Source organism: Gulosibacter sediminis, from assembly GCF_014904065.1.
Lineage (GTDB): Bacteria > Actinomycetota > Actinomycetes > Actinomycetales > Microbacteriaceae > Gulosibacter > Gulosibacter sediminis.
In genome coordinates, this window is record NZ_JACXJG010000005.1 from 69,785 (window position 1) to 115,783 (window position 45,999).

At 66.9% G+C, this 45,999-nt stretch carries 41 protein-coding genes and 3 pseudogenes (1 of these 44 running past the window's edge); 33 read left to right on the top strand and 11 right to left on the bottom strand.

The genetic code is table 11. The features are described from left to right. The first annotated feature begins 88 nt into the window (after positions 1–88). From ID132_RS13460 to ID132_RS02270, 11 genes are all read left to right on the top strand, one after another. Entirely contained in the window at positions 89–1,063 is a 975-nt protein-coding gene (locus ID132_RS13460) for an ABC transporter ATP-binding protein (protein WP_235988232.1), read from the top strand. A 10-nt stretch (positions 1,064–1,073) separates the two neighbouring features. Continuing rightward, complete coding sequence (locus ID132_RS02230) at positions 1,074–2,270, top strand: LLM class flavin-dependent oxidoreductase (protein ID WP_193127758.1); 1,197 nt, start codon at positions 1,074–1,076, stop codon at positions 2,268–2,270. Beyond that, positions 2,267–3,451, top strand: a complete 1,185-nt coding sequence (locus ID132_RS02235) for an LLM class flavin-dependent oxidoreductase (protein ID WP_235988234.1) — start codon at positions 2,267–2,269, stop codon at positions 3,449–3,451. Before ID132_RS02230 ends, ID132_RS02235 begins: the two co-directional genes overlap by 4 nt. Further along, positions 3,432–3,590, top strand: coding sequence for a hypothetical protein (locus ID132_RS13465; protein ID WP_235988235.1), 159 nt, complete (start codon positions 3,432–3,434; stop codon positions 3,588–3,590). The genes ID132_RS02235 and ID132_RS13465 overlap by 20 nt, the downstream gene beginning before the upstream one ends. After that, complete coding sequence (locus tag ID132_RS02240) at positions 3,587–5,626, top strand: FAD/NAD(P)-binding protein (RefSeq protein WP_193127759.1); 2,040 nt, start codon at positions 3,587–3,589, stop codon at positions 5,624–5,626. Before ID132_RS13465 ends, ID132_RS02240 begins: the two co-directional genes overlap by 4 nt. A 22-nt stretch (positions 5,627–5,648) precedes the next feature. Then, on the top strand, positions 5,649–7,079 hold the full coding sequence (locus ID132_RS02245) for a dipeptidase (protein WP_193127760.1): 1,431 nt from the start codon (positions 5,649–5,651) through the stop codon (positions 7,077–7,079). A gap of 71 nt (positions 7,080–7,150) precedes the next feature. Next, entirely contained in the window at positions 7,151–7,516 is a 366-nt protein-coding gene (gene erpA / locus ID132_RS02250; protein WP_125105776.1) for an iron-sulfur cluster insertion protein ErpA, read from the top strand. A 125-nt stretch (positions 7,517–7,641) separates the two neighbouring features. After that, positions 7,642–8,583, top strand: coding sequence for an aa3-type cytochrome oxidase subunit II (gene ctaC / locus ID132_RS02255; RefSeq protein WP_193127761.1), 942 nt, complete (start codon positions 7,642–7,644; stop codon positions 8,581–8,583). An 18-nt stretch (positions 8,584–8,601) separates the two neighbouring features. Next, positions 8,602–10,326: an aa3-type cytochrome oxidase subunit I gene (gene ctaD, locus ID132_RS02260; protein ID WP_193127762.1), complete on the top strand. Its 1,725-nt coding sequence runs from the start codon at positions 8,602–8,604 to the stop codon at positions 10,324–10,326. 6 nt (positions 10,327–10,332) lie between these two features. After that, the gene (gene ctaF / locus ID132_RS02265) at positions 10,333–10,752 is read left to right on the top strand and encodes an aa3-type cytochrome oxidase subunit IV (RefSeq protein WP_193127763.1); all 420 of its coding nucleotides are present in this window, start codon (positions 10,333–10,335) and stop codon (positions 10,750–10,752) included. A 60-nt stretch (positions 10,753–10,812) separates the two neighbouring features. Next, positions 10,813–11,949, top strand: a complete 1,137-nt coding sequence (locus ID132_RS02270; RefSeq protein WP_235988236.1) for a winged helix DNA-binding domain-containing protein — start codon at positions 10,813–10,815, stop codon at positions 11,947–11,949. 12 nt (positions 11,950–11,961) lie between these two features. Here ID132_RS02270 and ID132_RS02275 read toward each other — a convergent pair whose 3' ends face one another. The 3 genes from ID132_RS02275 to trpD are packed head-to-tail and all read right to left on the bottom strand — an operon-like array spanning position 11,962 to position 13,885. Further along, entirely contained in the window at positions 11,962–12,498 is a 537-nt protein-coding gene (locus ID132_RS02275) for a hypothetical protein (RefSeq protein WP_125105781.1), read from the bottom strand. A gap of 3 nt (positions 12,499–12,501) precedes the next feature. Next, a complete protein-coding gene (locus ID132_RS02280) occupies positions 12,502–12,762 on the bottom strand; it encodes an HPr family phosphocarrier protein (RefSeq protein WP_193127766.1) in 261 nt (86 codons plus the stop codon). A 52-nt stretch (positions 12,763–12,814) separates the two neighbouring features. Next, positions 12,815–13,885 carry an anthranilate phosphoribosyltransferase gene (gene trpD, locus ID132_RS02285; RefSeq protein WP_193127767.1) on the bottom strand — a complete coding sequence of 357 codons (1,071 nt, stop codon included), beginning with the start codon at positions 13,883–13,885 and terminating at the stop codon, positions 12,815–12,817. A 25-nt stretch (positions 13,886–13,910) separates the two neighbouring features. Here trpD and ctaE point away from each other — a divergent pair, with 25 nt between their 5' ends. The 8 genes from ctaE to paaZ all read left to right on the top strand — a co-directional run bounded on the left by ctaE (position 13,911) and on the right by paaZ (position 23,369). Continuing rightward, positions 13,911–14,594 (top strand): aa3-type cytochrome oxidase subunit III, encoded by a 684-nt coding sequence (gene ctaE, locus ID132_RS02290; protein WP_125105783.1) that lies wholly within the window; start codon positions 13,911–13,913, stop codon positions 14,592–14,594. A 24-nt stretch (positions 14,595–14,618) separates the two neighbouring features. Further along, positions 14,619–15,458, top strand: coding sequence for a cytochrome bc1 complex diheme cytochrome c subunit (gene qcrC / locus ID132_RS02295; RefSeq protein ID WP_125105784.1), 840 nt, complete (start codon positions 14,619–14,621; stop codon positions 15,456–15,458). 51 nt (positions 15,459–15,509) lie between these two features. Then, complete coding sequence (gene qcrA, locus ID132_RS02300) at positions 15,510–16,589, top strand: cytochrome bc1 complex Rieske iron-sulfur subunit (protein ID WP_193127768.1); 1,080 nt, start codon at positions 15,510–15,512, stop codon at positions 16,587–16,589. After that, on the top strand, positions 16,573–18,180 hold the full coding sequence (qcrB, locus tag ID132_RS02305; protein ID WP_125105786.1) for a cytochrome bc1 complex cytochrome b subunit: 1,608 nt from the start codon (positions 16,573–16,575) through the stop codon (positions 18,178–18,180). Before qcrA ends, qcrB begins: the two co-directional genes overlap by 17 nt. Positions 18,181–18,305: 125 nt before the next feature. Next, a complete protein-coding gene (locus tag ID132_RS02310; protein WP_125105787.1) occupies positions 18,306–19,520 on the top strand; it encodes a thiolase family protein in 1,215 nt (404 codons plus the stop codon). 31 nt (positions 19,521–19,551) lie between these two features. Then, positions 19,552–20,370, top strand: coding sequence for an enoyl-CoA hydratase/isomerase family protein (locus ID132_RS02315; protein WP_125105788.1), 819 nt, complete (start codon positions 19,552–19,554; stop codon positions 20,368–20,370). Further along, the gene (locus tag ID132_RS02320; RefSeq protein ID WP_193127769.1) at positions 20,367–21,221 is read left to right on the top strand and encodes a 3-hydroxyacyl-CoA dehydrogenase family protein; all 855 of its coding nucleotides are present in this window, start codon (positions 20,367–20,369) and stop codon (positions 21,219–21,221) included. Before ID132_RS02315 ends, ID132_RS02320 begins: the two co-directional genes overlap by 4 nt. 42 nt (positions 21,222–21,263) lie before the next feature. Continuing rightward, positions 21,264–23,369, top strand: a complete 2,106-nt coding sequence (paaZ, locus tag ID132_RS02325) for a phenylacetic acid degradation bifunctional protein PaaZ (protein WP_193127770.1) — start codon at positions 21,264–21,266, stop codon at positions 23,367–23,369. A 15-nt stretch (positions 23,370–23,384) separates the two neighbouring features. Here the strand turns inward: paaZ and ID132_RS02330 are convergent, their stop codons facing one another. From ID132_RS02330 to ID132_RS02340, 3 genes are all read right to left on the bottom strand, one after another. Next, positions 23,385–24,002 carry a TetR/AcrR family transcriptional regulator gene (locus ID132_RS02330; protein WP_125105791.1) on the bottom strand — a complete coding sequence of 206 codons (618 nt, stop codon included), beginning with the start codon at positions 24,000–24,002 and terminating at the stop codon, positions 23,385–23,387. 91 nt (positions 24,003–24,093) lie between these two features. Beyond that, on the bottom strand, positions 24,094–25,398 hold the full coding sequence (locus ID132_RS02335; protein WP_125107328.1) for an AMP-binding protein: 1,305 nt from the start codon (positions 25,396–25,398) through the stop codon (positions 24,094–24,096). Between the two features lie 95 nt (positions 25,399–25,493). Further along, positions 25,494–25,976, bottom strand: coding sequence for a PaaI family thioesterase (locus ID132_RS02340; RefSeq protein WP_125105792.1), 483 nt, complete (start codon positions 25,974–25,976; stop codon positions 25,494–25,496). Between the two features lie 173 nt (positions 25,977–26,149). Here ID132_RS02340 and paaA point away from each other — a divergent pair, with 173 nt between their 5' ends. Genes paaA through ID132_RS02370 form a run of 6 tightly spaced genes read left to right on the top strand, consistent with a single transcriptional unit; the run spans position 26,150 to position 30,864 of the window. Beyond that, complete coding sequence (gene paaA / locus ID132_RS02345; protein ID WP_413229340.1) at positions 26,150–27,133, top strand: 1,2-phenylacetyl-CoA epoxidase subunit PaaA; 984 nt, start codon at positions 26,150–26,152, stop codon at positions 27,131–27,133. Positions 27,134–27,191: 58 nt separating this feature from the next. After that, complete coding sequence (gene paaB, locus ID132_RS02350; protein ID WP_193127771.1) at positions 27,192–27,509, top strand: 1,2-phenylacetyl-CoA epoxidase subunit PaaB; 318 nt, start codon at positions 27,192–27,194, stop codon at positions 27,507–27,509. Further along, positions 27,506–28,333: a 1,2-phenylacetyl-CoA epoxidase subunit PaaC gene (gene paaC, locus ID132_RS02355; RefSeq protein WP_193127772.1), complete on the top strand. Its 828-nt coding sequence runs from the start codon at positions 27,506–27,508 to the stop codon at positions 28,331–28,333. Before paaB ends, paaC begins: the two co-directional genes overlap by 4 nt. Positions 28,334–28,341: 8 nt before the next feature. Continuing rightward, the gene (gene paaD, locus ID132_RS02360) at positions 28,342–28,878 is read left to right on the top strand and encodes a 1,2-phenylacetyl-CoA epoxidase subunit PaaD (protein WP_193127773.1); all 537 of its coding nucleotides are present in this window, start codon (positions 28,342–28,344) and stop codon (positions 28,876–28,878) included. 53 nt (positions 28,879–28,931) lie between these two features. Then, positions 28,932–30,071 (top strand): 1,2-phenylacetyl-CoA epoxidase subunit PaaE, encoded by a 1,140-nt coding sequence (paaE, locus tag ID132_RS02365; RefSeq protein ID WP_193127843.1) that lies wholly within the window; start codon positions 28,932–28,934, stop codon positions 30,069–30,071. Positions 30,072–30,081: 10 nt separating this feature from the next. Continuing rightward, positions 30,082–30,864 carry an enoyl-CoA hydratase/isomerase family protein gene (locus tag ID132_RS02370; protein ID WP_193127774.1) on the top strand — a complete coding sequence of 261 codons (783 nt, stop codon included), beginning with the start codon at positions 30,082–30,084 and terminating at the stop codon, positions 30,862–30,864. Between the two features lie 10 nt (positions 30,865–30,874). On the opposite strand, the pseudogene ID132_RS02375 reads toward ID132_RS02370, so the two are convergent. Next, positions 30,875–33,335, bottom strand: a pseudogene (locus ID132_RS02375) (DNA gyrase/topoisomerase IV subunit A). 151 nt (positions 33,336–33,486) lie between these two features. Between ID132_RS02375 and ID132_RS15090 the strand changes: the two are divergent. Together ID132_RS15090 and ID132_RS02385 are read left to right on the top strand one after the other, a co-directional pair. Next, positions 33,487–33,750: pseudogene (locus ID132_RS15090) on the top strand (alkaline phosphatase family protein); the annotation flags it as partial. A gap of 172 nt (positions 33,751–33,922) precedes the next feature. Further along, a complete protein-coding gene (locus ID132_RS02385; RefSeq protein ID WP_328743573.1) occupies positions 33,923–34,552 on the top strand; it encodes an alkaline phosphatase family protein in 630 nt (209 codons plus the stop codon). Between the two features lie 22 nt (positions 34,553–34,574). Here ID132_RS02385 and sepH read toward each other — a convergent pair whose 3' ends face one another. After that, positions 34,575–35,636, bottom strand: coding sequence for a septation protein SepH (gene sepH / locus ID132_RS02390; RefSeq protein WP_125105799.1), 1,062 nt, complete (start codon positions 35,634–35,636; stop codon positions 34,575–34,577). A gap of 192 nt (positions 35,637–35,828) precedes the next feature. Between sepH and ID132_RS02395 the strand changes: the two genes are divergently transcribed. Then, positions 35,829–36,125, top strand: coding sequence for a DUF4193 domain-containing protein (locus ID132_RS02395; RefSeq protein WP_125105800.1), 297 nt, complete (start codon positions 35,829–35,831; stop codon positions 36,123–36,125). A 24-nt stretch (positions 36,126–36,149) separates the two neighbouring features. Here ID132_RS02395 and ID132_RS02400 read toward each other — a convergent pair whose 3' ends face one another. Beyond that, positions 36,150–36,608 (bottom strand): DUF3093 domain-containing protein, encoded by a 459-nt coding sequence (locus ID132_RS02400; RefSeq protein ID WP_193127776.1) that lies wholly within the window; start codon positions 36,606–36,608, stop codon positions 36,150–36,152. A gap of 90 nt (positions 36,609–36,698) precedes the next feature. On the opposite strand from ID132_RS02400, the gene dut reads away from it, so the two are divergent. From dut to dxs, 5 genes are all read left to right on the top strand, one after another. After that, positions 36,699–37,181, top strand: a complete 483-nt coding sequence (dut, locus tag ID132_RS02405; protein ID WP_125105801.1) for a dUTP diphosphatase — start codon at positions 36,699–36,701, stop codon at positions 37,179–37,181. Beyond that, positions 37,168–37,914, top strand: coding sequence for a DUF3710 domain-containing protein (locus ID132_RS02410; RefSeq protein ID WP_235988237.1), 747 nt, complete (start codon positions 37,168–37,170; stop codon positions 37,912–37,914). Before dut ends, ID132_RS02410 begins: the two co-directional genes overlap by 14 nt. Before the next feature lie 15 nt (positions 37,915–37,929). Continuing rightward, positions 37,930–38,691: a DUF3159 domain-containing protein gene (locus ID132_RS02415; RefSeq protein ID WP_125105802.1), complete on the top strand. Its 762-nt coding sequence runs from the start codon at positions 37,930–37,932 to the stop codon at positions 38,689–38,691. Positions 38,692–38,764: 73 nt separating this feature from the next. Next, positions 38,765–41,461, top strand: a complete 2,697-nt coding sequence (gene acnA / locus ID132_RS02420) for an aconitate hydratase AcnA (RefSeq protein WP_413229345.1) — start codon at positions 38,765–38,767, stop codon at positions 41,459–41,461. A 104-nt stretch (positions 41,462–41,565) separates the two neighbouring features. Beyond that, a complete protein-coding gene (dxs, locus tag ID132_RS02425) occupies positions 41,566–43,536 on the top strand; it encodes a 1-deoxy-D-xylulose-5-phosphate synthase (RefSeq protein ID WP_193127777.1) in 1,971 nt (656 codons plus the stop codon). On the opposite strand, the gene ID132_RS02430 is transcribed toward dxs, so the two are convergent. Together ID132_RS02430 and ID132_RS02435 are read right to left on the bottom strand one after the other, a co-directional pair. Further along, entirely contained in the window at positions 43,490–44,383 is an 894-nt protein-coding gene (locus ID132_RS02430; RefSeq protein ID WP_193127778.1) for a hypothetical protein, read from the bottom strand. The genes dxs and ID132_RS02430 overlap by 47 nt on opposite strands. A 98-nt stretch (positions 44,384–44,481) precedes the next feature. Beyond that, positions 44,482–45,999, bottom strand: a pseudogene (locus ID132_RS02435) (3-hydroxyacyl-CoA dehydrogenase NAD-binding domain-containing protein); it runs 639 nt beyond the window's last position.

The window sequence follows — 45,999 nt, forward strand, 5'->3', positions numbered from 1 at the left end:
GGCTCGAGCAACTGCGCAGCGAGCGCGGCCTCGCGGTGCTCCTCATTACCCACGACCTCGGCGTCNNNCGGCCGACCGCGCCGACCGCATGGTCGTGATGCAGCACGGCAAGGTCGTCGAGACCGGCAGGGCCGCGGACGTGCTGCGGGCACCGAAGCACGAGTACACGAAGTCGCTGGTCGCGGCGGCTCCGGGCCTCGGCCGCACCGTCGTGCGCGAGCGGCACTTCGTCGACGAGAGCGACGCGCCACTGCTCGAGCTCGAGGACGTGCACAAGACGTACCGCATTCGCCGAGGCGAGACCCTCGACGCCGTGGGCGGCGTGAGCCTGCACATCCACAAGGGCGAAACGTATGCGCTCGTCGGCGAATCGGGCTCGGGCAAGACGACGACAGCGCGCGTGGCGCTGCAGCTTGAACCGGCCACGTCGGGTCGCGTCAGGTTCGGGGGAGTGGACGTGACGGGCGCCCGCGGCGAGGCCGCTCGCGAGCTGCACCGCCGGTTCCAGCTTGTGCACCAGAGCCCGTTCGCCTCGCTCAACCCATTGCGCACCATCGGCCAGACCATCGCCGAGCCGCTTCGCGAGTTCTCGGTCGTCGCACCGAAGCAGCGGGATGCGCGGGTCGCGGAGTTGCTCGACTCCGTCGCGCTGCCGCCGGAGTTTGCCTCGCGCCGACCCGAGCAGCTCTCGGGTGGCCAGCGCCAGCGCGTCGCGATCGCCCGAGCGCTTGCTTCCGAGCCCGAGTGCATCGTGCTTGACGAGGCCGTCTCGGCCCTCGATGTCTCGGTGCAGGCGCAGGTGCTCGACCTGCTCGCGCGCCTCCAGCGCGAGACCGGGGTCGCGTACCTGTTTATTACGCACGATTTAGGCGTCGTGCGCGAACTCGCCGACCGAGTGGGAGTATTGCGACAGGGCCAGATGGTCGAAACCGGGTACACGACCGAGGTGCTCGACCACCCAACCGAGGCATACACGCGGGCACTCGTGCAGGCGATTCCGGGCACCAATCTCAACGTTGCCGGGGCCTCGCAGCTCACCGGCGCGAACGAATCGAACGACTAGGAGCATGACAGTGACGAGCAAGTTCTCGATCGGACTCGCGGCCAAGGGAGCCGGCTGGCATGCCGGCGCGGATGCGGTGGGCGGCTTCGCGCCGCAGGACCCGGCCGCGTGGGCCAAGCTCGCGCAGCGCGCCGACGAGGCCGGCATCGACGTGCTCACCATCGAAGACTCGCTGGCGCCGCTCGGCACCTCGGCGAGTTTCGACTCGTTCATACTGACGAACTGGCTTGCGCCGCAGACGACGCGCATCGGCCTCGTGCCGGCCGCGACGACGTCGCTGCTCGAGCCGTTCCACACCGCGACCGCCGTGGCAACGCTCGACTACACGTCGGAGGGGCGCGCCGCCGTGCGGCTGCGCACCGGTGGCTTCGCGGACGAGAGCGCCGCGGTCGGTCGAGAGGACACACTCGGCAACATCCGCGAGGCCCGCGCGCTGCCCCCGCAGGAATTCGAGCGACTCATCGCCGATCGCTTCAACGAGGGCGTCGAGTTCGCCGAGGTCGTGCGTCTGCTCTGGGACTCGTGGGAGGACGACGCCGAGATCCGCGACCTCGCGACGAGCCGCTTCATCGACCGCGAGCGCATCCACAACCCCGAGTTCACGGGCGAGCACTTCTCGGTGTTCGGCGCGTCGATTACGCCGCGCCCGCCACAGGGGCAGCCGCCGGTGTTCTCGCTCGCGCACACGCACACGCCGTACCGCTTCGCCGCGGTGACCGCCGACGTCGTGCTCATCACGCCCGAGACCGAGGGCACGCTTGAGGAGATTCTCGCGTCGCTCGCCGAGGGCGCGAGCGCCGTCGACCGGCAGGGCAGCCCGCTCAAGGTCTGGGTCGACTACAACATCCTCATCGCCGATGACGCGGCGGCTCGCCTCGCCGAGCTTGAGGCCGCGGCCGGTGAGCTCGCCAGCGACGCCGCGCTGATTACCGGCACCGCCGATGAGGTGGCCGCACGCATCCTCGAACTGCGCGACGCCGGCATCGACGGCATCCGCGTGCGCCCCCTCGTGACCGACCGCGACACCGAGGCGTTCATCTCGGAGGTACTGCCGAAGCTGCGCGACGCCGGGGTCGAACCCGCCGAGGGCGCCAACCTGCGCGAGCGGCTCGGACTCGCGCCCGCCGCCAACCGTTTCGTGGCAACCCCGCCGTTCACCGCGAACGCGGCCGCAGTCACTGCCAGCACCCAGGAGGTCTCCGCATGAGCGAGCAGCACCGTCAGATTCACTTCGCCGCACACTTCCCGGGCGTCAACCAGCAGACCATCTGGAGCGACCCGAATGCGGGCAGCCAGATCGAGTTCGAGTCGTTCCGTCGCTTCGCGGAAATCGCCGAGCGCGGCGTCATGGACTACATCTTCCTCGCCGAGGGTTTGCGTCTGCGCGAGCGCAACGGCGAGATCCTCGACCTCGACGTGCTCGGCCGCCCGAACACGGTTTCGATCCTCGCGGCGCTCGCCGCTGTGACGAAGCACATCGGCCTCGTCGGCACGCTGACCACCACGTACAACGAACCCGTCGACCTCGCGCGCCAGCTGCGCAGCCTCGACGTGCTGTCGAACGGCCGCGCGGGCTGGAACGTCGTCACGACGACCAACGCCTTCACCGGAGCGAACTTCCGCAAGGGCGATCACCTGCCGTACCCCGAGCGCTATCTGCGCGCGCAGGAAATGATTAGCGCGCTCGAGCAGCTCTGGGAGACCGAGCTCGGCGAGACCACGACGCTCGACAGCCGGTACTTCCAGGCCACCGCGACGCAGACGCTCCCCGCGAGCCCGCAGGGCCGACCGCTGTTGGTGCAGGCGGGCGCTTCGGGCGAGGGGCGCGACATCGCGGCCCGCAACGTTGACGTCGTGTTCTCGATGTTCGGTGAATTCGCCGAGGGCCAGAAGTTCCGCACCGACCTCGACGAGCGACTCGAGCACTTCGGCCGGGGCGCCGAAGACCTCAAGATTCTGCCGGCGATCACGCTCGCGATCGGCGACACCGAGGCCGAGGCACAGGAGCGCGCGCAGGCGATTCGGCACGCGCAGGTGAGCGGCCCGAACGCGATCTACTTCATGGAACAGATCTGGGGGCGTGAGCTGAGCGGCGTCGACCCCGACGGCCCGCTGCCCGACTTCGACCCCGTGCCGCCGACGCACGCGACCGGCCGTGTGCCGCACTACGGCGACGTCGAGGAGCGCACCGCGCTCGTGAACCGCTGGCGCGCCGAGTCGGAGGCCGAGGGTCTCAGCCTGCGCGACCTCGCGGTGCGCGAATACGGTCGCCCGAGCCTCATCGGCACGCCCGAGCAGATCGCCGANCGAGATCATTCGCCGGGTCGACGAGCGCGCCTGCGACGGCTTCACCCTCGTCGGCGACATCGTGCCCGACGGCCTCGCTGAGTTCGTCGACCGAGTCGTGCCGATCCTGCAGGAGCGCGGCGCCTACCGTACCGAATACCCTGAGAACCCCACCCTGCGCGAGCTGCTCGGCAGCGCGGCCGCACCTTCTGTACCGTTGGAGACCCCGGAACGAGTATGAGCCGACACAATCGCGCGATCCGTCTCGTCGACCGCGACGCCCACCAGCCGACCCGCTGCATCACCTTCGTTGGTGCCGGGCCGGCTGCTGCGGGCGTCGTCGAACGAATCGCCGCGAACCAGGCCGAGATCGATGACCGGCCGCTGATCATCCACCTCGTCGACCCCTACCCACCCGGCGCGGGGCGGATCTGGCGCGACCAGCAGTCGGGGCTGCTCAAGCTCAACTCGATGGCCGGCGATGTGACGATGTTCACCGACGACTCAAGCACGATCGACGGAGCGATCGAGCCGGGTCCCGACCTGGCGGCCTGGGCCGAGCTCGTGCGCACCCGCCGCATCACCGACGTCGACATTGACGTTGACCGTGACCCGGAGCTCGCGGCAGAGCTCGACGGACTGCGGCCCGAGAGCTTCCCAACGCGTCGCCTGCACGAGCGCTACATGACCTGGTGCCTCGAGCGCAGCGCCGACCGACTGCAGCCCGGCTCGAAGGTGATGTGGCACCGAGCGGCCGTGGTGAGCGTGACCGACACCGAGACCGGCGCGCAGGTCGTCGAACTCGACTCGGGCGACGAACTCACGACCGATCTCGTCATCTACACCTTCGGCCACCTTGGCTCGCACGTGAGCGGTGAGGCGAAGTTTTTCACCGACTTCGCGCAGGCGAAGCAGGCGCGGTACTACGCGCCGGCGTTCACCGCCGACCTCGACTACGGCGACATTGCGCCCGGCGACGAGGTGCTCGTGCGCGGACTCGGCCTCGCTGCCATCGATCTCGTCGTCATGCTCACCCTTGGCCGTGGCGGCGAGTTCGTGCGCGACCGCGGCGAGCTGCAGTATGTTCCGAGCGGTCGCGAGCCGAAACTGCTGCTGAGCTCGCGTCGCGGCGTGCCGTATCGCTCGAAGGTCGCCGCCCCGCTGCGCGGCAGCCACTACGAGCCGCGCTTCTTCACGCCCGAGATCGCGCAGCAACTCGCCGACTCGGTCGCCGAACTGCAGTTCTACCGTGACCTCTGGCCGCACATCGAACGTGAGCTCCACCACGGGTACTACCTCGAGCTGTTCACGGGCTCGCCCCGCCGCGTCTCGCTGCCGTGGTCGGAGTTCCTCGAGGGGCTCGAGACACTCGACCTCCACGGCGAGGACTACCGGGCGCTCGTCGAGCGCGCGGTGCCGGATGCTGCCGACCGGCTCGACGTGGATGCGCTCGACCGGCCACTCGCTGGCGAACGCTTCGAGAGCGCCGACGAGCTGCAGGCGCGCGTGCGCGAGCACATGCGCAACGACCTGCTGCGCCGCACCGACCACCGCTACTCGGAAAACACCGGCCTGTTCGTGGCACTCTTCCGGATCTACCTCGCCGTGGCCGAGCTCGCGACGGCGCGCAACTGGCAGCCCGAGTCGTACCTCAACGACTTCCAGCGCCGCTGGTACAAGTTCTTTAGCTACATCGCCTCGGGCCCTCCCGGCGAGCGCATCGAGCAGCTCATCGCGCTGAGCGAGGCGGGCGTGATCGAATTCGCCGGTGCCGACGTGCACGTGCGCGCCGACGGTGAGACGGGGCAGTTCGTGGCCACGAGCCCGAGCCTGCCCGGCGAACGCCGCAGCGACACGCTCATCGACGCGTGGCTGCCCGACCCGAGCATCCGCACTACCGATTCCGCGGTGCTGCGCGATCTCATCGACTCCGGTGCGGGCCGCGAGCAGGTCGTCGGCTCGACGCCAAGTGGCTACGTCGACGTGCGACTCAGCGACGGCCGGCTGATCCGCGCTGGCGGTGGCGTGCATCCCCGCCGCTACGCAGTGGGGCCCGGCACGAGCACGCCGCAGGGCGGCGCGTTCGCGCGACCGCACACGAACGCGCTCTCGTTCCGTATCTGGGATCGGGTCGCGCGGGCGATTCTTGGCGAGCTCGTCGAGATTCGCGGCGCGGGTGACCACTCGACCGTGCACACGGGCGCCTCCGACACCGAGCTTGAGCAGATCTTCGACGGGGCCGCGTACTTCCAGCCCGACACCGAGTCGACGCGCTAGCGCACGGCCTAGGCTGGTCGGCATGAGCAAATTCGATCCAGCCGAACTTGCCGAGCAGCTGCGCGACCGCGTGCAGCTCNGTATGCCGAACACCATTGACCGCCTCGCTCGCCTTGTGCGCATCCCCTCGGTTTCGTGGGATGCGTTCGACCGCGAGCACGTGAGCGCGAGCGCCGAACGCGTGCGCGAGCTGTTCGCGGGTACCGGCATGTTCGACGAGGTGGGCATCCACCAGTACGACATCGACGACGAGACGCCTGGGCAGCCGGGCGTGATCGCTCGCCGCGAGGCGAGCGAGGGCTGGCCGACCGTGCTGCTCTACGCCCACCACGACGTGCAGCCGCCCGGACGCGACGAGCTCTGGGACACCCCGGCCTACGAGCCGACGCTTGTGGGGGAGCGGCTCTACGGCCGCGGCGCCAGCGACGACAAGGCCGGCGTGCTGCTGCACGTTGCCGCGCTCGAGACATTGCACGACCTCTGGGAGGCCGACGGCGAGCGCTTCCCGCTCGGCGTTTCGATCTTCGTCGAGGGCGAAGAGGAAAACGGCTCGGGCAGCTTCACGAAGTTCCTCGATGCCCATCGCGAGGCGCTCGGCGCCGATTACATCATCGTCGCCGACAGCGATAACGCGGCAATCGACGTGCCATCGCTCACCGTCGCGCTGCGCGGCAATGTCACCTTCAACCTCACGGTGCGCACGCTGCGCCACGCCTCGCACTCAGGCATGTTCGGCGGCGCGGCACCGGATGCGATGCTCGCGGCAGTGCGTTTGCTCGACACCCTCTGGAACGCCGACGGCTCGGTCGCGGTCGAAGGTGTCGATAGCCACGACGCGCAGGTGCCAGAGATGCCGGCGTCGCAGCTCGTTGAGGAGGCGGGCGTCATCGGCGGTGAGTTGCTCGGCAGCGGCCCCGTGCTCGCGCGCACCTGGTACCAGCCGTCGGTCACCGTCACCGGCATCGACGCGCCCGACGTCGCGAACGCCTCGAACACGCTCATCCCCGAGGTGCGCGTGCGTATCTCGGCTCGCATCGCTCCGGGCACGGACGCCGAGGCCGCGGCCGAGGCGCTGCAGTCACACTTGCGGGCGAATGCGCCGTTCGGTGCCGAGCTCGAGTTCGATTCGCTGAATACCGGCCGGCCGTTCCTCGTCGACGTCGACGGCGATGGTGTCGAGCGGATGCGCGCTGCGATGGCCGAATGCTGGGGCGCGGACGCGCAGCTCTCGGGCATCGGTGGGTCAATCCCGTTCATCGCCGACCTGGTCGACCGCTTCCCGGCGTCGCAGATTCTCGTGACGGGTGTCGAGGACCCAGCAACCCGGGCGCACTCGCCCAACGAGTCGCAGCATCTCGGCGTGCTGCACCGCGCGATCCTCACCGAGGCGTGGTTCCTTGCCGACCTCGCGGAGAATCCGCCGCTTGGTGACGGATCGGCCGAACGGGAATAGAATTTTTCGAAGCGACGTTCTGAACGTCAGAGCGCTGGCGCTGTGACGGCGCGGCGAGGGCAGGAGAAGACATGACACAGGTACTCGATGGCATCACCATCACCGAAAACACGCACGGCGTGACGCTCACGCAGGCGGCCGCCGACAAGGTGAAGTCGCTGCTCACGCAGGAGGGTCGTGATGACCTGCGTCTGCGCGTTGCGGTGCAGCCGGGCGGATGCTCGGGGCTGATTTACCAGCTTTACTTTGACGAGCGCGAGATGGCGAACGATGCGTCGGTCGACTTCGACGGCGTCGAACTCATCGTCGACGAAATGAGCGCGCCCTACCTCGATGGCGCGTCGATCGACTTCGCCGACACGATCGAAAAGCAGGGCTTCGCGATCGACAACCCGAACGCGGGCGGCAGCTGCGCCTGTGGTGACTCGTTCCACTGAGTCTCCTGAGAACCGCGCACGGCGGGTCCGTACTGATACCGGTGCGGGCCCGCCGTTCGTTTCCGTGGCGAACCCGTGTCTGGCCGCCCGCCCGTTGCGAAGGGTCTACACTGAGAGTTGTCTGTATGCATCTTCTCGAAAGGTCCAACGTGCGGAAGAACCACCGGAAAATCGCGGCATCACTGGCGCTTGCTGCCCTCGCCTCGGTGACGCTGGCCGGATGTACTGCCCAGGAGCTCAATGGCTTCATGCCCGGCGAAGTTGGCACAAGCGACTTGGGCGACATGGTCTCGACGTTCTGGGTGAACTCGTGGATCGTGCTGCTTGCCCTCGGTGTGTTTGTCTGGGGACTCATCATCTGGGCGACCGTCGTCTACCGCCGCCGCAAGAACGACACAGGCATGCCGCGACAGATCCGCTATCACATGCCGATCGAGATGCTCTTCACGATCGTGCCAGTGATCTTGGTTGCCGGCTTCTTCGCATTCACCGCGCGTGACCAGGCCATCGCCGAAGAGGTCTACACCGAGGGTGAGATGGACGTACACATTGAGGTGTACGGCAAGCAGTGGGCGTGGGACTTCAACTACCTGCCCGTTGATGGTTCGGAGTACGACGGCAACGTCTACTACCAGGGCGTTCAGGCCGAAGAGGTACGCGACGAGAATGGCGACACGACCGGCGAAATCAACGAGGACGAGCTTCCCACGCTCTACCTGCCGGTTGGCGCGCAGGTGACGATTGACCTCAAGTCCCGAGACGTTGCGCACTCCTTCTGGGTACCGGAGTTCCACTACAAGGAAGACACGATCCCGGGCAAGACCAACCACTTCTCGCTGGTTGCGGAGCGCGAAGGCACGTACATCGGTAAGTGTGCCGAGCTGTGCGGTGAGTACCACTCGATGATGCTCTTCAAGGTGGAGGTCGTCTCTCAGGCCGAGTACAACGAGTACATCCAGTCGCTGCGCGACGAAGGCAACACCGGTGCCGTCGGCGACGAGGCTAACCGCAACAACCAGAACCCTGGCACCAAGGTTCCGGTCATCGAGCACGACGAAGCTGAATAATCTCTAGGGCAGGGTGAAATGACTACTACGCAGAACAGACCCGCGGCAGCGCAGTCGCCGCAGGCCGCAGAGCCCGATTTGACGCCGAGCAAGGTGGGCAACAAGGGCAATTTGATCATCGATCTCCTCACCACCACCGACCACAAGAAGATCGGGTACATGTACCTTGTCTCATCGGTCGTGTGGTTCTGCATTGGTGGCGTGATGGCGCTCCTCATCCGCGGGCAGCTCTTTGCCCCTGGCATGGAGATGATCGCGACGAAGGATCAGTACAACCAGCTCTTCACGATGCACGGCACGATCATGCTGCTGATGTTCGCGACCCCGCTGTTCTCGGGATTCGCCAACGTGCTGCTGCCGCTGCAGATCGGAACGGCCGACGTTGCCTTCCCTCGCCTGAACGCCTTCGCGTACTGGCTCTACTCCTTCGGCGCGATCACTGCCGTGATGGGCTTCCTCACCCCGGGTGGTGCGGCCGCCTTCGGTTGGACCGCCTACACGCCCCTTTCGCTTACGACGTTCTCGCCGAGCGTCGGTGGCAGCCTCTGGCTCGCAGGCCTTGCCCTGACGGGGTACGGCACCATCTTTGGTGCCGTGAACTTCATCACGACGATCGTCACGATGCGCGCGCCGGGTATGACCATGTGGCGCATGCCGATCTTCACTTGGAACACCCTCATCACCTCGATCCTCATCCTGTTCGCCTTCCCGGTGCTCACCGTTGCCTGGTTCGGCGTGCTGATGGACCGCGTATTTGGTACCCATATCTACGACGTGGATTTGGGCGGTGCGATCCTCTACCAGCACCTGTTCTGGTTCTTCGGCCACCCAGAGGTGTACGTCATTGCGCTGCCGTTCTTCGGTATCGTCTCCGAAATCTTCCCTGTGTTCAGCCGCAAGCCGATCTTCGGTTACAAGACGCTCGTGCTCGCTACCATTTCGATCGCCGCGCTGTCGGCTTCGGTGTGGGCGCACCACATGTACGTCACTGGTTCGGTACTCCTGCCGTTCTTCTCGCTGATGACCATGCTCATTGCTGTGCCAACGGGTGTGAAGATCTTCAACTGGCTCGGCACCATGTGGCGCGGTTCGATCACGTTCGAGACACCGATGCTCTGGTCGCTCGGCTTTCTCGTCACCTTCCTCTTTGGTGGTCTCACCGGCGTTATCCTGGCGTCGCCAATGCTCGACTTCCCGATCTCCGATACCTACTTCGTGGTCGCGCACTTCCACTACGTCATCTTCGGTACCGTCGTGTTCGCGATGTTCGCGGGCTTCTACTTCTGGTGGCCGAAGTGGACGGGTAAGATGCTCAACGAGGGCCTCGGCAAGGTTCACTTCTGGCTGCTGTTCGTCGGCTTCCACCTCACATTCCTCGTGCAGCACTGGCTCGGCGTCCTCGGCATGCCCCGTCGCTACTACACCTACCAGGCCGAGGACAACTTCACGTGGGCCAACCAGGTCTCGACCATCGGCGCCATCGTGCTCGCGATCTCGATGATCCCGTTCTTCCTCAACGTGTACCTGACTCACCGCAACGGCAAGAAGGTCACGGTCAACGACCCGTGGGGCTACGGTGGCTCGCTCGAGTGGGCGACCAGCTGCCCGCCGCCGCGCCACAACTTCACGGAGATCCCGCGCATCCGTTCGGAGCGTCCGGCGTTCGACCTCAACCACCCCGAGTACGCGGCGCCGGGTGCCCACCTGGAGTCCGACACCGTTGCGAGCGGAAAGGCGCACTAGTCCAAGATGAAAACCACACGCAATATTCTGTGGGGCCTCACCGCCTTCTACTTCGCAGTGTTCGTCGGTTACACCGTGTGGACCGCGGTTATCGAGAAGGAAGCTGAGTGGGTCGGTATCGTCGCCTTCGCACTCATGAGCCTCTTCTCCGCGTTCATCGCGTGGTACATGGGTCTCGAGAACAAGCCATTCGCTCGTAACCTCCTGCCGGAGGACCGCGAGGAGGCCGAAATCAGCGAGGCTGACCCCGAGCTGGGCGTGTTCGCCCCCCACTCCATGTGGCCCGTGATCCTTGCCGCGGCCATCGCTGCCGTGTTCGCGTCGATCTCCTTCGGCTGGTGGCCGGTCTTCTGGTTTGCCCCGATCGGGGTCGTCGGTCTGCTCGGCTGGATGTTCGAGTTCTACCGCGGCAAGTACGCGCACTAGCGATTCGCTGAACGGAGCCCTGCAATCTCACGGTTGCAGGGCTTCGTTCGGTTCAGGCGGATGCTCGATAATTGGGTGATGGTCACCGCGAACGAACTCGTCGAGCTGCGCATGATTGCCCAAGGGTTCGTCACGGCTCCCTTCGCGACTCCGGCCGTCGCCGCGGCACACCTCTCGGCGTCCCAGGGCCAGCACCTCGGCGGTGTCATTGCTTCCCTGGCACTCCGCACGACGAGCGGGGCGCGCGCCGACGTTGTGTCGGCCTTCGCTCGCGGCGAGATCGTGCGCGGCTATCCGATGCGCGGAACTGTGTTTGCCGTCGCCGCCGACGACCTCGCCTGGCAGCTCGCACTCACCGGGCCCCGCCAGCTCGCCTCCGCCAGGCGACGGCGGATCGAGCACGGGCTCGATGAGTTGGTGCCGCAGGCGGCCGAGCTCGCCCGGGCGGCGATCGCGGCGTCGCCCGACCGAGCCATCACCAGGGCAGCCCTCGGCGAGGCGTGGGAGGCCAACGACATCCCGACCGATTCCGGCCGGCTCTACCACCTCGTGTTCACACTCATGGCCCGGGGCGACGTCGCGTACGGGCCGCTGCGGGGCAGCGACCACCTGCTCGTCGACGCGCACGAGTGGCTGCCGGGCAGTTCGTCCCTCGAGGCGCGTTTCAACAGCGACGAGCGTGCCGCGCTCGGGCACTGGCTTCGGGCGTACCTCACCGGGCATGGTCCGGCGACGCTGCGCGACTTCGCGTGGTGGACGAAGCTGCCGCTTGGGCGCATCCGGGCCGCCGAGGCCGAGGCCACCTCCGAGCTCGAAGCGTACGGCGAGCTCGAGGGCGAGACCCGGTGGGGTCGCGCCGGCCTGCGCGAGGAGCGCGAGCGAATCGGCGCCGAGACGCTCGCCGTTGGCCGCCTGCTGCCCCCGTTCGACGAATTGGTACTCGGGTATCCCGACCGCCACTACATCGTGCCAGCGGAGCACCACGCCCGACTCGTGCCGGGCAACAACGGCGTCTTTCGCCCCTCGGCGGTCCGCCGCGGCGCGATTCTCGGCACCTGGAGCGCGAAGCAGCGGGCGGCGGGCCGCGAGTTCTTGCTCGAATCGTTCGCCGAGTCGGTGTCGGAGGCGGCGCGGGCCGAGTTCGCGCGCGCGTTCGCGAGCTATCCGCATCCAGAGCCGGATGCGGCGGGGGAGTAGCGCTCAGCCGCGCTAGTCGCCGTAGTGGTCGCGCACGATCTCGCCCGCGGTCACGGCGTCGCGGAAGCGCCGGACGTTGCCGGGGTGGATCGCGACGAAGCTGAAGAGGATGCCGACGATGGCAGTCCAGGCGAGCAGCGTCAGCACGTCGCCGGTCAGAGTCATGGGGATGAACCCGACGACGTACCCGCCGGCCATCGCGGCGGCGGCGTCGCCAGCCGAGAGGCGGGCCACGCGCGCCTCGGTGAAGTCCTTCGTGCCGGGCACGAACGAACGCATCACGACATAGCCGAGCGCGTAGCCGACCGACACGAGCGCGCTGACGATGAGCCAGCTGCCGAAGAGCGCCGGGAAACCGCTGGCGGCGAGATTCTGTCGGCCGGTCTCGGTGGCGTAATGAAAGAGGAAAAACGAAACACCCCAGGCGAGGAAGGTGGTGACACCGATCGCAACCGCCGTCGGGCGCACCGGGCCACGAATCGCCGAAGCAAACACGCGAACATCGTCGTCGTGCGCTGCGGCGCCCCCCGCCGGGGTGTTTCGCGGCATCGACTATTCGCCGAAGTTCGACTCAACGAGCGCGACGAGACCATTCACGGCGGCCTCGGCCTCGGGGCCCTCGGCGACGAGGGCGAGCTCGGTGCCCTTGGTGGCGCCCATGGCCATGATGCCGAGGAGGCTCTTCGCGTCAACGCCGTTGACGGTGACCTTCGCGTCGTACTTCGAGGCCTCCTTGACGAATTCCGAGGCGGGGCGGGCGTGCAGCCCGGTTTCGTTGTTCAGGGTGACGCTGCGGCTGATCTGATCGGACATAGTTACTCCTCGCGGTGATGCACTGGCGTGCGGCGGACGGCTTCTACCGTACTCAAACTTCGGTGTTGAACTTCTGGGATGCGGCCACGAATTGGTCAAGCTGTTCGATGACCTTGCCGCTGTCGATCGCCGCTGCCGCGACCTCGATCTTTTCGGCGAGGCGATCCCGAATCGGGCGCTCGATCGACTCGGGCGACTTGGCGAGGTCGAACGCGACGAGACCAGCAGCCGAGTTGAGCAGCACGATGTCGCGCACGGCGCCAGCGCGGTCGCCGCGCAGCGTCTCGCGGGCAATCTCGGCGTTGAACTCGGGCGTGCCACCGAGCAGCTCCTCGAGGTCGTAGGTGCCGAGGCCCACATCGCGGGGGTGCAGGTCATGCTCGGCGACGTCGCCGCCCGAGACCTCCCAGATGTGCGAGTAGCCGGTCACGGTGAGCTCGTCGAGGCCGTCGTCGCCGCGGAACACGAGCGCGGCGGCGCCACGCGTGCGAAACACGCCGACGATCACGGGGATCGATTCGCGGCGGGCGACGCCGACGGCGGATGCCTCGGCTCGCGTCGGGTTCGAGAGCGGGCCGAGCGAGTTGAACACGGTCGGAACACCGAGCTCCTTGCGCACCTTGCCCGCGTAGCCGAAGCCCGGGTGGAACAGTGAGGCGTAGAGAAATGCCTGGCCCGTCTCGGCGAAGATCTGCTCGAGGGCCTCGGCGTCGGTGCTGTGCACGGCGCCGAGCGCAGTGAGCACGTCAGAGGCGCCTGACTTCGCCGAGGCGGCGCGGCCGCCATGCTTGAGCACAGGGGTGCCGGTGGCAGCGATCACGAACGACGACATCGTCGAGACGTTGACGGTGCCGATCATGTCGCCGCCGGTGCCGACAATGTCGACGCCCCAGGCGGGGAGCTTGGTGGGCACGGCCTTCGCGAGAATGGCATCCCGGAAGCCAATGACCTCTTCGACGGTCTCGCCCTTGGCCCGCAGCGCGATGAGCCATGCGGCAAGTCGAGCGTCGGTGACGTTGCCAGCCATGACTTCTTCCATGGCCCAGGTTGCCTGGCGAACTGAGAGGTCCTCGCCGCGAAGCAGGGAATCAAGCATTTCGGGCCATGTTTGCAGCGAAGTCATAACAAAAAGAGTAGCGGGCGAAGAAATGCCGCCCCGCCTGTCAACTTTGCGAACCTGGGAAATCGGTCATAATGGTCATGTGACTTCTGCATCTCCCACTCCGACTGCACCGCGGGTCCATCGCCCCAATACTGTGGCGATTGGCACGATCGTCTGGCTTGGCTCCGAAGTAATGTTCTTCGCTGGCCTGTTCGCCATCTTCTTCACGCTTCAGGCCATGGCCCCGGCGCAGTTCGATGCCGGGCACGCCATGCTGAACATCCCCTTCGCCGTTGGCAACACGATCGTCCTCATCTCGAGCTCGTTCACGTGCCAGATCGGCGTTTCGCACGCTGAGGCTGGCCGTCGCAGCCGCAAGGACAACGGCGGTCGCTGGGCCACCATTGAGTGGTTCTACCTCAGCGCGATCCTCGGTTCGATATTCATCGCGGGTCAGGTCTTCGAGTACGCCACGCTGGTCAGCGAGGGCTACGTGCTCAACCTGAACTCGTACACGAGTGCCTTCTTCATGGCCACGGGCTTCCACGGTCTGCACGTGACGGGCGGCATTCTTGCCTTCCTCATCGTGATCGTGCGCCTCTACGCCGTCCGCAAGATGGGCAAGCGCGAGATGCAGAGCGCCATGGCGATCTCCTACTACTGGCACTTCGTTGATGTCGTCTGGGTGGGCCTGTTCTTCGTCATCTACATCCTGCCGTTCATTCAGTAGCCGAGCCGAGGAGAAAGTTCGCTCATGTCTCTCACCACAACGAACCGCTCGGCCGCGAAGCGGAAGTCACGAGGGCGCGCACGTCGCAGCCCGCTCGCGACCGCGGCCCTGCTGGGAATCGGCCTGCTGCTGACGGGTGGCGCCTACGGTGCCATTGACACCGTCGTGGCCAACGCTGCCGAGGGTGGCAGCGAGGTCGACATGAACAGCGCGCAGACCATCGAGGCCGGCGAGACGCTGTTCAACTCGAACTGCGCCACCTGCCACGGTATGAACGCGGTTGGCACCACCGAAGGCCCGAGCTTGATCGGTGTCGGCGCCGCCGCCGTCGACTTCCAGGTCGGCACCGGCCGCATGCCGATGCAGAACAACGCGCCGCAGGCGCCCGCCAAGCCCGTGCAGTTCACCGACGAAGCGACTGCGCAGCTCGCGGCCTACGTCGCATCGCTCGCCCCCGGCCCCGCGATTCCGGACGACGAGTACCTGCAGGGTGACGGCGACGCCGCCCGCGGTGCAGAACTCTTCCGCATCAACTGCGCCATGTGCCACAACGTCGCCGCTGCCGGCGGTGCGCTCACCGAGGGCAAGTTCGCTCCCGAGCTGCAGACGGTCGCGCCCGAGCACATCTACGAGGCCATGGTCACAGGCCCGCAGAACATGCCGGTCTTCAGCGACACGAACCTCACGCCGCAGGACAAGGCCGACATCATCACCTCGATTCAGTGGATGACGCAGAACACCTCGATGGTCGGCGGCTACAACCTCGGGTCGATCGGCCCCGTCGCGGAGGGTCTGTTCATCTGGATCTTCGGCCTCGGTGCTGCCACCGGCTTTGCCATCTGGATCACTTCGCGGCCTAACTAGCCGTTCGATTCGTCACGTTTTTACTCCTCCACACTCCAGAAAGGCATCACCATGGCTGAAGACGAACACGGCGGCGAGCTTCGCACCGCCAATTCGTCGGACCGTGAGGTCAGCTCTGGCACGCTCGTAGAGCCCGCCGAGCCGCTCGAGAATCCGGGTCTGCCGGCGCATCACCACAAGGTGACCGACACGGATTCCGCTAAGGAAAAGAACACGGCGCGCGTCATCACGCTGCTGTTCTGGATCTCTCTCGCGTCCACGATTTTTGCGGTGCTCGCCTACTTCATCTGGCCGATCGACCGTGAAGACATCACGAGCGTTCGCTGGAACAACATGTTCGTCGGCCTCGGCATTGCCTTCGGCATGCTCTCGATCGGCTTCGGCGCGGTCGCGTGGTCGAAGTACCTGATGAAGGACGAGGAGATGGCCGAGGCCCGTCACAAGACGGGGGGCTCGCCGGCGACCAAGAAGCGCGTTGCCGAGATCTTCAAGCAAGCCGATGAGGAGTCGGGCTTCAGTCGTCGCAAGCTGCTACGCAACTCGCTCATCACCTCGGTGCTCGCGCTGCCGCTGCCCGGCATCGTGATGCTGCGCGACTTCTACAACGCGAACAACCCGAAGCCCGTTGAACTCATGCACGAAACGCTCTGGGACACCGGCGTGCGCCTCGTACGCGACCCCACCGGCACGCCCATCAAGGCGTCCGAGGTCACCATCGGGTCCGCGTTCCACGTGATCCCCGACGGCCTGCTCGAGGTCGAGCACGGCATGCTCAACGAGAAGGCAAAGGCCGTCGTGTTGCTCATGCGTCTGCCCGAGGAAAGCCTCAACGAGGCCGAGGACCGCAAGGACTGGTCGTACCACGGCATCGTCGCGTACTCGAAGGTCTGTACTCACGTCGGTTGCCCGGTCGCGCTCTACGAGCAGCAGACCCACCACCTGCTGTGCCCCTGCCACCAGTCGCAGTTCGATGTGACTGACCACTGCCGCGTCATCTTCGGCCCGGCGGGCCGTCCGTTGCCGCAGCTGCCCATCACCGTTGACAGCGAGGGTTACCTGGTCGCTCAGAGTGACTTCCACGAGCCTGTCGGCCCGACCTTCTGGGAGCGTCGCCATGACTACAACGTTTAAGGCACCTGCCGCCGAGACCGGCGCGGTCGCGAAGGCGGCCGTCTGGTTCGACGAGCGCACGAGCGTCTCGGGCGCCGTGAAGGAGCTCGGCCGCAAGATCTTCCCCGACCACTGGTCGTTCATGCTCGGTGAGGTCGCGCTCTACAGCTTTATCGCGATCCTCCTCTCGGGCACGTTTCTCACCTTCTTCTTCGACCCGTCGATGGCGCACGTCGAGTACGAAGGCTCGTACGTGCCGCTGCAGGGCATGGGTATGTCGGCAGCCATGGCGTCGACGCTCGACATCTCGTTTGATGTCCGCGGTGGTCTGCTCATGCGCCAGGTGCACCACTGGGCGGCGCTGCTGTTCGTGGCGTCGATCATGCTGCACATGGCCCGCATCTACTTCACCGGTGCGTTCCGCAAGCCGCGTGAACTCAACTGGGTCATCGGCCTCGTGCTCTGGGTCATCGCGATGCTCGAGGGCTTCTCGGGCTACTCGCTGCCTGACGACCTGCTCTCGGGTAACGGTCTTCGCATCGTCGACGGCATGATTAAGGGCGTTCCAGTGCTCGGCACCTGGATCTCCTTCTGGCTGTTCGGCGGCGAGTTCCCTGGTGACGCGATCGTCGGCCGCCTCTACTCACTGCACATCATGCTGCTGCCGGCCTTGCTCATCGTGTTCCTCGTGCTGCACCTGCTGCTCATGGTCGTGAACAAGCACACGCAGTGGCCTGGCCCCGGTAAGACCGAGGGCAACGTCGTCGGCAACCCGGTACTCCCGGTGTTCGCGGGCAAGGCCGTTGGCTTCATGTTCCTCGTGCTCGGCCTCATCTTCTTCATCGCGTCGACGTTCCAGATCAACCCGATTTGGAACTATGGCCCGTACGACCCGTCGCCGGTTTCGGCAGGTACGCAGCCTGACTGGTACATCGGCTTCGGTGACGGCATGCTGCGACTGATCCCGCCGGGCCTCGAGGTTCCGATCGGCACGAGCTACACGATCACGTTCGCGATCCTCATCCCGTTCGCGTTCATGGGTCTGTTCGTCATCGGCCTGTTCGTGTACCCGTTCATCGAGTCGTGGATCACGGGTGACAAGCGCGAGCACCACCTGCTCGACCGACCGCGCAACGTGCCGTTCCGCACCGCGCTCGGCGCCGCGTGGATCAGCTTCTACGCCACAATGTGGGCGGCCGCGTCGTCCGACCTCATCGCCACGCACTTCCACATGGCGATGGAGCACGTCATCCACTTCCTACAGTTCTGGTTGATCATCGGAACGTTCATCGTCTACTTCGTCGTGCACCGCGCGTGTATCGCGCTGCAGAAGGCCGACCGCAACCTCGCGCTGCACGGCCACGAGTCGGGCCGCGTCGTGCGCCTGCCGCACGGTGAGTTCCAGGAAGTCCACGTGCCCCTCACTGACGACGAGCAGTTCGAGCTGCAGTACGACAACTTCGTGCCGGTGCAGCCCTACACGGATGCAAATGGCAAGAAGCAGGGCAAGCTGCGTGCGCGCCTGTCGCGCTGGTTCTTCGCCGACCGCATCGAGCCGGTCACGAAGGCTGAGATCGAGGCAAGCAAACACCACCACGGTGAACTGCACTAACGCCGCAGAACGAGGGCGGGCCCGAAGCANTTCGCGTGAGTTTCGCCGCTCTCGAAATACTGCAGGGCGTATACAGTAAAGTGAACCGCGAAGTCCGCACGTGTGTGAACAAAGGAGTTGGCCAAGTGGCTGAGGCATACATCATCGATGGCGTCCGCACCCCCGTGGGGCGCTACGGCGGGGCACTCGCTTCGGTCCGTTCCGACGACCTGGCCGCACTCGTGATCGGCGAGGTCGTGCGCCGCAGTGGCATCGATGCCGCCGCGGTCGACGAGGTCGTGTTCGGCAATGCGAACGGTGCTGGCGAGGAGAACCGCAACGTCGCCCGCATGGCGTGGCTGCTGGCGGGGCTGCCACAGGAGGTGCCGGGGTTCACGATCAACCGGCTCTGCGCATCCGGCATGACTTCGATTGTTACGGCGTCACAGATGGTGCGCTCGGGCGACGCTGACCTCGTCGTCGTGGGCGGCGTTGAGTCGATGACGCGCGCGCCATGGGTGGTCGAAAAGCCGGGGAGCGCCTGGGCGAAGCCCGGCCAGAGCTACGACACGTCGATCGGCTGGCGCTTCCCGAACCCCCGCTTCGTCGACGGCGAGCTCGCCCGCGACGGCAAGATGACCTTCTCGATGCCCGAGACCGGCGAGGAAGTCGCCGAGGTCTTCGGCATCAGCCGCGAGGACGCCGATGCCTTCGCGGTGCGCTCGCACGAGAACGCCTTCGCGGCGATCGAAGCTGGCCGCTTCGACAATGAGATCGTGCCTGTCGAGGTGCGCGACCGCAAGGGCAACGTGACGGTCGTCGACACCGACGAGGGGCCGCGCGCGGGCACGACGCTGGAGGTCCTCAGCCGGCTTCGCCCGGTGGTGAGGCCAGGCGGCGTGGTCACCGCCGGCAATTCTTCGTCGCTCAATGATGGCGCCTCCGCGCTCGTGATTGCCTCCGACCGCGCGATCGAGCGCTTCGGTCTCACGCCTCGCGCCCGCATTGCGGGCTCTGGCTCGGCCGGTGTAGCGCCCGAGATCATGGGAGTCGGCCCGGTGCCTGCGACGCGCAAGGCCCTCGACCGCGCTGGGTGGTCGCTCGACTCGGTGGGCGCGATCGAGCTCAACGAGGCGTTCGCGACGCAATCGCTCGCCACGCTGCGCGAACTCGGTGCCGACCAAGGCCGGGTGAATCGCAACGGTGGCGCGATCGCGCTCGGTCACCCGCTCGGTTCCTCCGGTGCCCGCATCACCGTGACCCTCATGAACCGCATGGAGCAGGAGGGGGCCGACCGCGGCCTCGCCACGATGTGCATCGGCGTTGGCCAGGGCACCGCCGTGCTGCTCGAGCGCCCGTAGCCGCCCGCTATCGAAGAACTGGAGCACCTCCATGACGATTTCCGACCTCGTCGCGCGCGCGGCCGCATTCGAACGGCTTCGCGTCGACGTTGCCGCCGACCGCGTCATCGTGACCCTCGACCACGCGCCCACCCGCAACGCGATTGACCAGCAGATGGTCGATGAGCTGCACGTCCTGTGCGGCGAGCTCGAGCGCGAGCCACGCATCCTCATCATCACCGGCGCCAACGGCATCTTTGCCTCGGGCGCCGACATCGCGCAGCTGCGCGAGCGTCGCCGCGACGATGCCCTCGCGGGCATCAACTCGACGATCTTCGACCGCATCGCGAAGCTGCCGATGCCGGTCATCGCCGCGATCGAGGGCTACGCCCTGGGCGGCGGAGCGGAGCTCGCGTACGCGGCGGACTTCCGCATCGCGACCCCCAATGTGAAGCTTGGCAACCCCGAGACCGCGCTCGGCATCATGGCCGCGGCGGGCGCCACCTGGCGGCTCAAGGAACTCGTGGGGGAGCCACTCGCGAAGGAGATCCTGCTCGCGGGACGTCAGCTCGGCGCTGACGAAGCGCTCGCCTGCCATCTCATCACCGAGGTGCACGAGGCCGAGTCGCTGCTCAACGCGGCGAACGTGCTGGCCGACCGCATCGTGAAGCAAGACCCGCTCGCGGTGCGCATCTCGAAGTCGGTCTTTCACCTACCTCGTGAGGCCCACCCGGTCGTCGACACGCTCGCCCAGGGCATGCTGTTCGAATCGCAGCAGAAGTTCGATCGCATGCAGGCCTTCCTCGACCGACGCGAGGCGAAGCGAGCTGCCAGTGCGGCCGAAAACGAGAGCAAGGAGAGCAAGTCATGAGCACATCCGTGCTTCCCGCCCGCGTTGGCGTCATCGGCGGCGGGCGCATGGGCGCCGGCATCGCCCACGCCTTCCTCATCAACGGCGCCGACGTCGTCGTACTTGAGCGCGACGAGGCCGCCGCTGCAGCGGCGCACGATCGCGTGGTCGAGAGCGTCGCGAAGTCGATCCAGCGTGGATTTGAGCTCGACGCCGAGGTCACGGCCGCGCGGCTCCGCACGGCGGTCGACAACTCGGCGCTCGCCGACCGCGACCTGGTCGTCGAGGCGGTGTTTGAAGACTTCGCGGTGAAGCGGGATGCGCTGCGCGCGGCCGAGGCGCAACTGCGCGCCGACGCGACGCTCGCGTCAAACACCTCGTCGATCTCGCTCGACTGCCTCGCGGCCGAACTCAAGCGCCCCGAGCAGTTCCTCGGGCTGCACTTCTTCAACCCGGTGCCCGCGTCGACGCTGATCGAGGTCGTTATCGCCTCGGCCACGTCGGCGGCGCTACGCGAGGCGGCGCCCGAGTGGGTGCGCGCGCTCGGCAAGACGCCGGTCGTCGTGCGGGACTCGCCCGGCTTCGCCTCGTCGCGCCTCGGCGTCGCGATTGCACTCGAGGCCATCCGCATGGTCGAGGAGGGCGTCGCGAGCGCCGAGGACATCGACGCCGCGATGGAGCTCGGGTACAAGCACCCGCAGGGGCCACTGAAGACGACCGACATCGTTGGCCTCGACGTGCGCCTCGGCATCGCCGAGTACCTCGCCGAGCACCTCGGCGAGCGCTTCGCCCCGCCGCAGCTGCTGCGCGACAAGGTGGCTCGCGGCGAACTCGGCCGCAAGAGCGGCCGCGGCTTCTACGACTGGAATTAGGCGCGTCGGCACCGTCGCCGCCGCGGAGAGGACACAGCAACCATGACCCAGGTCAGCAACACCATCGACTTTGTGCCGAGCTACGTGCGCGGTGAATGGTGGACGCCGTCCGGCGAAACCGCCGGGCAGCTCGTGCGGGATGCCGCGACGGGTGACGTGATCGCGCAGGTCTCGACCGACGGCCTCGACCTCGCCGAGGTGGTGGAGTACGCGCGCACGGTCGGTCGGGCCGGGCTTGGCGCGTTCACGATTCACCAGCGAGCGATGATCCTGAAGCAGCTCGCGCTGCTGCTCACCGAGCGCAAACCCGAGCTCTACGAACTCTCGATGCGCAGCGGTTCGACCAAGGTCGACAACTTCATCGACATCGACGGCGGTATCGGCGTGCTCTTCACGATGAGCTCGAAGGCACGACGCGAGCTGCCGAACTCGAATGTCGTCATCGACGGGCAGCTCGAGCAGCTGTCGAAAGACGGCTCCTTCGTCGGCGAGCACATCTACGCCCGCACGCCCGGCATCACCGCCGAGATCAACGCCTTTAACTTCCCCGTCTGGGGCATGCTCGAGAAGTTCGCCCCGGCGTTCATCGCGGGCGTGCCGTCGATCGTGAAGCCCGCGACGCCAACGGGGTACATCACCGAAGCCTGCGTGCGCATCATGGTCGAGTCCGGGCTGCTGCCCGACGGTTCGCTGCAGCTCGTCTCGGGCTCGGCTCGTGAGCTGCTCGACCACCTCGACTTCCGCGATTCCGTCGCCTTCACGGGCTCGAAGTCGACGGCTGACAAGCTGCGACAGCACCCGAACGTTGCCGAGGGAGGCCTGCGCTTCAACGCCGAGGCCGACTCGCTCAACGCGGCGATCCTCGGCGACGACGCGACGGCCGACTCGCCCGAATTCGAGTCGTTCGTCCGTTCTGTGGTGACCGAGGTGCAGGCGAAGGCGGGGCAGAAGTGCACCGCGATTCGTCGCGTGATTGTGCCGAACGCGCTTGTCGAGCCGGTCATCAACGCGATCGCGCAGCGCCTCGACGAGAAGGTCCGCGTGGGCGACCCCCGCGCCGAGGGTACGACGATGGGCGCGCTCGCGTCGCTCGAGCAACTGCACGACGTGCAGGATGCGGTCGACCGCCTGATCTCGGGCGGCGGCGAAATCGTCTACGGCTCGAACGAGCGCGATGAGGAGGCCACTGCGGCCTTCATGTCGCCGGTCGTGCTCAAGTGGGATGACAACCGCGCGGAGGCACTCCACGCGACCGAGGCGTTCGGGCCGGTCACCTCGGTCACGGGCTACGACACGCTCGACGAGGCCGTCGAACTCGCTGCGCTCGGCGCGGGCTCGCTCGTTGCGACGATTGCGACGAACGACCCCGAGGTGGCACGCACGCTGACCACCGGCATCGCGGGCTACCACGGTCGCGTGCACCTGCTCAACCGCACGACGGCGAAGACCTCGACCGGGCACGGCTCGCCGATGCCGCACCTCGTGCACGGCGGCCCGGGCCGCGCCGGTGGCGGCGAAGAGCTCGGCGGCGTGCGCTCGATCTTCCACTACATGCAGCGCAGTGCGATCCAAGGCTCGCCCGATCTGCTCACCGCGGTGACAGGCCAGTGGCACACCGGCGCGGCCCAGCAGCGTGTCGGCGCGCCGAGCTACGGCGGCACGCCCGAGGGCGAGAACGGGGCGGTGCATCCGTTCCGCAAGTCGCTCGAGACGCTGCGCCTCGGCGATGCGTTCGTGTCGGAGCTGCGCCAGGCGACGCTGCAGGAGATCACCGATTTCGCGAACACGACCGGCGACATCTTCTACGCACACACCAATGCGGAGGCGGCCGAGGCGAACCCGTTCTTCCCAGGCATCGTCGCGCACGGCTACCTGCTCATCAGCTGGGCAGCCGGCCTCTTTGTCGCTCCCGGTCGCAGCGCCGTCTACGCGAACTACGGCATGGAGCGGCTGCGGTTCATCACCCCGGTCGGCGTCGATGACTCGGTGCGCGTCGAGCTCACGGCGAAGCGCATCACCCCGCGTGAGACCGAGGACTACGCCGAGGTCGTGTGGGATGCGGTGCTCCGCAACCAAGACGACGAGCTCGTCGCAACCTACGACGTGCTCACCCTCGTCGCGAAGCGCGAGGAACAGGCGCTCGGCTAGGCGACGTGCGCGAAGCTATGAGCTTCGCGCACGCAGGCCCTGGAAGACCAACCGCACGACGAGGTCGCCCAGGGCCTGTCCGTTGAGCGGGCCGTCGGTGCGGTACCACTCGGTGATCGAGTTGATCATGCCGAAGACGAGCCGTGTCGCCGCGCGAGGGTCGATGTCGGCGCGAATGTTCTCTTCGTCGGCCACGTCCTGCATCAGTTGGGCGACCGCGCGGTCGAAGTGGCGTCGGCGCTCGAGCACGCGGCGCTCGAGCTCGGTGTTGCCGCGCAGCCGCAGCAGTAGGGTCACCTCGGCGAGCTCCCCTGTTAGTACCGTGACGGTGCCGCGCATGACGAACTCGAGCCGGTCAACAACGTCGCCGGTCACGGCCTGCGGGTCGTCGAGCACGGCCTCGAGCGCGCCCATGGCATGGTCGAGCGCGGCGGCGAGCAGTTCTTCCTTGCTGCGCACGTGGTGGTAGATCGCCGACTTCGAGACACCGAGCTGGTCGGCGATCATGCCGATCGTCGTGGCCTCGTAGCCGTGCTCGTTGAACAGGCGCACGGCCGCTGAAATGACGTCGTCGCGATCGTTGCCGGGGCGGCCGCGGCGGGGCGCGTCGGGCTTGGTGCTGGAGATACTCATGTCTGGGGCAATCCTAGGCGGGAATGGGAGCGACGGGCACGTACGCAAACGGGACCCGCTGGTGTGGCGGGTCCCGGATGCGGTGGTCGCGTTAGCGCGTGAGCGGGCGGTAGTGGTCGGGTAGCTCCGACTGCGGCCGGTCGCGGTAGTCGAAAATGCGCTTCGCTTTGCCCTCGGAACGGGCGACGGTGTTCGGGTCGACGATGTGGATGCGCACCGAGGAGCCGATGCGGATCTTGATGTCCTGGCGCAGGTGCTCGCCGCAGGCCTGGGCCTCAGCCATGGTGAACTCGGGGCGACGCTCGATCACGACCGTGAGCTCGTCCATCCGCTTCGGGCGCGTGAGCTCGAGGTGGTAGTACGGGCTGAGCGCGCGCTGGCCGAGCGCGAGCTCCTCGATCTGCGACGGGAACATATTCACGCCGCGCAGGATGATCATGTCGTCGGTGCGGGTTGCGACCTTCTTCATGCGGCGCATGTTCGGGCGGGCGTCGCCTGGCAGCAGCGTCGAAAGGTCCTTCGTGCGGTAGCGGATGATCGGCATGGCTTCTTTGGTGAGCGAGGTGAACACGAGCTCACCGATCTCACCGTCTGGCAGCACCTTCGTGAGGTCGTCCTTGTCGACGATCTCGGGGCGGAAGAGATCCTCCCAGATCGTCGCACCGTCTTGATGCTCGACCGACTCGCCCGCCATGCCGGGACCCATGAGCTCCGACAGGCCGTAGATGTCGATGGTCTTGAGGTCGAAGCCGCGCTCGATCTCGGCGCGCATCTGCTCGCTCCACGGCTCGGCGCCGAGGATCGCGATCTCGAGCGAGGTGTCGCGGGCATCGAGGCCCTGCTGATGCATCTCGTCGAGGATCGTCAGCAGATACGAGGGTGTACACATGATGATGCGTGGCGTGAAGTCCCGAATCATCTGAATCTGGCGCGAGGTCTGGCCGCCCGACATCGGCACGACCGTAAGGCCGGCCGCTTCGATGCCGGCGTGGGCGCCGAGACCGCCGGTGAACAGGCCGTAGCCGTAGGCGTTATGGACGATGTCGCCCTTCCGGGCACCGGCGAGTCGCATGACGCGGGCGACGGCGCGGGCCCAGCGGTCGAGGTCGCCCTCGGTGTAGCCGACCACGGTTGGGCGCCCGGTCGTGCCCGACGATGCGTGCACACGGCGCACCTGCTCCATCGGCACGGCGAAGGTGCCGAACGGGTAGTTCTCGCGGAGATCTTCCTTCGTCGTGAACGGGAACTTCGCGAGGTCGGCAAGCTCCTGCAGATCGTCGGGGGTGACGCCGGCCTCGTCGAACTTCTTGCGGTACATCGGCACGTTCTCGTACGCGTGACGCACGGTCCACTTGAGGCGCTCGAGCTGCAGTGCGTCGAGCTCCTCACGGCTCATCTGCTCTTCGGGGTCGAGCGTGTCGAGATCAAATTTCTGGTCCACGGGAAATCGTTGCCTTCTCAGATCGATTGGTGGGGGAGTGGAGTCGGTGGCTACTCGGGCTTGCGGATGGTCCGGCAGCGGCCGCGGAAGAGGGCGATGCGTTGTGCCTCGGTGTCGTCGGGGCTCTGCGCGAAGATTTCGATGTCGCAGATGCCGCTTCGGGCCTGGTGCTGCATCTCGGCGCGAGCGGTGAGGGTTTGCCCCTGCGTCGCTTGGCGGAGGAAGTTGATGTCGACTCCCTGCGCGACCGTGATGGTGCCGTCGTCCTCGGGTGGATTGCACGCGAGAGCGAACGCCGTGTCGGCGAACGCGAACACCATGCCACCGTGGGCGATGCCAAATCCGTTGAGCATCTCCTGGCGAAGCTCCATCTCGATCTCGACCTTGCCGGGCGCGTACGAGCGCACGCGAATGCCCATCCACTTGCTCGCAAAATCGTCCTGCAGGATGCGGTGGGAGGATGCGAGCTCGTCGAACGTGGGGGTGGATTCGACAGCGGAATTCCTGGTGGTCGGCGACGGTGCCTGGGTCATGGGTTCACTCCTTCGTGAATTCCTGAACAGTCTTACAGAAAATTCGAAATATCGCTGAGAGTCGGTTGCTTGACCTTTCGAGTGGAACACATATACTGAACGCACGTTCTGTAATTGCTGACGTGTAGTCGCGTGCGCCCACGCGGCCACCGCCAAGTCGAAGGAGACACACAGTGACGAACAATGTGACCGAGCTGCCCGGCCGCGACGAACTCGACCTCGAGCGGGCGCAGGCGTACTTTGACCAGCTCATCGCCGACGACACGCGCGTCGAGCCGGCCGACTGGATGCCCGACGCCTACCGCAAGACCCTCACGCGCCAGATGGCCCAGCATGCGCACTCCGAGATCATCGGCATGCAGCCCGAGGCGAACTGGATCACCCGAGCCCCGTCGCTGAAGCGCAAGGCGATTCTCACCGCCAAGGTGCAGGACGAGGCCGGCCACGGCCTCTACCTCTACTCGGCCGCTGAGACGCTCGGCACTCCGCGCGACGTCATGACCGAGCAGCTCATCTCGGGCAAGGCGAAGTACTCGTCGATCTTCAACTATCCGGCCCGCACCTGGGCCGACATGGGCGCGATCGGCTGGCTCGTCGACGGTGCCGCGATCTGCAACCAGGTGCCGCTGTGCCGCTGCTCGTACGGACCGTACGGCCGCGCGATGGTGCGCATCTGCAAGGAAGAGTCGTTCCACCAGCGCCAGGGCTGGGAGATCCTCTACTCGCTCTCGAACGGCACGCCCGCGCAGAAGCAGATGGCGCAGGAGGCCGTGAACCGCCTCTACGGCCCCGCGCTGCAGATGTTCGGCCCGCCGGACGACCAGTCGCCGAACTCGCAGCAGTCGATGGACTGGAACATTAAGCGCTTCTCGAACGACGTGCTGCGCCAGCGCTTCGTCGACATGATCGTGCCGCAGGCCGAGGGGCTCGGCCTGACCTTGCCCGACCCCGAGCTCAAGTGGAACGAGGAGCGCGGCCACTACGACTTTGGCGAGCTCGACTGGACCGAATTCTTCGACGTCATCAAGGGCCACGGCCCCGCGAACGCGCAACGCCTTGCCCGCCGTAAGGAAGCGCACGAGAACGGCGCCTGGGTGCGCGAGGCTGCCGCGGCCTACGCCGCGAAGCAGGCCGACGTCGCCACCCGCGTGGCGTAGCCCGTACTAGTTTTCTCGTTGCGGTGGAGCACCGCGACGACTCGATGGAGAGTGTGAAATGTCCGAAACGACCGAATCCGTTCAGCCCGCGGGCCGCAACGAGTGGCCGCTCTGGGAAGTGTTCGTCCGTTCGTCGCGTGGCCTGAGCCATGTACACGCCGGCTCGCTGCACGCGCCCGACGAACATATGGCTCTGCGCAACGCGCGCGACCTGTACACCCGTCGCAACGAGGGCGTTTCGCTCTGGGTGGTGCGCAGCACCGACATCACCGCGAGCGACCCCGACCACAAGGACTCCTACTTTGAGTCGTCGCAGGGCAAGAACTTTCGCCACGCGACCTATTACACGAAGTCCGAAGGGGTGAAGCACCTGTGAGCGGCTCGGGCTTCGATTCCGCGACCCTCATCTCGGCCGGCTACGCGCTTACGAGCGAGGAGCTCATCCAGCGCGATGTGCACGCCAGCGAGGATGTCGCGCAGTACGCGCTGCGACTCGGCGACGACGCGCTGATTCTCGCGCAGCGCAACCTCTGGTGGGTTGCCCGCGCGCCCGAGCTCGAGGAAGACATCGCACTGAGCAACATCGCGCTTGACCTGCTCGGCCACGCGCGCGTACTGCTCACCTATGCGGGCAGCGCGTGGGGCAAGAGCGAGGATGACCTCGCTTACTTCCGCGAGGAAGAGGAGTTCCGCAGCCTGCACCTTGTCGAGCTCGAGAGCGAGGACTTCGGTCGCACCATCGCCCGGCAGCTTGTCTGGGCCCACTACGGCTTCGAGCTCTTCTCGCGCCTCTCGCACTCGCAGGACGAGATTCTCGCGGCGATCGCGCAGAAGGCCGCGAAGGAGTACGACTACCACGTCGACCACGCCGAGCAGTGGACGCTGCGACTCGGCATCGGTACCGAAGCGGCGAACGCTCGACTGCAGGCGGGGCTCGACTACATCGCGCCCTACCTCGACGAACTGTTCGACAACGAGGAGCTGCACGATCGCCTCGACGGCATCGCGCCGCGCCCATCCGCGCTGCGCGAGCCGGTGATGTCGCGCGTGACCTCGGTGCTAGCCGAGGCCGGACTCACGCTGCCCGAGGTGCCCCAGGCCCTCACCGGAGGCCGCCGCGGCGAGCACCGCGAGTCGCTCGGTTACCTCCTCGCCGAGATGCAGGTGCTGGCACGGAAGCACCCTGGCGCGAGCTGGTAGGTGGGGGCATGAACACGCAGGTGCATCCCCACACGTCGACGCGGCCCAGCGACGCCCGGGCGGGTGCGGTGTGGGACGTCGCCGCGCAGGTTGCCGATCCGGAGATTCCCGTGCTCACGATCGCCGACCTCGGCATCCTCCGCGATGCGCTCGTCGCCGACGACGGCACGGCGCAGGTGATCATCACGCCGACGTACTCGGGCTGCCCGGCGATGGGCACGATTAAGCAGGACCTCCTGCACGCGCTCGAGTCGGCCGGCTACGCCGACCCCGAGGTTGTGCTCGTGCTCGCGCCGGCCTGGAGCACCGACTGGATTACCGACGAGGGCAAGCGCAAGCTCGAGGAGTACGGCATCGCGCCGCCCTCCGGCCGCTCGGCCGTCGGCGCGCAGCGCGGCGCGACTCGCCTCTCGCTCTCGGTACGCTGCCCTCGCTGCGGGTCCATCCAGACCAACGAACTCAGCCGCTTCGGCTCCACCTCCTGCAAGGCGCTGTATCAGTGCGCCGAATGCAAGGAGCCCTTCGATTACTTCAAGGTGCACTAGTGACTGCTACGAATCTGAACAAATCCGACTCATCGGCCGGCGAAGGCTCTGGCATGGGCAAGCGTCGTGCGACGTTTCACCCACTCGAGGTGTCGCAGGTGCGCAGGCTTACTGACAGCGCGGTCGAGGTGAGCTTCGCCGTGCCCGCCGAACTGCAGGACGAATACGACTATGTGGCGGGCCAGTACGTGGCGCTGCGCACCGAGATCGACGGCACCGAGATCCGCCGCAGCTATTCGATCTGCGAGGCGCCCACCCCGGGTGTGCTCAAGGTCGGCATCAAGAAAGACCTCGGCGGCGTCTTCTCGACCTGGGCGAACGAAGACCTCAAGGCGGGGGAGACGCTCGAGGTGATGAGTCCGCAGGGTGCGTTCATCTCGCAGCACCGGCTCACCGGCATGAACGATGCCGAGGCCGTTTCGGGCGAGGCGCTCGCGGCGGGGCGCACGCATTTCGTGGCGGCCGCAGCCGGCTCGGGCATCACGCCCATCCTCGCGATCGCGAAGACCCTGCTCGCGCATCCTGAGACGACGCTCGACCTGATTTACGCGAACCGTTCCGCGAGCGAGGTGATGTTCCTCGAGGAGCTCGCTGACCTCAAGGACCGCTACCCGTCGCGGCTCGCGATTCACCACGTGCTCTCGCGCGAGCAGCGCCAGGCGCCGATCTACTCGGGGCGCATCGACGCCGACCGCCTCGGCCAGATCTTCACGCACCTCATCGATGTCGACAAGGTCGACGAGTGGTTCCTCTGCGGGCCGTTCGAACTCGTGCAGCTCATCCGCGACGAGCTGGATGGCCGCAATGTGCCGGCCGCGAAGGTGCGCTTCGAACTGTTCTCGACCGGCCAGCCGGGCGAGGGCGCCCAGGGCAGCGCCGGGCGACCGGTCGAGGTCGACCCCGAGGGCGAGAACTTCGAGATCAGCTTCCAGCTCGACGGCCTGACCGGCGACGTGAAGTCGCCGAAGACCGCCCGCGAGACGGTGCTCAACGCGGCGCTGCGCGTGCGCGCCGACGTGCCGTTCGCCTGCGCCGGCGGGGTCTGCGGCACCTGCCGCGCGAAAGTCACCGAGGGCACCGTCGACATGGCCGAGAACTACGCGCTCGAGGCCGACGACGTCGAGCGCGGCTACGTACTGACCTGCCAGTCGCGACCGACGAGCGATCGCGTCGCGGTGGACTTCGACGCCTAGGAGGCACGCCGTGATTACGACCCAGGTGACCGACCGGGTGATTGAGATTGTCCTGGATGCGCCCGAGCGGCTCAACTCGCTCGGCTTCGGCGACCTTGAGGAGCTCGCGACGGCGATTCGAGCGGCGGCCTCGGCCGTCGACTCGGGCGAGATTGGAGCGCTGGTGCTGCGAGGCGAGGGCCGCGCATTCTGCGCTGGCCGCGACATCTCGGGCGTCGACCCCGCCGAGGACGACGTGATCGGCTATCTCGAGGGTGGCGTCGAGACGGTCATGCGCGCGCTCAGCGAGTTTCCCGCGCCGACATTCGCGGCGGTGCAGGGCGCCTGCCTCGGGGTCGGGCTCGGGCTCGCGCTCGCGTGCGACGTCGTTTACGTCGCCGAACGGGCGAAGCTTGGTTCGCCGTTTGCGAACCTCGGGGCGACGCTTGACTCGGGCGGGCACTGGCTGTTCACGGAGCGCCTCGGGCCGCATCGCACGCTCGACCTCATCTACACGGCCGAGTTCATGAGCGGCCGCGAGGCGGTCGATCAGGGGCTGTTTAGCCGCTGGGTCGCCGACGATGAACTGCTCGAATTCACGCGCGTGCGCGCGGCGAAGGCGGCCTCGGGAGCCAAGCTCGCGTTCAACGCCTCGAAGGAGCTTGTGCAGCAAATCCGCGATCAGCGAGTTGGCCTGTGGAAGTCGATGTCGGCCGAGAACCACGCGCAGGCAGACCTCTGCGCGACCGAAGACTATCGCGAGGGCTTCGCCTCGTTCCAGCAGAAGCGCAAGCCCACATTCACAGGCCGCTGACCGGCCCCGCCTAGGCGGGTTGGCCCATCGCGCGACCCACGTACGCGACCGTGCCCTCGAGCTTGGTGCCCGACGCATCCCGGCGGGCGACCAGCTCGGGCAGCTGACGAATCGCGCCGTCCTTCGCATTCGCGTGCGCGGGGCCTGGGCCGACCCAGCCGATCGCAAGGGCCGATTCGCCGCGCACGAAGCGCTGCGCGCGCACGCCGCCGGTGCCGCGGCCCTTGGTCGGGTACTCGGCGAGCGGGGTGACCTTCGCGCTGCCCTCGACGTCGGCGAACAGCGCTTCGTCGCTCGGTGGCTCGGCGATGGTCACGACGACCGCGTCGTCGCGCTGCGCCGAGGTAACGACCGAGAAACCGATGACCCGCGCGCCGTCGCTGAGCCGCACGCCGGCCATGCCGCCGGCGCCGATCCCTTGCGGACGCACGTTCGACGCCTCGAACCGCAGCAGCTGGGCGTCGGACGTGACGAACACAAGGTCGTCCGCGTCGTCGGCCCGGGCGGCGCCCACCACCTCGTCATCACCCTTGAGCGCGATGGCCGAGAGCTCGTGCTGCTTGCCCCATTCGGCGGGGTTCACACGCTTGACGACGCCGTTGCGGGTGCCAATGGCGAGCGGCGTCGATACGCTCAACGGCACGAGGCCCACGATTCGCTCTGCCTTGTCGGTGATGCCGAAGTAGTCGCGCGCCATGACGCCACCGGTGAGCAGCACTGAGCTAGCCGGCGAGGCGGGCAGCGAGACGGCGGTCATGCGGTAGACGATGCCGCGGTTCGTTACGGCACCGATGTCGCTCAGCGTGGTGGTCGCGATCTCGGCGAGGATCGCGTCGTGCTTCGTGCGGCGCTTCGGGCGCACGAACGTCTCGCCCTCGGCCACGTTGACGCGCAGGATGCGTCCGCTCGCCGAGAAGATGACGCGGGTCGGGTCGTCGCTCGACTGCAGCGACGCCTCGCCCGACTTCGCGCTCTGCTTTGCCGCCCGAATCTCGGTGTCGTCGGCGATGAGCACGGTGCGGCGCGGCGTCGCAAACTGGTCAGACGTGTCGCTGAGTTCCTGGCTGACGGCCTGGCGCAGCAACTGCTCGTCGGCGAGGAGCGCCTCGAGGTCGGCAATCTTGCGTCGCAGCTCGTCGGCTTCGGTCTCGAGCTCGATGCGCGAGAACTTCGTGAGGCGACGCAGGCGCAACTCGAGGATGTATTCGGCCTGGCGTTCCGAAAGGTCGAAGACGAGCATGAGCCGGCTCCGGGCGGCCTCAGCGTCGTCGGACGACCGGATGATCTCGATGACCTCATCGATGTCGACGAGCGCGATGAGCAGGCCGTCGACGAGGTGCAGACGGTCCTTGTGCTTGTTCAAGCGGAACTGGCTGCGGCGCCGCACCGCGCTGATGCGGTGCTTGAGATACACGTCGAGCATCTCGCGTAGGCCGAGCGTCTTCGGCGCGGTGTCGACAATCGCGACGTTGTTGATGTGGAAGGAATCTTCGAGCGGGGTGTGCCGGTAGAGCTGTTCGAGCACGGCCTCGGGCGCAAATCCCGTCTTCAGCTCGATGACGAGCTTGAGGCCCGACTTGCGGTCGGTGAGGTCGGTGACCTGCGAGATGCCGGCAAGCTTCTTGGACTGCACGCCCTGCTTGATCTTTTCGATGACCTTCTCAGGGCCAACGAGGTACGGAAGCTCGGAGACGACGATGCCGAGGCGGCGGGCGGTGACGTGCTCGATCGATGCCGTCGCGCGCATGGTGAACGAGCCACGCCCGTTCGCGTAGGCGTCGCGTACACCGTCGAGGCCGACGATGCGGGCACCGCCCGGCAGATCAGGGCCGGGCACGTGCTCCATGAGGTCCTCGAGCGTGGCGTCGGGATGCGCGAGCAGGTGCCGCGCGGCCGAGATCACCTCGCCGAGGTTGTGCGGCGCCATATTCGTCGCCATGCCCACGGCGATGCCCGAGGCGCCGTTGACGAGCAGGTTCGGCCACGCCGAGGGCAGCACCTCCGGCTGCTGCAGCGAGTTGTCGTAGTTCGGCACGAAGTCGACGACGTCTTCGTCGAGCGAGTCTGTGAGAGCAAGGGCCGCGGCGGTGAGGCGGGCCTCGGTGTAGCGGGGCGCGGCGGGGCCGTCGTCGAGCGAGCCGAAGTTGCCGTGGCCGTCGACGAGCGGGACCCGCTGCACGAACGGCTGCGCGAGGCGCACGAGCGCGTCGTAGATCGCCGAGTCGCCNGGGGTGCAGCTTGCCCATGACGTCGCCGACGACGCGGGCCGACTTCACATGCCCGCGGTCGGGGCGCAGACCCATCTCGGTCATCTGGTAGAGGATGCGCCGCTGCACGGGCTTGAGGCCGTCGCGGGCGTCGGGCAGCGCGCGAGAGTAGATGACGGAGTAGGCGTACTCGAGGTACGACCCCTGCATCTCGCCCGAGACGTCAACGTCTTCAATGCGTTCGCCGTTTGCGCCCGTCGCCATTTGTTGCATCCACCTGCCTTGTCGCACGCCAAAACGGCGTTCCGGCCGGGCATTGCGAGTGTGAAAAGATACTCAGATGCCGTTTACGTTAGTGGAATCACCGGGTGATCAGCCGCTCCTCGCCGACGTGTTGCCGGATTGCCTTGCCGCGATGGGCGTGCCGTCGCCCGACGCGACGGGGCGGCTCGACCTCCCCGAAGTTCGCGGCGCCATCGTCATCCTCGTGGACGGCCTCGGGGCGCATCAGCTCCGGGCCCGCTCGGGGCATGCGCGCACGATCACGCGTGCCTGGAACGACGGCACCGCGCAAAGCTTCCCCTCAACCACGGTCTCGGGCATCACCTCGCTCACGACCGCGAGCCGGGCTGGTGACCACGGCATGGTCGCGTACTCGGTGTGGGACCGCGAGCAGCGCATGTACCTGAACCAGCTCTCGGGCTGGGGAACGAACATGCCGCCCGACACTTGGCAGCTGCGCGACACCGTGTTCGAGACGGTTCGTGGCGCGAGCCCCGTTGTCGTTTCGGTCGAGGATTACCGTGACTCCGGGCTCACACTCGCGAGCCTGCGCGGCGCCGACTACCTCGGTGCCGAGACGATGCGCGAGCGCAGTGAGGTGGCCGCGCAGGCGGCGCGCGAGCTCGCGCATCCGCTCNATTTACCTGTACCACGCCGAGCTCGACCAGACGGGCCACTCGCAGGGCTGGGAGTCGGATGCGTGGACGGCCCGGCTCGAGGAGCTCGATGCGTCGATCGACCGCCTGCTCGAGCTCGTACCCGACGACATCGGCATTCTGCTGCTCGCCGACCACGGCATGGTCGATGTCGCTCGCGAGCGACAGCGCGACATTGACGACGCTTTGCCGAGCGACGTGGTTGCCGTCGCGGGGGAGCCGCGGCTGCGGCACATCTACCTGCCCGACGACGCCACCGACCTCGACCGCGAGGTGCTCGCGAGCCGGTTGCGAGCGGCCGAGGGCGACCTCGCCGTCGCGCTCACCCGCGACGAGGCGATCGCGCGCGGCTGGTACGGCGACGATGTCGACCCAGAGGTGTTCGACCGCATTGGCGACGTCGTGCTCGCGGCCGTCGGCGATGTCTCGTACTACGTGCGCCCCATGCCCGCGAGCATGCGCCAAATGATCGGCCAGCACGGCTCGGTCACACCGGAAGAGACAACGGTGCCGCTCGTACGCCTCGGGGCCTTCGTGCGCTAGCCGACTCGCGCGCGAGTCGGNGCTAGTCGTCAGTGCGAGTACCGAAGACGATTTCGTCCCACGTCGGCATCGCCGGGCGCGCGCCGGTGCGTTTGCGCGACTGCGACGGTGCCTGCTCGGCCTCGTCGACCGCGAGGTCGAGCTGGTTCGCGTCGTCGTCGAGCGCGACCGGATCGTGCTCGGGGTCGACCTCAGCCTCGGGCTCCGCCGGCGACTCGTCGGGCTGCGCGCTCGCGGCCGCGAACGGCGTCACGCGCGCCTGTGGCTCGGACGCGTCGGCCGGGCCGTCGATGACGAGCTCGTCGTCGTCCTGGTACTCGGCCATCTCGTCGTAGACCGTGTGCTGGCGCTCGCCGCGGCGGCGGCGCAGCTGCTCGAGCAGGTCGGCGGTCTCGTAGGTCGTGGCCGAGCTCGTGGCCTCGCTCGCTTCGGGCGCCGCGGGGGCGTCCTTCTCGGCGACGGGAATCACGCCCTCGGGATGCTCGTGGGCGACAGCGCGCAGGTGCGGCCCGCGCATGCCCTGCACCTCGCCCTGCTGCGACAGCGTGACGGCCGCGGGGGAGTCGGGGCGCAGCGCGTGGCCCTTCGTGTCGAACTTCCACAGCGCGTGGCGCTCGACGTCGCCCGTGACGAAGTTGAGGCCAACGTGCCAGCCGGTCTCGGGGTCGCGCCAGGCATCCCAGCGCACCTGCCGTGCCTCGAGCTGCTCGAGGCGCGCGTCGATCGCGACGCCGAAGCTCGTGGCCTCGCTCGAGAGCGGGTCAACCTGCTGCTGTAGTCGCACCGGCACCCCTCGCGCCTGTTCGACGATGTAGCCGCGCTCAGCAATGATCGGCGCCTCGAAGCGCTCGACCGTCTCACGGTCGGCGCCGGTCTCGGCCACGACCTCGTCGACCGTGTGGCCGGCGCGAATCAGCTGCTGGATCTCACGTGGCGGCACCTTCGGGCCGGCGCTGCGCACCTGGCGTTGCGGCCGGAGTGCGGCCTGCAGCGTGTCGTCGACACGAAGGCGGAATCGGTCACCGTTTTCGTTGGTGGCGAGCATCCAGCCGTCCTCGACGCTGACGAACCGCAGTTCCTGCATTTGAGCCTCCTCTATCGCCAAAAAGCTTCACAGATAAGCCCGAAAGAGTGCGGCAAATGGCTCGCGCGCCGCCGAAATATTCGCTCTCAGCGAGTTCCGCCCAAGGTCGCGTTGCGCGGGCTGCAAATGTCGTGCATAATTGCGCGCCAGCAGGGGTGTTTCCCTGCCACGTTCTTGAGCTATTGGATGGTAATGGCAACTGACTACGATGCCCCTCGTAAAACAGAAGAAGACACCGACTCGATCGAAGCGCTGAAGGAACGAGTACCCGCCTCGGCTTCCGCGAATGTCGACATCGACCAGGGTGATGGTGTTCACGGGTTTGACCTGTCGGACAGCGATCTCAGTGATATTGAGCTTGAGACCGTCGTGATTCCGCCGCAGGCCGACGAGTTCACCTGTATGGAGTGCTTCCTCATCAAGCACCGCTCGCAGCTCTCGTCGCACTCGACGCAGGGCAACCCGGTCTGTAAGGACTGCGCCGGCTAACTCACCGCCCGCGCGCTCAGTGGCTCAGCTTCGCTTCGGAAGCTGAGCCACTGCCGCATCCAGCGCCTTCGCAAGCTCCTTGGGGCGGCGGGTCGAGAACAGCCAGTAAGGGATCGGGTCGCGCTCGTCGGTGATCTCGACGCGCACGCTCGTGCGGACCCAGCCGCGCAGGCTCGTCCATGCCCGCGCATCCAGGCCTGGACCCGCTGCGTGGCGGGCCGCTGGCATGGTCTCGTTGGCGGTGACGGCGCCGACATGGCGCAGCGGAATCTGGGCGGCGCCGACGCGCAGGGTCGCGTCGCTGACCTCGATGACGGGGGAGCTGCTGACGAGAAAGGCGACGTACCCGCCGTACAGGGCGATACCGAGGATCACGCCGACGAGGGTGTTGATCGGCAGAAATACCACGATCATCGCCGGCACAATGAGTGCCCCGGCGATGTACATCCAGAGGGACGGGGAGACTCGTTCGCGGTAATTCACCCTGCTATGCAATCACCGTCACCGCGTGGATTCCTGAGTTCTCGGTGCTCGATTCATTAGAGCTTTCCCCGGTCGACTAGCCTACGTAGCGTGAGTGGCCACTACGACATCCCCTTTACCGGTACCCGGCCTTACCGGGCGAATCCGAACGACGCTGGCGCCGATTTGCTCTCGGCCGAGGAGCTGACCTTGCAACCGGGCGAGCGCGCGCTCGTTGGCACCGGCACCGCGATCGCGCTGCCGACCGGTACGGTCGGACTCGTCGCACCACGCTCGGGTCTCGCCGCGAAGCATGGCATCACGATCGTGAATGCGCCGGGCGTCATCGACGCGGGATATCGTGGCGAGCTCAAGGTTTCGCTGCTGAATACAGATGCTCGCGAGCCGTACACGATCAACGTGGGCGACCGCATCGCCCAGCTACTAGTAGTGCCGATTCCCACCGTCGTGTTCTCGCAGGTGGATGTGTTGCCCGAGGGTGAGCGCGGGGAAGCAGGATTCGGCTCGAGCGGATACGCGCACGGCGCGACCGCGACGCAGGCAGGAGAGGAGCCCGTGAATGGGTCTGTTTGACATGTTCCGCAAGCAGGAGGATGTGCCGAAGGCGGAGAAGCTCGTCGTCGAGGATGACGAGCTCGAGGTCGACGCCGAGACCGACGAGGTGGAGCCCGAGGAATTCGAGAAGGAGGCCCCGGCCGACCGTGCTGAGGAGGGCCCCTACGACGAGTCTGAGGCCGACGCCGCGACGAACCCGAGCGGCTACATCGACTTTGGCGCCCTGCGCATCCCTGCCCGCGAGGGGCTCGCGCTGCGCCTCGAGTTTCTCGAGAAGACGCGCCGGGTCATCGCCGTTGCACTCGACCTCAACGGCTCGACGCTGCAGGTGCAGGCGTTCGCCGCTCCGCGCTCGTCGGGCATCTGGGCGGATGTGCGCAGCAAGCTCAAGACGACCGTCACGCAGCAGGGTGGCGAGGTGACCGAGGTCGAGTCGGATCTCGGTACGGCGCTGCACACATTCTTGCCACAGGTGGCGAACCAGAAGGGCGCCGCGCCGCGCCGCGGCGCCTTCTTCTACGGTGTCGACGGCCCCCGGTGGTTCCTCCGCGGTGTCGTGAGCGGTGCCGCGACCCGCGATGACGAGAAGCTCGAAGAGATGCTCGCGCTGTTCCGCGGCGTCATCGTGGTGCGTGGCGGCCGTGCTGCGCCGCCCCGCGACCTGCTCGAGCTCACGGTGCCGAAGGCGATGGCCGAGCAAATGCAGAAGCAGGCCGCCGCGCAGGCGGCGAAGCGCAAGCTTCAGGCCTAACGGAACAGTGACGACATGAGCGACGAACCGCGCGAGCGCGACACGGCGGCTGAGGGCCCGAGCGGCGACGAACTGCAGCAGAAGTTTGGCGCCGCCGCGCGCAACTCGGCGCTCGGGCGCGTCGCCGAGACCGACTCGATGTCGGCAGCGCTGCTCACCGCGATGGGCGGCTGGCGCGGCCTCGTCGAGGCGCTGCTGCCGGGGATCGCGTTCCTCGTGCTCTACGTGCTCACGCAGGACCTCTGGCTCTCGGTGGGCGTGCCCGCCGTGATCGGTCTCGCATTCGTGATCGTGCGCCTGGTGCGCCGCGAGCCGGCCGCATCCGCGGTCGGCGGCCTGCTCGGGCTCGTCGTCTCGGGGTTCCTCGCGCTGCGCAGTGGCGAGGGTGCGCAGTACTTCGTTGTCGGGTTCTGGACCAACGGTGCCTACGCGGCCGGGCTGTTGCTCTCGATGCTCGTCCGCTGGCCGATCATCGGCGTCATCTCGGGTTTCCTGTTTGGCGACGGCACCAAGTGGCGCGCCTCGCGGCGGCTGATGTGGTGGATGCAGTTGGCGACTGGCGTCTGGGTCGTGTTTTTCCTGGCTCGCCTCGCGGTGCAGTTGCCGCTCTATTTTGCTGGCGCCGTCGAGGCCCTCGGGGTTGCCCGTTTGGTCATGGGGGCGCCCCTGTTCGCGCTCGTGATCGTGCTCACTGTGCTCTTTGTTCGCGCCGTATACCAAACCGCATCCGACCCCGCCAAGTCAGGCGAACCTAAGCAGAACCTGGCCGACGAATGAACTCGTCGCACCCGCAAATACGGTAAGATCTCTCTAAGTCGAGATATCTTCCGGCAAGTCAAAGATAAGGAGCATCGTGACTGCTATCAATAGTTTCGGCGCCAAAGACGTTCTGAGCGTCGAGGGCACGGATTACGAGATTTTCCGCATCGACAAGGTTGCCGGCTACGAGAAGCTGCCTTTCAGCCTCAAGGTGCTGCTCGAGAACCTCCTTCGCACCGAAGATGGCGCGAACGTGACGGCCGAGCAGATCCAGGCACTCGGCTCGTGGGATGCCTCGGCCGAGCCGAACACCGAGATCCAGTTCACCCCGGCCCGCGTGGTGATGCAGGACTTCACCGGTGTGCCCTGCATCGTCGACCTTGCCACCATGCGCGAGGCCGTGAAGGACCTTGGCGGCAACCCCGAAACGATCAACCCGCTCGCACCCGCCGAGCTCGTGATCGACCACTCGGTTATCGCCGAGCTCTTCGGTAGCGACGACGCCTTCGAGCGCAACGTCGAGATCGAGTACCAGCGCAACGGTGAGCGCTACCAATTCCTCCGCTGGGGCCAGGGTGCCTTCGACGACTTCATGGTCGTCCCCCCGGGAACCGGCATCGTGCACCAGGTGAACATCGAATACCTGGCGCGCGTCGCCTTCGTGCGCGAGGTCGACGGCGTCAAGCAGGCCTACCCCGACACCCTCGTCGGCACCGACTCGCACACCACCATGGTGAACGGTCTCGGCGTGCTCGGCTGGGGCGTTGGCGGCATCGAGGCCGAGGCCGCGATGCTCGGCCAGCCCGTGTCGATGCTCATCCCCAAGGTCGTCGGCTTCAAGCTCAACGGCTCGATCCCCACCGGCGTGACCGCGACCGACGTCGTGCTCACGATCACCGACATGCTGCGCCAGCACGGCGTCGTCGGCAAGTTTGTCGAGTTCTACGGTGAGGGCGTCGGCCAGGTACCGCTCGCGAACCGCGCCACCATCGGCAACATGTCGCCCGAGTTCGGTTCGACCGCCGCGGTCTTCCCGATCGACGACGAGACGCTGAACTACCTCCGCTTCACCGGCCGCTCGGAAGAGCAGGTCAAGCTCGTTGAGGCGTACGCCAAGGAGCAGACGCTCTGGCACGACGCCGCCAACGAGCCGAACTTCTCGGAGTACCTCGAGCTCGACCTCTCGACCGTCGTCGCGTCGATCGCCGGCCCCCGCCGCCCGCAGGACCGCATCGAGCTCGACAACGCGAAGACGCAGTTCGAGAGCGACCTGAACAACTACGCTTCGGAGGCCTCGAAGCCCGTCACCGTCAGCAACAACGGTGCCGAGTTCGAGCTCGACCACGGCCACGTCGGCATCGCCGCGATCACCTCGTGCACGAACACCTCGAACCCCTCGGTCATGATGGCCGCGGGCATTCTCGCCCGTAATGCGGTCGAGAAGGGCCTGCAGTCGAAGCCGTGGGTGAAGACCACGCTCGCACCGGGCTCGAAGGTCGTCACGAACTACTACGACAAGTCGGGTCTCACGAAGTACCTCGACGACCTCGGCTTCTACCTTGTCGGCTACGGCTGCACCACCTGCATCGGTAACTCGGGCCCGCTCGATCAGCCGATCTCGGAGGCCATTAACGACAACGACCTCGCCATCACGGCGGTGCTGTCGGGTAACCGCAACTTCGAGGGTCGCATCAACCCCGACGTGAAGATGAACTACCTCGCGTCGCCGCCGCTCGTCGTGGCCTACGCCCTCGCCGGCTCGATGGACTTCGACTTCGAGAACCAGCCGCTCGGCCAGGACTCGGACGGCAAGGACGTCTTCCTCGCCGACATCTGGCCCGACGCGGCCGAGGTGCAGCAGGTAATCGACGAGTCGATCGACACTGAGATGTACACGAACGAGTACGCCTCGGTCTTCGAGGGTGACGACCGCTGGCGTTCGCTGCCGACCCCGGCCGGCTCGACCTTCGAGTGGGACTCGGAGTCGACCTACGTGCGCAAGCCCACGTACTTCGACGGCATGACGCTTGAGCTCACCCCGGTGGCCGACATCACCGATGCCCGCGTGCTCGTCAAGCTCGGCGACTCGACCACGACCGACCACATCTCGCCCGCGGGTTCGATCCCGGCCGCGAGCCCGGCAGGTCAGTACCTCACCGAGCACGGTGTGGAGCGTCGTGACTTCAACTCCTACGGCTCGCGCCGCGGTAACCACGAGGTCATGATTCGCGGTACCTTCGCGAACATTCGCCTGAAGAACCAGCTCCTCGATGGCGTCGAGGGCGGCTACACCCGCGACTTCACGCAGACCGACGGCCCGCAGTCGTTCATCTACGACGCGGCGCAGAACTACGCCGCGCAGGGCACTCCGCTCGTCGTGCTCGGCGGCAAGGAGTACGGTTCGGGCTCGTCGCGTGACTGGGCTGCTAAGGGCACCAGCCTGCTCGGCGTTCGCGCGGTCATCGTCGAGAGCTACGAGCGCATCCACCGCTCGAACCTCATCGGCATGGGCGTTGTGCCGCTGCAGTTCCCTGCTGGCGAGTCGGCCGCATCGCTCGGCCTCGACGGCACCGAGTCGTTCTCGATCACGGGCCTCGAAGAGCTGAACAACGGCACGACCCCGAAGACCGTGCACGTCGTGGCAACCCCGACCGAGAACTCGGAGGCCGGTCGCGAGCCGGTCGAGTTCGACGCCGTCGTGCGCATCGACACGCCCGGTGAAGCCGACTACTACCGCAACGGTGGCATCCTGCAGTACGTGCTGCGCTCGCTCGTCGCGAACAAGTAGTTCACCGCAGACCGCGTCGGCGGGTAGCCTTAAGGGCTGCCCGCCGACGCGGTTTTCCGCGCGCGGGCGGTAGAATTACTGCTTACGTGAAGAAGGGAGTCCGAATGGCGGAGCAGCTCTTGCCATCGATTAAGGGGCCCCGAGATCTTGACCGTCTCTCGCAGGCGGAGCTCGAGCAATTGGCGGAAGAAGTCCGCGCGTTCCTGATCGAGCACGTCAGCCGTACCGGCGGGCACCTTGGCCCGAACCTCGGCGTCGTTGAACTGACGCTCGCGATTCATCGCGTCTTCGACTCACCGAAGGACGCCGTGGTGTTCGACACGGGGCACCAGTCGTACGTGCACAAGCTGCTCACGGGGCGCCAGAACTTCGACGAGCTGCGTGAACGCGGCGGCCTCGCTGGCTACCCGCAGCGCGCCGAGTCTGAGCACGACATCGTCGAGTCGTCGCACGCCTCGAGCTCGCTGAGCTGGGCCGACGGCATCTCGCGCGCCTGGCAGGTCACCGGCCAGCGCGACCGCGCCGTCGTTGCCGTCGTCGGCGACGGCGCGCTCACGGGCGGCATGACCTGGGAGGCGCTGAACAACATCAGCGACGACAACTCGCGCCGCCTCGTCATCGTCGTTAACGACAACGGCCGCTCGTACGCGCCGACCATCGGCGGCATGGCCCGCTTCCTCAACCGCGTGCGGACCGACCGCACCTACACGAGTCTCCAGAAGTCCTCCGACCGTGCCTTCTCGCGCTTCGGCGGCAAGTTCGGCCGCAGCGTCTATCGCGCGGTGCGCGGCGGTCTACACGGCTTCCTTTCGCGCTTCACGAACAACGAGTCGCTCTACTCGAACCTCGACGTCAAGTACCTCGGCCCGATCGACGGCCACGACGAGCGTGCCGTTGAGGAGGCACTGCGCCAGGCCCACGACTACGGGCAGCCCGTCATCGTGCACGTCATCACCGAGAAGGGGCACGGCTTCAAGCCGGCCACCGATGACGTGAACGACCAGTTCCACGCGGTCGGCCAGATCGACCCGATCACGGGCGAGCCGGTGGCCGAGTCAAGCGGGCAGTCCTGGACGGCCGTGTTTGGCGACGAACTCGTCAAGGTGGCCGACGAACGCGAGGACGTCGTGGGCATCACCGCGGCGATGCTGCGCCCGGTCGGCCTCGAACCGTTCGCGAAGAAGTACCCGAAGCGCGTGCACGACGTCGGCATTGCCGAGCAGCACGCGGTCACTTCGGCCGCCGGGATGGCCTTCGGCGGTCTGCACCCGGTCGTCGCGATCTACGCGACGTTCATGAATCGGGCGTTCGACCAGGTGCTCATGGATGTGGGCCTCCACCACGCGCCGGTCACCTTCGTGCTCGACCGCGCCGGCGTGACCGGCCCCGACGGCCCGAGCCACCACGGCATGTGGGATTTGGCGTTGCTGCAGATCGTGCCGGGCATTCGGCTCGCCGCGCCGCGCGACGCGACGCGGCTGCGCGAGGAATTCCGCGAGGCGGTTGCCGTGGAAGACGGACCCACCGTGCTGCGGTATTCGAAGGGCAAGGTCGGCGACGAGATCGAGGCGCTACGTCGGCTCGAGGATGGCGTCGACGTGCTGCATGTCGGCAGCCGTTCCGATGTCCTCATCGTCGCGGTTGGGTCGATGGCGGGCACCGCGATTGAGGTCGCGAAGCACGTCGAGGCCCAGGGCATCGGCGTCACGGTCGTCGACCCCCGCTGGGTCGTGCCCGTGCCCGAGAGCATCATCGCGCTCGCCGACGAACACCGGCTCGTCATCACGCTCGAAGACGGCATCGTCGTCGGCGGCATCGGCACCCGGGTGCGACAAGACCTGCGCGCGGCCGAGGTCGACACGACCGTGACCGAGCTCGGCCTGCCCGACGAGTTCATCGACCACGCGAGCCGCGGCCAGATTCTTGAGGATGCGGGGCTCACGCCCCAGCAGATCGCGCGAAACGTCGTGGCACAGGTGCTCGGGTCACGCATTCCGCACGCGCGACCCGAACGCGTTGGCGGCTCGACTACGCCGGAAAGTCTGCTTCGCCCTCGGCAAGCACCTCACCAGTGATCGTGAGCCGGGTACCGACCGCACGGATGCGCGCATCCGTGAGCTCAATGCCCGAGGGCAGTTGCTCGTTGATGGCGATGGTTTCGGGAATGCGCCCGTCGCGCAGCACGATGCGTTCGACCGCCTTGTAGGCGAGCGCGAGCACGGGGTTCTTGCTCGAGAACTTCACCTGCTTGATGTGCAACACCATGTCATCGTCGATGCTCGCCTGCGCATCGACGATGATGCTCGCGCGCACGATGCCGTAGCCGCAACGCAAGGCGATGCGCACGTGGGCCTCGCGGTCGCTCGGGGCCTCGACCTCGGGCGTGAACTCGAGCAGCTTCACCTTCGCGTCGGCGCGCTCGAGCACCTCGCGCGCGAGCGGCTCGAAGTCGCGTGTGTCGACCTCGAACTGCGCCGAGGCGTGCCCCGGCTTGCCGTCGGCCGACTTGAGGTGCTCGACCCAGAGGCCGCCCTTCGCGTCCTCGAGCCAGGCGTAGCGGATGTTCTCTGCCGAGCCGGTCGCCCTGAGCTCGAGGGGCCCCAGCTTGAGCGGCTGCGCCGAGAAGGATGCCGCGTCGACCTGCACGATCGTGGGCGATACTGGCTTCGCGGGCTCGTCCGGCACCTCCTGCTCTCGCTCCTTCGCCTGCTCGACGAGCTGGCGCGGGCTTAGCTGTGTGCCCGAGAGGTCGAGGTCGAGCCGCTCGATGCGGGTGCCCTCGTCGTGCACCTGGCTCGTCATGCGAATCGCGTCGACCTGGGCCCGGGTGAGGGCGCCATCCTCTGCGATGATGTCGCGCAGGAGCGCATGGAGTGACTCCGAGTCGGTCGGGCGGGGCGAGTCGATGAGGTATTCACGCATGCCACGACGCTAGCCGACGGCAGTGGCCGCAAAACTGAGTCGGGAAAACGAAGCGGGCCGGCTCCCGGTGGGGGAGTCGGCCCGCGTTCGGGCGTTCCTTAGCGCTGTGCGGCGCCGCGGATCGTCGGGGTGTGGAACGTGCCGCCGAAGGCGCNTCGCTGGCGCCCACGCGGTCGAGGTACGGCGTGATGCCGCCATCGAGCAGCGGGAAGCCCGCGCCGAGGATGAGGCTCAGGTCGATGTCCTCCGGGGCGGTAACGACGCCTTCGTCGAGCATGATCTTGATCTCTTCGGCGAGCCCGGTCTCGAGGCGCTCACGGAGTTGCTCGGCGGTCATGGGGGTCTTGCCCTCGGTGCCGACGACCTTCTCGAACTCCTTCGTGTAGCCCTTCGGGCGACCCTTGCCGTCGCGCTCGATGAGCTTCGCGCCCGAATCGGCCAGCGCATCCAGGTTCTTCGACTCGAAGAAGCGGTCGGGGAACGGCGTGTGGTGCGAGGTGAGCACGTGCGCTCCGACCTTGAGACCAACGAGTTCGAGTAGCTCGAACGGGGTCATCGGCAGGCCGATGGGGTCGGAGGCGTGGTCGACGACGGCGATTGGGGTGCCGGTGTCGACGGCGTGCATCGCCTCACCGAGCACCTTGGCGAGCACGCGGTTGACGACGAAGCCCGGGCGGTCGCTGGTGATGACCGCGGTCTTCTTGAGGTTCTTCGCGACCTGCATCGCCGTCGCGAGCGTGGCCTCGTTCGTCTTCGCTGCGTTGACCACCTCGACGAGCGGCATGACGGCGACCGGGTTGAAGAAGTGGAAGCCGACGAGACGCTCCGGGTGGCGGAGCTTCGAGCCGATCTCGTCCACTGAGAGCGAGGAAGTGTTCGTTGCGAGGATCGCTTCTTCAGAGACGATGTTCTCGAGGTCGCCGAAGACGTCCTGCTTCACCGAAACCTCTTCGAACACGGCCTCGATCACCCAGTCGCAGTCGGCGAACTGGCTGCGGTCGGTCGTGCCGGTCACGAGGGCGGTGAGGCGGTTGAACTCGTCGTTGTCGAGGCGACCCTTGTCGCGCAGCTTCTCGAGCTCGGCGTGCACGTTCGCGACACCGCGGTCGACGCGCTCCTGGTCAAGGTCGGTCATGATGACGGGCACCTTGAGGCGTCGCACGAACAGCGTCGCGAACTGGCTGGCCATGAGGCCGGCGCCCACGACGCCCACCTTGGTGACCTTGCCTGCGAGCGACTTGTCGGGCGCACCGACGGGGCGCTTCGCGCGGCGCTGCACGAGGTCGAAGCCGTACATTGATGCCATGAACTGGTCGCCCGAGATGAGGTCGGCGAGCGCCTCGTTCTCGGCCTCGAACCCGCGCGCGAGGTCGTTATGCTTCGCGAGGGCGATGATGTCGAGGGCCCGGTAGGGTGCCTGCGGCACGGTGCCGAGACGCTCCTCGACCGACTTGCGCGCGATCTTCACCGNATGTCCCATTTTGTGACTCGCTCGATCTTGCCGGGCTCGTTCGGGCGCTTCACCGTCTCGCCGCCGAGCACCGCATCCGCGAACTTCAGCGAGTCTTCGAGGAAGTTGACCGGCGCGATGAGACGGTCGACGAGGCCGAGCTCGA

Bases quoted from the DNA above. Each gene is read 5' to 3' on its own strand.
- ID132_RS13460 (WP_235988232.1), top strand. From the start codon at position 89: ATGGTCGTGATGCAGCACGGCAAGGTCGTCGAGACCGGCAGGGCCGCG.
- ID132_RS02240 (WP_193127759.1), top strand. From the start codon at position 3,587: ATGAGCCGACACAATCGCGCGATCCGTCTCGTCGACCGCGACGCCCAC.
- erpA (WP_125105776.1), top strand. From the start codon at position 7,151: ATGACACAGGTACTCGATGGCATCACCATCACCGAAAACACGCACGGC.
- ctaC (WP_193127761.1), top strand. From the start codon at position 7,642: ATGCATCTTCTCGAAAGGTCCAACGTGCGGAAGAACCACCGGAAAATC.
- ctaD (WP_193127762.1), top strand. From the start codon at position 8,602: ATGACTACTACGCAGAACAGACCCGCGGCAGCGCAGTCGCCGCAGGCC.
- ctaF (WP_193127763.1), top strand. From the start codon at position 10,333: ATGAAAACCACACGCAATATTCTGTGGGGCCTCACCGCCTTCTACTTC.
- ID132_RS02270 (WP_235988236.1), top strand. From the start codon at position 10,813: ATGCTCGATAATTGGGTGATGGTCACCGCGAACGAACTCGTCGAGCTG.
- ID132_RS02275 (WP_125105781.1), bottom strand. From the start codon at position 12,498: ATGCCGCGAAACACCCCGGCGGGGGGCGCCGCAGCGCACGACGACGAT.
- ID132_RS02280 (WP_193127766.1), bottom strand. From the start codon at position 12,762: ATGTCCGATCAGATCAGCCGCAGCGTCACCCTGAACAACGAAACCGGG.
- trpD (WP_193127767.1), bottom strand. From the start codon at position 13,885: ATGACTTCGCTGCAAACATGGCCCGAAATGCTTGATTCCCTGCTTCGC.
- ctaE (WP_125105783.1), top strand. From the start codon at position 13,911: ATGCCGCCCCGCCTGTCAACTTTGCGAACCTGGGAAATCGGTCATAAT.
- qcrC (WP_125105784.1), top strand. From the start codon at position 14,619: ATGTCTCTCACCACAACGAACCGCTCGGCCGCGAAGCGGAAGTCACGA.
- qcrA (WP_193127768.1), top strand. From the start codon at position 15,510: ATGGCTGAAGACGAACACGGCGGCGAGCTTCGCACCGCCAATTCGTCG.
- qcrB (WP_125105786.1), top strand. From the start codon at position 16,573: ATGACTACAACGTTTAAGGCACCTGCCGCCGAGACCGGCGCGGTCGCG.
- ID132_RS02315 (WP_125105788.1), top strand. From the start codon at position 19,552: ATGACGATTTCCGACCTCGTCGCGCGCGCGGCCGCATTCGAACGGCTT.
- ID132_RS02320 (WP_193127769.1), top strand. From the start codon at position 20,367: ATGAGCACATCCGTGCTTCCCGCCCGCGTTGGCGTCATCGGCGGCGGG.
- paaZ (WP_193127770.1), top strand. From the start codon at position 21,264: ATGACCCAGGTCAGCAACACCATCGACTTTGTGCCGAGCTACGTGCGC.
- ID132_RS02330 (WP_125105791.1), bottom strand. From the start codon at position 24,002: ATGAGTATCTCCAGCACCAAGCCCGACGCGCCCCGCCGCGGCCGCCCC.
- ID132_RS02335 (WP_125107328.1), bottom strand. From the start codon at position 25,398: ATGAGCCGTGAGGAGCTCGACGCACTGCAGCTCGAGCGCCTCAAGTGG.
- ID132_RS02340 (WP_125105792.1), bottom strand. From the start codon at position 25,976: ATGACCCAGGCACCGTCGCCGACCACCAGGAATTCCGCTGTCGAATCC.
- paaB (WP_193127771.1), top strand. From the start codon at position 27,192: ATGTCCGAAACGACCGAATCCGTTCAGCCCGCGGGCCGCAACGAGTGG.
- paaD (WP_193127773.1), top strand. From the start codon at position 28,342: ATGAACACGCAGGTGCATCCCCACACGTCGACGCGGCCCAGCGACGCC.
- paaE (WP_193127843.1), top strand. From the start codon at position 28,932: ATGGGCAAGCGTCGTGCGACGTTTCACCCACTCGAGGTGTCGCAGGTG.
- sepH (WP_125105799.1), bottom strand. From the start codon at position 35,636: ATGCAGGAACTGCGGTTCGTCAGCGTCGAGGACGGCTGGATGCTCGCC.
- ID132_RS02395 (WP_125105800.1), top strand. From the start codon at position 35,829: ATGGCAACTGACTACGATGCCCCTCGTAAAACAGAAGAAGACACCGAC.
- ID132_RS02410 (WP_235988237.1), top strand. From the start codon at position 37,168: ATGGGTCTGTTTGACATGTTCCGCAAGCAGGAGGATGTGCCGAAGGCG.
- ID132_RS02415 (WP_125105802.1), top strand. From the start codon at position 37,930: ATGAGCGACGAACCGCGCGAGCGCGACACGGCGGCTGAGGGCCCGAGC.
- dxs (WP_193127777.1), top strand. From the start codon at position 41,566: ATGGCGGAGCAGCTCTTGCCATCGATTAAGGGGCCCCGAGATCTTGAC.
- ID132_RS02430 (WP_193127778.1), bottom strand. From the start codon at position 44,383: ATGCGTGAATACCTCATCGACTCGCCCCGCCCGACCGACTCGGAGTCA.